The organism is Microbacterium sp. AC145 (assembly GCF_979258505.1).
The window spans coordinates 2,887,692-2,942,109 of the sequence record NZ_OZ409859.1; the positions used below are offsets into that span (position 1 = coordinate 2,887,692).

Genomic DNA, 54,418 nt, shown 5'->3' on the forward strand with positions numbered 1-54,418 from the left:
TCCGACCACGCGCAGGCGGTGCAGCCAGTCGGCAGAATCGGGCAGCGCCGAGAACCGGCGAACGGCGTCGCGGGGGAAGCGCGTCGTGATCGTGGTGTGCGCGCCGTCACGCAGCAGGCGCAGCGCGATGTGCATGCCGATCTTCGCGCGGCCGCCGGTGAGCAGTGCGCGCTTGCCGGTGAGGTCGGTGCGGGCGTTGCGCTTGCCGTGGCTGAATCGCGCGCAGTCGGGGCAGAGCTGGTGATAGAACGCGTCGACGACCGTGTAGGGCTGCTTGCAGATGTAGCAGTTGCGGGGCTTCAGCAGCTCGCCGGCGATCGGGGCGTCGACGACGCTGGTCGCCAGGTCGTGGCCGCGGGTCTCGTCGTCGATGCGGTCGGGGGCGCCGGTGGCGGTGCGGGCGACGACGGCCTTGTCGGCCTCGGCGATCGCATCGCGGATCTCCTTGCGGCGCACGCGCTTGACGGCCTTGAACATCGCGGCGGTCGCGTGGCGCACGGCGACGAAGTCGGGGTGCTCGTTGTCGATCTGGTGCAGTTCCGAGAGCACCCGCAGCGTGGTGGCGAGGTCTTCGGGGTCGATGCCGGGTCCGAGGTCGGGTGCAGCGTCGGAGGGGGCATCGGTCATTGTGCCGATTTTACGCGAGGAATCTGGGATGTCGCCGCCCGGGGTCGAGGCCCCGCACGAGAGCCGCGTCGGCACCCCCGCGTGGGGCGGCCTTCACCCCGTAGGGAGGCCGGATGCCGCGCGATCCTCCGCCCGACGCGGAGAACTCCTCCCATGGCGACGCCCCGGGCGCCCCCTCCTCAACGTCCGACCCCCGGCGTAGGGTCTGAACATGAGCAGCCACATCGACGCCCGCGGAATCGTCCCCTCCTACCTGCTCGCACGGCTGGCGGAATCAGGCCGCTATCCGGGCGCCGCAGCCGCTGCCCGCCATACTCTGACGGCCGGCAGGCCGCCGTTCCGGGCGCGGCTCGATCTGTCCATCGACGAGAACGGCGACCTGGTGGCCGCGCTCTCCGATGCCCCGAACCGCACGATCAGCGACGCCGGCAACACCCAGACCCTCCCGGGGGCGGTCGTGCGACGCGAAGACGACGAGCCCGTCGCCGACGAATCGGCGAACCAGGCCTTCGACGGTCTCGGTGCGACGTTCGAGATGCTGTTGTCGGCGTTCGGCCGCAACTCGCTCGACGATGCGGGTGCTCCACTCGACGCGACCGTGCACTACGGCGTCGACTACGACAACGCCTTCTGGGACGGCGAGCGCATGGTGTTCGGCGACGGCGACGGCGAGGTCTTCGTCGGCTTCACCACGTCGACCACGGTCATCGGGCACGAACTCGCACACGGCGTCGTGCAATACACCGCGAACCTCGAGTACCAGGGGCAGCCCGGCGCACTGAACGAATCGATCGCCGACGTCTTCGGCGCTCTCACCGAGCAGCACCTCCTCGGGCAGAGCGCGGCCGACGCGACCTGGCTCATCGGCGCCGAGATCTTCACGGATGCCGTGCAGGGCAAGGCCCTCCGTTCGATGATCGAGCCGGGCACGGCGTACGACGACGACGAGCTCGGAAAAGACCCGCAGCCTGCGCACATGAACGACTTCGTGCGGACGACGGAGGACAACGGCGGGGTGCACATCAACTCCGGCATCCCGAACCGCGCGTTCGCCCTGTTCGCCATCGACCTCGGCGGCAATGCCTGGGAGACCGCCGGCACGGTCTGGTACCGCGCGCTCACCGGTGGGCTCTCGAGCACCGCGACCTTCACGGAGTTCGCGGATGCGACGGTTGCCGCCGCATCCGCCGTCGACGATGCCACGGCCACAGCCGCTCGACGCGCGTGGTCGACCGTGGGAGTCTATGAAGATGAGCGAGTCCCCCGCACCGACTGATCCGCAGGTCGTCATCGCGGTGGTGCGCACGGGGGGCATCGCCGGCATCCGTCGTCAGTGGCGGGTCGAGCCCGACCCCGCGGATGCTCCCGAGTGGCTCACGATGATCGACAGCTGCCCGTGGGATGTCGACGGAGATTCGTCGACGGGAGCCGACCGTTTCGTCTGGCTGATCCGCGTGCGCACGCCGTCGGAGAAACGGGAGCGCGAGCTGCCCGACTCCGCACTCGATGGGCCCTGGCGCGACCTCGTCGACGCGGTGCGCACGGCGGCGAAGGCCGCAGACCAGACGGGCTGACGCTTACGCTGTAGGCGGGTCGGCGCGATCTCGCCGGCTGCGCACACCGGAGCACAGGGGGACGACATGCTGACAACTGACGAGGCCGCACGGCTGCTGGATCTCGCGCGCGACGCGCATACCCGCGGCGATGTGCTGCTGCACCTGCAGGTCGAGGTCAGCCGACTCACCGGCGAGGCGTCGTCGTGGGGATCAGCCGACAACCAGTTCACGAGCAATGAGAGCGTCGGGTACTTCCTCGGCGAGGTCGAAGGCGTCGGCTGGCGCCTCGAGCACACCGGCTACACGTTCATCGAGTCGGGGGCGACGACCTCGGCGCGCATGCTGAGCACCGGCACCGGGGTGGTCAATCACGGCGCCGTGGCGGCGTACTTCACGTTCCGTCGTGTGAGCTGACCCAGCATCCGCTCGAATCGAGCAATCCGGTGTGAATCCGACCGGCTCAGCGGCCGTCGGGGCGAGAATGGTGCCCATGGGTCTTTTCCAGCAGCGTCCCGAAGAGCAGGAGAACGAGTGGGCTCTGCCCTCTGAGCCACTCGAACGTTCCGAGGCCGAGGTGCTGTCGACGGCACCGACCGTCGATCCGCTGTCGCTCGGCATCGGCCTGGAGTCCGGCGGCTCGGTGACCTCGATCGTCTTCCCGGTCGCTCCCGTTCCTCCTGCCGCAGAATCGCCCGCCGACTCCGGCGAACCCGAGGACTGAGACCAGGTCGAGGACTGAGCGACCCGACTCCCCTCAGTCCGTCCCGCGCGCCGCGAGGTCGACACGGGTGCGGGGAAGAGCCTCGGGATGCTCGTGCTGCAGCCACTCCATCAGCTTCTCGCGCACCTCGCAGCGCAGCGTCCACTGGTCGTCGGAATCCTTCGACGACATGACGAGCCGCACGGTGACGAAGCCGCCCTGGGTGTCGGTGACCACCGCGCTCGACGAGCGGCCGTCCCAGGCCGGTGACGCCTCGATGATGCGCTGGAACTCCGCGCGCAGCTCAGTCATCGGCACACGCCAGTCGAGGTCGAGGTAGACCGTGCCCAGGATCTTGTCGGAGCGACGCGTCCACGTCTCGATGGGGTTCGTCGTGAAGTAGTTGCACGGCACCACCAGCCGTCGCTCGTCCCAGATGTAGACGACCACGTACGAGAGGTTGATCTCACCGATCCGCCCCCACTCACCCTCGACGACGACCACGTCGCCCACTCGGATCGCATCGGTGAACGCCACCTGCACCCCGGCGATCAGGTTGCCGAGGATCGACTGGGCTGCGAGGCCGGCGATGATGCTCACGATGCCGGCCGAGGCGAGCAGACTCGTTCCCACCGCGCGCATCTCGGGGAAGGTGAACAGCACCGTCCCCAGCGCGAGCACGGCGATCGTGACGAGCACCAGGCGATGGATGACGAGCAGCTGCGTGCGTCGGCGCCGCGCCTCCGGCCCCACGAGCAGGGTCTCTTCGCGAGAGATCAGGCGCTCGAAGCCGAACGAGACCGCCGCGGCCAGCAACCACGAGCCCGTCAGGATCGTCGCGATCAGGAAGAACCTCGAGACGGCCGGCCACCACGTCTGCGCCGCGGGCTCGGTGGTCGCGGCGGCGATCCAGATCGCGACCACCGCCGTCGTCGCGATCATCGCGTTGCGCACCCGTCTGGCGAGATCGCGCACCCACGGCACCTTGCGGCTGACGAGGGCTGCGACCAGAGCGAGCAGCGCGAGAGCGGCGGTGGCGACGACGAGCGCGGTGGCGAGCGCCGCCGCGGTGCCGACCCAGGAATCCCATGCGAAGTCGGTAGGCATCCGCCCACACTATGTCGGCAGCGCGGCAGACGCGAAAGCCGTCGAGGCGGGCCGCGTCGGCCGCCGCGGCTACGGTTGAGGGATGACGATCACCGCCGCCGCAGACGGCTCCGCCCTGGGCAATCCCGGCCCCAACGGCTGGGCCTGGTACATCGACGACGCCAACTGGGCCGCCGGCGGGTCCCCGCACGGCACGAACAACCAGGGCGAGCTGCGAGCCGTGCTCGAGCTGCTGCTGGCGACGGCCGGCATCTCTGAGAAGCTGATGATCGAGTGCGACAGCCGCTACGTGATCGACTCGGTGACCAAGTGGATGCCGGGGTGGAAGCGCAAGGGCTGGCGCAAATCCGACGGCGGTCCTGTGCTCAACCGCGACCTTCTCGAGGGCATCGACGAGGCGATCCGCGGACGTGACGTCGAGTTCTCCTGGGTCAAGGGCCACGCCGGTCACCCTCTCAACGAGGCCGCCGACGAGCGCGCGAACGCCGCAGCCAAGGCCTACCAGGCGAAGCAGGAGCCGCGCCGCGGGCCCGGCTTCACGATGGCATCGGATGCCGGGGCATCGGTCGCCGCATCCGCACCGATCGCGGCGGCAGCACCGTCATCCCCCACCGCATCCGCCCCCTCTGCCGCTGCTGCGACGACCACACTCGACGAGCCGCTCTGGGCCGAGCCGTCCGATCTGCTCGACGGTCTCGATCTGTCCGTCGACGATCCGATCGTGGTGAGTCTGGCGCTCTCCTCCGACGAACACGCGCGCCTGCGCGACAGCGCCGAGGCGCAGGGCATCTCCCTCGAAGAGGCGCTCCGCCGCCTGATCTGAGCCGGGCGCGTGACCCCCGCGTACACTCGCACCATGTCGAAGAAGAATGTCGCACGCACCATCGGTCGGGTCTTCCTCGGCTCCTTCCTCGTCTTCGCCGGCGTCTCGCATCTGACGTTCGCGCGCGAGGAGTTCCAGGCGCAGGTTCCCGACTGGGTGCCGCTGGATCCGGACATCACCGTGCTCGCCTCGGGTGTCGTCGAGGTGGGCCTCGGCACGGCCCTGCTCTTCGCGCGCAAGCGTCGAGGGCTCGTCGGCGTGCTCACGGCGCTGTTCTTCGTCGCCGTCTTCCCGGGCAACATCGCCCAGTGGGTCGAGCACCGCGACGCCTTCGGCCTCGACACCGACATGAAACGTTTCGTGCGGCTGTTCTTCCAGCCGGTGCTCATCGCGCTGGCGATCTGGTCGACGCGCAGCTCACGCCGCGCCGATCGCAAGGCCGCGCTCTGACCTCGCAGCCGCTGCTCGTGCACGATTCAACATGCGCGATGGCGCGAGCACAGATGAGGAGGCGATTCTCGAGAGAACCGCCTCCTCATGCTGAATCGTGAACGTCAGACCGTGAGCAGTTCCCGCTCGAGGCGTGCGTACGAGGTCTCCATGCCGTCGGCCATGCCGGTGGCGAGGATCATGTCGCGCGTCTCCTTGTCGGGGTACTCGATGTAGAGCGTGATCAGCGTCGCGCCGTCTTCCTCGTAGAGGTTCAGGTCGTTCAGCGTCTCGACCGGCATCCCGATCATCCGCTCGGTCTGCACCGAGCGCCGCGGTGCGTCGATCAGCAGCGCCTCACCCTCGAATCCGAAGGGCTGCCCCTCGGTGTCTCCGACCGGAGCCCACGAGTTGCGATACGTCTGGCCGACCTCGGTGGCGACGACGCACTCGGTCATCTCCCACCCGTCGGGTCCGAGCAGCCACTTCTTCATGAGCTCGGGCTCGTTGTGCGCCTTCCAGACCAGGTCGCGCGGCCCTTCGACCAGACGCGTGATGCGCACGTGCACATCGTCGAGCAGCTCCACCCGCGTGCCCTTGCCCTGGGCGTAGTCGCGGAGGTCCTGCAACACGGCGTCGAGCTGGCTCATCGCGAGCGTGGTGCCCTCGACCGCGCCCATCGCGACGACCTGCTCGAGTGCATCGGCGGTCGCGAAGTGGCTCGTGTTGACCATGCGGGTACCCGCGGCCGTCGATTCGAACGTGAAGACCATGCGCATCGAGGGCAGGTCGGCGTCGGGTGTGCCGTCTTCGTCGGCGAACGCGTCGAGCACCTCGAAGCTGTGAGGGGCGTCGATGCGCAGGAACTCCCACGTGCCCGATGCCTTCTCGCCGCGAGGCCCGTTCATCGTGTAGTTGGCCTTGCCGCCCACGGTGTGGTCCCAGGCGGTGAACGTGGCCGGCCATCCGGGAGGTCCCCAGAAGCGCTCGAGCTGACGCGGGTCGGTGTATGCGTCCCACACGCGCTCGATCGGTGCCGCCAGGTCGGCGACGACGGTCATGGTGAGGTTGTCGGCATCGGTTACGACGTCGGTGACAGGCATTGTCAGACTCCTTCTTCGTTTCGCGGATCTTCTGTGGTGTCGGTGCTGGTGGTGTCGGTGCTGGGCTCGCCGGTCCCTGAGCTCGCGCCCTGGGTCCCTGAGCTTGTCGAAGGGCCGGCCAGCAGGTCGTCGAGTCGGGCGATGCGCGACCGCCACAGCTCTTCGTATCGGGCGAGGAGCGCCCTGGCGCGGGCGATCATCTCGGGGTTCGCGCGGACGAGCCGCTCGCGTCCCTCGGCGCGCTTGACGATGAGCTCAGCCGCTTCGAGCACGGCCACGTGCTTCTGCACCGCGGCGAACGACATCTCGTATTCGGAGGCGAGGGTCGAGACGGACTGCTCCCGCTCGATCGTCCGGCGCAGGATGTCACGCCGGGTCGACGTCGCCAATGCGTGGAACACACGGTCGACCTCCGCTTCGCTCAGTTCTCTTTGTGCAACCATTTGGTTGTACGTTATTCCTGGGTGAAGCGGTTGTCAAGAGGTTCATTGTGAATCGCGTCTCTAGACCGGACTAGCTCGTTTACATCGGACTACACGAGGTTGAACCGGACTGAGTCCGATCTAAAGCAGAGCGCTGCGGCCACCTCAGCTCGGAATGGCGATGAAGCCAGCTGGGATCGCGGGGAAGATCAGATCGTCAGGCGGACTCATGCACGACGACGGTTGAAGGGGCAAACCTTCGCTCCGAATACGGGCGGGATGGTGGTCGACAGAATGTGCGCCGATACCCATACACCACCCGTTTCGGTGCCCTACGGTTTCGGCAGGGGGTTACGGCGGGCGGCGCTCGGCGTGTCGCGCTTCCCCAGCACCACCACAGGTACCCGGCCGCAAACGATGGGTTTTGAAACGGGAGTATGAGACAGATCCACTGCCTACAAAGGGGCAACACCCGCCATATGGCTTCACGCGGCCGAGTAAACCCCAGCGATGAGCATCGACTGCAGGCACTCGAGGCACGGTGGGTTCGGAGAGACCGGGCAAGGCGTCCTCGACCCAGGCGCGCTAGCGTTGCTTAGGTGACGCGTCTCAACGCACTCGGTCCCTCGTCGATGTTCGCCGAGTTCATCGGGCTGGCTGGGTACGCGGTCGGCAGCGACGGTGAGGACGTCGAAGTGTGGAGCAGGGGTGGCGAAGAGCGCCACCGAGTCCGATCAAGCGATGCCGGCTATCTGGTGGCCGGAGCATCGCGATCGGGAAGCTACGTCACGGAGCTTCAGGCGTCACGACTCGAGGATGTCGAGCGCTACCTGACCTTCCTCATCGGCAACGCATCGGTCCGGGGGACGCTGGGACACGGGCTGCTGGCGACAAGCACTCAGGCAGCGCTCTCCGCTGGCACCGAGTCGGCGACCGACGGCGAGGGGAACGTTCGTCTCTGGAGCGTGGCCGATCCGAGCCGAACAGTGACCTTCCTTCGCGGGATTCCTTGGGAGCCCCCAACGTTCAGTCACCTCATGGGTGTGCCCCTAGGGATCCTTCGACGAGCGCTGCTGGACGCACACGGATCTCCCGTCTTCGACGTCGTGCAACCCCAGGTGAACCCGCACGTCGTTCTGTCCTGGTCACCTGCGTGGCTGTTCTCAACGGCCTTCCGCGAGTTCGTCGCGCTCGGCGGCGCGGAGGTGACCGAACGTGGTGAGGTGGTGCTCGTCGGTGACTTCGAGACTGGCTACGAAGTCTCGGACACTGAAGGGTGGTGGTGCGTTCGCCGGTACTCCCGCGGCCTTCACGACACGAAGCTTCGAGCGCACGGCGCCGATGACGTCGAGCGCTACCTCCTCCTGCAGTTCGGTCCGGCCGCCCGGCACGCTCCCCACCTCGGGCTCCCACTCCTCGTCGAGCCCGCTCCTCCCGCCGAAATCGCGGACGGCCTGCGGTTCGAGTCCGTCGCACCTGGGTGGGTGTCCGTGCGCGGGGCAGACGGCTCGGAGCGAGGCATCGAGATCGCCGATGCTGGAATCACCGCAGCACGGGGTGCCTGCGACTTCACCCACCTGCTGCGCTCGACGCCCCAGGACATCCGCGAGTCATACCTCGACGCGGCGGGATCACCAGCCCTATCGTCCATCCTCGTGCCCGTCAGTCGTGGGGATGCCGTGCCACCCTCGGTCGATTGGGCACGGCTTTCGGCATCGGACCGCCGACTCGCGGACTCGGGATTTCGTCTCTTCTGCTCCCTCAGCGAGAAGCGGGGGACGGCCTTCGGCGATCCCGTGTCCGCGGCCCCGTTCGATGGGGGAGTCGCGGTGTTCCGATCGATTCGCGGCGGCGGCATGATCCTCGTCGCGCACGATGGATCCGTGCTCTACCGGTCCTCGTCGTACTCCTTCGAGCGGGCCCTCGACGAGTTCCGAGAAGGGCAGCGGACACCGCTGGACTCGTTCGGCGGCTGATCGGCCCGCTCAGTCTGATGGTCGAGTGCCGGGGCGCAGCAGTGGATTGTGCTCGTCGGGCAGCGGCTTGTACAGCTTGTTCCGGAGCGCGGCGTCGAGTGCCTGATAGCGCGGGCCAGTGTGCGAGATGAGTGGCAGATTGTGCGTGCGTCGCCGATTCTGGTCCCAGGAAATGCCGACGAACACGGTCCGGTCGGCGTCGGCTGTCCAGATCATCACGACCGTCTGCCCGCCATCTACCTGGTGAGGAAAGGGTGCGAACACTGACGGATCACCGGTCGCGAATCGCCGGTGCGCCTCATGAAAGAAGGTCTGATCGCTGAGATGGAAGCCGTAGTAGCGCTTGCGCAGCCGCGTCCCGGTCGCAGCGACATGCCACGGGCGAGCACCGACGATGAGGAGGTACACCCCCCAAGCGATGCCAACGAGTTCGATCGCGATCATGACAAGCGGCGTGACGCCCGCCATGCGATTGCGAACCAGCGCCGAGTCCTCGCCTCCCGCGCGGGCCCACTCGGCGAGAGGGATGAAGTTCTGCCCAGTGAACACGATGCAGACGAAGCCCGCCAGGATGAGCACGATCCCGAACCAGGTGAGACCTGCGACTCGTTTGCGCGCGAACCGCGGATCGGCCCGGAACGTCTTGTCGAAATGGGTGCTCACCGCCCCATACTCTCCCCTCCAGCTGGCCACGGTCGGACACGGTCAGGCGGCGTGTCCACGACGACTAGCGGAAGGCTGGCGAGGAATCACGTACTCGTGGCGATCACCCCGACTTCTCACAACCCATAGGTTTCGCGATGGCTTCGAGGTGCTGCGCGTGGGCCCGTGCCCGCAGCACGAGACCCCTCGCATCTGGCCCGACTCAAACGGGCTGCCACTCTCTCCATGATGCGGGCGGGACGCCCCGTTACTTTCTTCTGACCCGGTTGAGGAGTGATCCTTGGAGGGTGTCGACGTAGGCGACAACATCGTGGTCAGTGTGCAGCCTGACGTGTGCGTGATGACGGCAACCGCGGTGAGGGAGGTCACCGCAGGCCGCCTTCGGGAGTCCATGTCAGGCACTGGACGAAGGCCTGGGCCGTCCACTCCTACCCACCAGCACATGCGGGGACCCATTCACGTCACCCACCCCACTCGGGTTGCGCCCATGCGATACCGTCGGGGCTTGGATTGGGCCGATGAAGAGGGAGATCATGCAGGAGATAGCTGTCGCCCAGGATGCCGCAACCTCGCCGACGATGATCGGTGAGCTCTTCGAGCGCCAGCCGCCTCGGTGGGGCATGCGTGGAGACGTTCATTTATGGAGCGAGCTGCAATCCGCACTGGAGGCGATCGCGCTCCCGGCGAGCCGGTGGGAATTCGAACGTATCGTCGAGGATGCCTGGCGGGACGCCACGGGCGTCTCGCTGAGCGAGTCAGCCGAGGCGTTGTATATCCAACGCCTCGATCCGGGACACGGGATGTCGGCGGGCAAGGTTTCCCCCGCATGGTGGCACGCAACCGGAATGATGATTCTGCTCGACCGCTACTTCGCGGCGACCGGCGATTTACCGTAGGTCTCCTGCTCGTCGGGTTCGCGAGGGTGCACGCGGCCGGCCATCCTCCCTCGCACGCATTCGCGCAGCAAAGGGGGCTGACCTGCCCGACAGCACGCAGCCACAGTCTAAAGACCGGCGCTGATGCCCGCGTCGTCGGTACTGGAAAGATGAGCGCGTGACTCTCTACGACCCGACCCTCGCAGCCACGCCTGGCCTCGTGCGGCGCCGCTCGGCTGTGCGCACGGTGTTCGCGATCGTCGTGCTCGCGGTGGCGATCGCCGTGATCGTCCACACGTTACCGAACATCGTCGAGTTGTCGGAGCAGGCGCGGGAGAACGCGCAGGACGCTTCGCGGGCGCGGTACCGGTTCGGCGGCGGTTTCTTCCCGATCGCGCAGATCATCCTTTTCGGCGCTTTCGCTGTGGCCGCGATCGTGGCGCTCGCGGGAGCCGGCACCCGCGTATGGGTGCGAAACGACACGGGGACTCGGCTGCGCAAACGGTTCGAGGGCTATCACGCCCTGTCGGCGGAACAATTCGAGCAGCTACACGCCGGCTTCGCTTCGGGCGATCCAGCCGCCTACACGCCACTGCCCGATCAGGTGAGACGAGGGAACGCGGTTGTCTTCGTATGGACCGCAGACACGGACCGCTGCGGCTACATCGGCCTGACGTGGGGCAGCGCAGCGAAGACCACTCACAACGCGCCGCTCATCCAGCTCGAGGGCGAACACTTCGATCAGCTCGACGAGGCACTGCGCCGCGGACTGAGACGACAAGCCCCGCGCCCTTCGTCCGTTGCGCCACTCGAGCCGGTTCCCGCTGCGTCACCCGACCCGACTCCCGCGGCGGAGAGGGCACCTGCACCTCCGGTGGCGCCGCAGCCCGCGGCCCCCGACGCTCCCAAGCCGCGCCCCGCACGCATCTACGCCCTCGCCTCGACCCGGTTGCACTGGCAGCCCGGTGACCCCTTCATCTACCCCTACGCCGTCGACCTGCGGTGGGATGGGCAAGAATGGCGCGTGGAGATGAGCGAGGGTGTGACGTTCAGCGCCGTAGCCGCGATCGTGAGCGTCGACGAGGCCCTCTCCCCCGCGTGGGCGGCCCACCTCGCGAAGGCCGGAGCGGAATGGCTGCGACCCTATCTAGAGCGCATCGCTGCTGGGGAGGACGTGAGCGGAGACGAGATCGTCGCCGCTTTCGAGGAACGACACCACCGTCCCCTGGACGGCTGAGCGGGGCGATCTTTCGTCCGCGACATACCTTCGCGAGCTCGACAATCCTCGCAGTGCGCCGAAACCGCCTGCCGAAACCAGGTTTCGGATGACGTATGCGACACGCCCCAAACGGCAAGGGAGTGCGAGCCGCCGCAAACGATCGTTTTCGGTTGAGGCAATTACCTCATCAGCCGCGATGCGAGCAGATCTAGAATGCGCTCTCTGGTGGGGTACCTGTCGCTTGGATCGCTGTGTGATCCGCCCGCGGCGGGGCTGACCATCACTTCGTCGATGCCGAGCTCGCTGGTGAATGTGGTGAGTCTGTCGGCGACGGCTTCCGCTTCGCCAATGAACAAGGTGTCAAGCAATGCGTTCGCAAGTTCAGCTTCTGACTGTCGAAGCACCGACTTGGCTGCAGCCTCGACGGTGTCCATCGGCCCGAGGGCGGTGCCGCTGCTGAGGCGCGCCATGTGATGCACTTGCGGGAGGGCGAGTCGGCGCGCCTCCTTCTCTGTGTCGGCCACGACCAGCGTCACAGTGAGGAGGGCTTTTGGTGTGAGAAGACGGTCGTTGGGCGTGAATTGACTCCGGTAGAGGTCAAGAAGGCGACTGGTGTGTGCCTCGGACGACTGGTGTGCCAGAGCGTAGGGCAGTCCGAGACGCGCGGCCAACCTCGCTGAGTAGTCGCTGGTCCCTAGCAGCCAGATCTCCGGAGATGAGGTGGCGGCTGGGGTGGCGAAGAGGTTGTAGTGACCTCCGCCGGGCTGCCGGAAAGTCGCGCCCGCTGGTGATGCCATTGCCTGAATCTGCTGCACGCTTGAGGCGTGCTGACCTACATCGCTGGCATGACCAGTTGAATGGAGTAGCCCGGTCACAGTCGAGTCTGAGCCAGGGGCGCGTCCGATGCCCAGGTCGATCCTGCCCGGCGCGGCGGCTTCGAGCAGCGCAAACTGTTCAGCGACGACCAACGGGGAGTGATTGGGGAGCATCACACCGCCCGAGCCGAGGCGGATGCGTGATGTCACCCCGGCCAGGAGACCGAGCAGAACAGCCGGATTTGTGGACGCCACTGAGGGAACGTTGTGGTGTTCACCCATCCAGTAGCGCGTGAACCCGAGCTTGTCGGCACACCGGGCTAGAGCGACTGACGCGGCGACGGCGTCAGTGGAGGTCTGACCCGAACGGACGGGGACTAGATCGAGGATGGATACCGCGAGCGGAGACATGAGAATTCCTGTCGTCAAGGCGGGAGAGGGTACGAACATGAATGCGATGCGCTCGCACCCTCTCTCCGCGTGAGCGGTTTGGTCAGACGGACAGTTCGGGGTTGCCGGGCGCAAGGTTTCCGGTCAGGCGCTCCATGACGACAGCTACCGTCGTCCGCGATGCGATCTTGAGGCCGTCCTCGGTGCGAACGAACTCGTCGTCGTAGTAGCCGGCGCTGTGGTCGACCGTGGCGGTGTCATCGCGATGCTGCAGGAGTGCGTCCCCGTACGTGCGCGCGGTGAGGGGGTTCGTGCCGGTGATGACAATGTTCGTCATCCGGTGCACGCTGAGCCCCGCGGGCGAATGCGACTCCCGCATGAATGCGGTGAAATCGTCCCCGCTTGTCCACGAGCCCATGAACGGCCCGTAATCGACCTTCGCGTCGTCGGCGAAGGCACTGCGGAAGAGAGCCCAGTCACGGCGGTCGATGCCGCTGGCGTACCGGGTCACAACGTCGACGACCTCGGCGTGAAGCGCGAGATCATCCTGAGTCACAAAGGTCATGAGGTTCCTATCGGGTGTGAGATGACAGTTCGGATGAACCATCCGAACTAAATGGGGGGCAACCCCATTTAACTATATGGGGTGTCACCCCACTTGTGTCATCATGGACACGAAGCTCGTCACGAGTTTCATGACGTCGAACGAAGTGGAGGGTTCCGGTGACTGGAGTCGAGCGGAGCATGCGAGCGGACGCGATCCGCAGCAGAGAGCGAGTACTTGAAGCCGCCGTGGAGCTGATCGCTCGGGATGGCGCGGGAGCTTCTTTGGAAGCGATTGCCCGCGCAGCGGGGGTCGGCTCTGCGACATTGCACCGCCACTTCCCGAACCGCTGGGCGTTACTCGAGGCAATCTTCAAAGACCGAGCTGCGCAGATCGCTGGCCGCGCTGATGATCTCCTCGAGTCAAAAACCGCACACCCGTTCTCCGCGTGGTTCGCCGAGCTGGTCGAGATGACCAGTGCCACCTCTGGCCTCGAGGCCGTCATCGAGCCCATTGATAGGGAGCGCAGCACTCAGCCTCCGAGCTGCCACGCCACCATCGCGGACGCCGGAAACCGACTCCTCGCAAAAGAGAAAGCGGACGGAACGATGCAGCCGGACGTGCACATCGATGAGCTGATGGTGCTCGCCATGGCAATCAGCTCATTGCCCGCCGCCGACGCGCGATTGCGGCTGCAGCGCATCACCGCCCACGGCTGGACTGCGCCCAACAACCGCACCCCCTGATCGGGCTCACCCGCCCATCCGGCACCCACAAGAGAAGGAATAGTCATAATGCAGATCGCTGGTTCCATCGCACTCGTCACTGGCGCAAACAGAGGCATCGGCAGAAGCTTCGTCGATGAGCTTCTCGCGCACGGGGCTCGAAAGGTGTACGCCACCGCACGTCGCCCCGAGGACATCGTTGGGGAAGACCCCCGGATCGTCCCTCTTCGACTGGACCTCCTCGACCAGCGCTCCATCGACGAGGCCGCCGCAACCGCACAGGACATTGACCTTCTCGTCAACAACGCCGGCATCACCACCGGCGCCACCTTGCTCACCTCGCCGATCGACGACATCCGCACCGACCTCGAAACCCACCTGTTCGGAACCTTGCGCGTCACCCGCGCAATGCTGCCCATCCTCCGCCGGCGCGAACACGCTGCAATCGTCAACGTCCTCTCCGTGCTGTCGTGGGTCGCAACGCCCGCAGGCTCTGGGTCATACTCGGTCGCGAAAGCTGCGGAGTGGAACATGACAAACGGGGTCCGGGTCGAGCTACGCGGGGAGAACATCCTTGTCCAGGGAGTCCATCTCGGCGGCGCCGACACCGACATGATGGCTGGCGTCGACGGCCCCAAGATCGATCCCGCGGATGTCGCCCGTGCCAGTCTCGCCGGGATCGAAGCGGGTGCCATCGAAGTGCTCGTCGATGACCCGTCACGATACGTCAAAGCCGCCCTCGCGTCCGATCCCGCACAGCTCTACGGCTGACCCGTTCCGCGATCCCCGCTCCCTGCTGCAGCCGTCGCGGAGCCCTTACCTACGCCCGCGCGGGAACGCGTAGGTGCGGCCGATGGTGACGGCCACGAGGGCGACCACGGAGAGCCCGATCATCGCAACGGGGAGGGCGGCCGGTCCGCTCCCGTCCACGAGGAGCGCACCGATCGCTGCTCCGCCGAAGATGGCGAGGTTGAAGGCGGTTGTGAGCATCGCATTCGCGACGTCGACGCTCTCGCCCGCAGCGTCGCCGATCGCCGTCTGCAACTGGGTTGCGGAACCACCGAACGCGACACCCCAGAGGACGATCGCCATCACCGTCACCGGGAGCGACGCTGCGAAGACCAGCAGCAGAGCGCCAGCGACGACGAAGGCTGCCGTGCTCATGAGGGCCAGTCGTCGGAGTGACCTGTCGACGAGAGCGCCCGTGATCCAGATACCGACCAGCGCGGCGGCTCCGAAGATGAAGAGCGCGAGATCGGGGCGCAGCGGCACTCCCGCGTCATCGAGGTACGGGGCGATGTAGGTGTAGAGCAGGTTGTGGGCGAGCATCCACACGAACACCACGCCGAGCACTGCCGCGACGCCCGGGATCAACAGCACGCGGCCGAGCGGGAGGCGCGAGCCGGATCGCTGCCCCGGGGCGTTCGGCACGAAGGCCACCACCAAGAGCACAACGACAACGGTGAGCGCGGAGACGCTGGCGAACGACCATCGCCACCCCACGGTTGCCCCGAGCCATGCTCCGAGCGGTGTTCCGATCGAGAGCGCGATCGGGGTGCCCGCCATCGCGATCGCGAGAGCGCGACCGGCGTATTTCGGGGCCGCGATACGTCGCGCATAGCCTGCGAGCATGCCCCAGATCAGCCCAGAGAACGCTCCTGCGACGAAACGCACCACGAGCGCGAGCGCCAAAGACGGCGCGAACGCCATCAGCGTGTTGGCGATGAAGAAGCCCACGAGGCCGACGACGAGCAGCGGCTTGCGGGCCACCCCGCGCGTCATCACGATCGTAGGGATCGCGGCGACGATCGTTCCGAGCGCGTATGCGGTGACGAGCTGGCCAGCGCTGCCATCACTGACCTGGAAGTCCGCGGCGAGCAGTGGGAGCAGGCCAGCCGGAAGCGTCTCGGTCATGATGATGATGAAGCCACTGCAGGCCATGAGCACAAGGGCGAGGACGGGCAGGCGCCCGTCGCTCTCGGTATGTCTGGCAGCGGAATCGTGAGGAGGCGTGGGCACTGTTGCGCTTCTTTCTATTTCGGAACGAACATTCCTATAATCGGCCAGTTGCCTCCGTGTGTCAAAATGGAACGACCGATCCGAAAGGGGTGAGATGGCAAAGCGGGGACGACCGAGGATCTTCATCGAGCACGATGTGCTCGACGCCGCGATGGAGGTGTTCTGGCGCCACGGATACGCGGCGTCGACCATCGCGCAGTTGCGTTCGGCAACCGGGCTCTCCGCCGCGAGCCTGTACGGAGCCTTCACATCGAAGGAGCGTTTGTTCGAACGTGCGGTCGAGCGGTACATCGCCGGCCCGGGACGTGTCAGTGAGATCGTCAGCGACCTGACGGTCGACCCGTTCGTCGCGCTCGGCGGGATGCTGCACGGGACCATCCAGATGCAGTCCGACCCGACACATCCGGGCGGGTGTCTTGTGACGTTGTCCGCGACAGTCGGTGCAGAGGGTGACGATGACACCACGGCGAGGCGAGTCGTCGCGGAGCGTCGCGCTCAGGACAGGGCGGGTATCGAAGCATGCATCCGAAGAGGCGTCGTCGAAGGCGTCCTCCGACCCGACCTCGACCCCGAGGTGACCGCAGCCCTGGTGCACTCATTCGTGCTCGGCGTCTCCACCCAGCTGCTGGACGGCGTCTCCCCAACCGCGCTGCACGCCGCCGCCGACATGCTCCTGGACGGCACAGTAGGCCCAGACACCCACCGGAAACCCCAACCAGAACCCGGATTCGACTGACGTTAATGGCGACCGCCCCGGGCGAACAAACGCCACCTCGCCAGAACGATGGTTTTCGGTTGGTTCCTGCCGATGGCAGAGCCCGCTCTGTAGGGTCGGATGGTGCACAGGATGACGAAGGCCCTCACGAGAGACGCGTTCCGGCACGCGCTTGCATCGACCATCGCCGCCGCCGTCACGAGCCTCGTTCTGTTCGTGGGACAGGGCACGGGACTCTTCGACGCCGGGGCCGCATTCACGTCGCTCTTCATCACCATGCTCTTCGGCCTGTACGGCCCCGTGTTCATCTTCCTGACGTGGTGGAGCTTCCGTGATCTCCATGGCGAGGAGCTCCGTGCGCGCCTGAATCGCACCGACGAGCGGAGCAGGCTTCTGCGCTGGCTCTTCCTGTCGAGCCCCGCGTCGTGGGCGAGCACTGTCTTGATCATCGGGATCATCTCCGTGGTCCTTCTGACCGTCGGCGATGGCAGCAACAACGGGTGGATCATCCTGATCTGCATCGTGGGCGTCGCCGGAAGCTGGGTTCTCATGGTCGCCGTCATGGCGGTCGAGTACATGCGACGGTGGGCGAATGACGATTCCATGACCTTCCCCGGCCCGGAAGCTCGCTCCTTCACGGACTTCGTGTATCTGTCGGTCCAGCTCTCGACGACTTTCTCCTCCGCCGACGTGCAACTGACTCGACGAGGAATCAGACAGCTGGCCACCCTGCACTCCGTGCTCGCCTTCGCCTACTCGACAGCGATCATCGCCGTCTTCGCCTCGCTGCTCATCTCCTTCGCCGTGTGACGAGGGCGGATAATTGAAGAGACGGCTCCGAGCGCCCACGCCTCCGCACCGCGCGGCAGACCGCTCGGGCGCCAGGAAGAAGTAGTTCATGAAAGCCCTTCGTTACGTCGAGATCGGCAAGCCCCCCGTCGTCGTCGACATTCCGATTCCTCAGCCCGGCCCCGGTCAGGTGCTGCTCAAGATCACCGCGGGCGGCGTCTGTCACTCCGACGACTACGTGATGGGCCTTCCCGAGAAGGACTATCTCGAGCAGAGCTATCCGCTGCCGCTGACGCTCGGCCATGAGGGCGCGGGCATCGTGCACGAGATCGGCGAGGGCGTCGACTCGACGCTCAAGGTCGGCGACGCCGTGGCGGTCTACGGCCCGTGGGGCTGCGGCCGCTGCCACAACTGCTCGCAGGGCATGGAGAACTACTGCACCAACGCCGCCGCCGAGGGCATCCGTCCTCCCGGGCTCGGGAGCCAGGGCTCGATGGCCGAGTACATGATCGTCGACGACGCCCGCCACCTCGTGCCGCTCGGCGACCTCGACCCCGTGCAGAACGTCTCGCTGACGGATGCCGGCCTCACCCCGTACCACGCGATCAAGCGCTCGCTCCCGAAGCTCGGCGCCGGCACCTTCGCCGTCGTCATCGGCACCGGTGGGCTCGGCCATGTCGGCATCCAGATCCTGAAGGCGATCTCGGGCGCCACCGTCATCGCTCTCGACGTGAACGACACCAAGCTCGAACTCGCCACCGAAGTCGGCGCAGACCACGTGCTGATCAGCGATGCCTCCGCCGCCGAGAAGATCCGCGAGATCACCGGCGGTCTGGGCGCGAACGCGGTGTTCGATTTCGTCGGCGCGAACCCGACGATGACCCTGGCACAGAGTGTCGCTGCCCTCGATTCCGACGTGACGATCGTCGGCATCGGCGGCGGAACCATGTCGCTCGGCTTCGGCACGATCGCCTACGACGCGGCCGTGCGCATCCCCTACTGGGGATCACGCTCGGAGCTGATCGAGGTGCTCGACCTGGCGCGCGCGGGAAAGATCCACGTGCAGACCGAGACCTACTCGCTCGACGACGGCCCCCAGGCATACGAGGATCTCGCCTCGAACAGCATCCGCGGCCGCGCGGTCATCGTCCCGTAGACCGACGACCCGGCGGATGCTCCGCTGATCACGGCCGCTCCGGCTCACCGCCGCCGGGGCGGCCGCTGCCGTCTGCACCGGTGATCGGGCACCCTCACCCTTCGACGATGTCGATCCTGCCGAGCACGGGTGACACCTGCACGGCACCGGTCTCGACGGTCTCGATGTCGCGCCGCCCGGTGAGGCGAGCCACGGCGTCGTCGAACTGCTCGTCGAGCGCGTCCAGCGCCGTCGCCTCATCGCCACCGACGATGGCCTCGATGAGCGCAGCGTAGGTCGGAGACACGGATGCGGGAACGGTGTATCCGTCCGTCGCGCTGAAGCTGGCGATGCGGGTCTCGAGCGCCAGCGACACCATCGCCCGCGACAGTCGGGGGCTGGCCGCCGCGTCGACGAGACGCTGATGGAAGACGATGTCCGCATCGCCGATGGCCATGGCGTCGGCCTGCTCGCTGGCCCGGTTGAGATCGGCCAGAGCGGCTTCGAGATCGGAGATCGCGCTCGCGGAACGGGCCTGCGAGAGGATGCGCACCGCCTCGCGTTCCACGGCACGGCGAGCCCGGTAGAGATCGGCGATGCCCTCGACGGGGATGACGCTCACCCGGAGCCCGCGACCCGGCAGTGCCGTCAGCACGCCCTCCTGCACGAGTCGTTGCGCGGCTTCGCGCAGCGGCCCGCGGCTGACGCCGAGCTGAGCGGCGATGTCGACCTCTCCGAGCTGACTGCCGACCGACAGCGCTCCCGAGAAGATCGCGGAGCGCAGTTCGGCGGCGATCAGATCGACGGTCGACGGCCGCGCCATGCGGAGGACCGAGCCGGGCAGCCCGGTCGGGGCAGGCGTGAGTGGCATGAGCGCTCCTGAGGGTCGATCGACGGTGACTCCATTCTGCCTCCCGGCGCGCGCTCAGCACGCGCCGGGAGTTCCTCACGATAACGAGTTTGTATAGATGTAGACAATCCGACAGTCTGAATGTGCACATTCGAGCGATCCGCCCTAACGTGGCCGACGGCCTGAACTCGACGGCAGCGTCGTCCGGCAGCACCGGACAGACCGCCCGACACCGAAAGAGGAAACGCATGACCTCCACCCGAACGCTTCTGCGCGCCGGCGCAGCACTGAGCGCCGCCACGCTCACCGTGGGCCTGGCCGCCTGCTCGTCCGACACCGCCTCGGAGGGCGGCTCGACACTCGAACAGCTACAGGATTCCGGCACGATCACCGTCGCGATCGCCGACGAACGCCCGTACTCCTGGGTCGAGGGCGGCGAGCCGACCGGCGCGACCATCGCCATGCACCGCGAGATCTTCTCGGGCATGGGCATCGACGACGTCGAGGTCGTGGAGGTCGACTGGAACTCGCTCATCCCCGGGCTGAAGGCCGGCAGGTTCGACGCGATCAGCGCCGGCATGTCGATCCTTCCGGAGCGCTGCGAGGAAGCCTCGTTCAGCGATCCCGAGATCATGTACACCACCGCGCTGATGGTGCCCGAGGGAAACCCCGCAGGGCTCACCGACCTCGACTCCGTCGTCGACAACGGCGACGTGACCCTCGCCGTACTCGGCGGAGGCATCGAGAGCGGTTACGCCGAGAAGCTCGGCATCACGAACACCGTCACCGTCGACAACGCGCAGTCCGGCATGGACCTCGTCGCCAACGGGCGCGCGGATGCCTTCGCGATGACGGCGATCTCGCTGAACTGGATGGCGGACAACAACCCGGATGCCGGTGTCGAGACGACCGAGGCCTTCGTGCAGGAGATCGACGGCGTGCCGCAGATCGGCGCCGGCTCGACCGTCTTCCGCACCGGCGACACCGATCTGCTCGACGCGTACAACGAGCAGCTCGCCAAGGTCACCGGCGACGAGCAGACCTACCTCGACCTCGTCGGCGAGTACGGCTTCACCGCCGAGAACCTGCCGCCCGCCGACCTGACCACCGCGCAGCTGTGCGCGGGAGAGCTCGGCTGAGGCCACTGACGAATGGACAATCTGTCCGCGCTGTGGGCGGCTCTGCCCGCGATCGGCGACGGCGTGCTCGTCACGCTGCTGCTGACCGTGGGCGGAGCGCTCCTCGCTCTGATCGTCGCGGTGGTCCTCGGCCTCACGGCTCGCGCCGAGAACGTCGTCATCCGCGGCGCCTCTCGCGTGATCATCGAGTTCTTCCGTGGCACATCGCTGGTCGTGCAGCTCTTCTTCCTCTTCTTCGTGCTGCCGCAGCTGGGCGTCACGATCTCGCCGATCCTGTGCGGCATCCTCGGACTCGGCCTGAACTACGGCGCCTACGGGGCCGAGGTCATCCGCGGATCCATCAACTCGGTCCCCACCGGACAGTGGGAGGCGACCACCGCGCTGAGCATGACGCGTGCCCACCGGATGCGTCGGGTCATCTTCCCGCAGGCGTGGGCGCTCATGATCCCGTCGCTCACGAACCTGCTCATCCAGCTGCTCAAGGGCACCGCGATCGTCGGGTTCATCACACTCGTCGACCTGACCGTCGCCCTCGATCGTCTGCGCATCCAGACCGACACCCTCTTCTACGGCATCGTCGGCCTGGTCCTCTACTTCGTGATCGCGTACGTGTTGACGCTGGCGATGAACGCCCTCGAGGTGCGCGCGAAGCACAAGCTCGGCCGCGGTGAATCGCTGGCCGAGACGCTGCGCTTCCGCTCGCCCGTCACCCGAGGGGAGACGGCAGCATGAACGGCCCCGTCTGGAACTGGGACACCGCATGGGCGGTGCTCCCCCGCCTTCTCGAGGGCTTCTTCACCGTCACCCTCGTCGTGACAATCGTCGGCAGCGTGATCGCCGCCGTGCTCGGCCTCGTGATCGCCGTCGTGCGCCGCAGCGCGCCCCGGCCGATCGCCGCGATCGTCGGCTTCGTCGTGAACTTCATCCGGATGACGCCGATCGTCGTGCAGCTGCTCTTCGCCTACTTCGCCCTGTTGGCGGTCGATCCGCTGATCATCGGCATCGGGGTGTTCGGCATCCACTACGCCACCTATATGGCGGAGGTGTACCGCGCCGGCATCGACGCGGTACCCCGAGGTCAGTGGGAGGCGACCACCGCTCTGAGCATGTCGCGCGGCCGCACCTGGACCGCCGTCGTACTGCCGCAGGCGATCAGAGCGACCGTCCCCTCTCTCGGCAACTACGTGATCTCGATGCTCAAGGACACCCCGTTCCTCATCGCGATCACCGTCGCCGACATGGTCAGCAACGCCCTCGAGTTCGGCGGCAACAGCTTCCGCTACCTCGAACCCATCACCCTCGCCGGCATCATCTTCTTCCTCGCCAGCTACCCGGCATCCATCCTCGTCCGCAGATTGGAGAAGCGCCTTGCCTACGCCTCCTGAGAATCCCCGTCCTGAGAACGCCACTCCCGCCATCCGATTCGACGGGGTGCACAAGAGCTTCGGCGACCACGTCGTGCTCGACGGCCTCACCTTCGACGTGCAGCGGGGCGACCGCGTCACCCTGATCGGACCGAGCGGTTCGGGCAAGACGACGATCCTCCGCCTCGTGATGACGCTCGAAGAGGCCGACGGCGGATACATCTTCGTCGACGGCGAGCCGCTGACCCACGTCGAGCGCGGAGGCAAGCGTGTGCCCCTGCGCGAGAAGCACCGCAACGAGGTGCGCAAGCGCATCGGCATGGTGTTCCAGCAGTTCAACCTGTTCCCGAACATGACCGTGATGGAGAACCTCATCGAGGCCCCCGTGCACGTGCTCGGGATGTCGAAGCAGGCGGCGACCGCGAAGGCATCCGATCTGCTGCACAAGGTCGGCCTCGCCGACAAGGCCGATGCTCACCCTCTACAGCTCTCGGGCGGGCAGCAGCAGCGTGTGGCCATCGCCCGCGCGCTGGCGATGGATCCCGAGATCCTGCTGCTCGACGAGGTCACGAGCGCGCTCGATCCCGAGATCGTCGGAGAGGTGCTCGGCGTGCTGCGTGATGTGGCCGAGACGACCGACATCACGATGCTGATCGTCACCCACGAGATGCAGTTCGCTCGCGACGTCTCGAACCGTGTGCTCATGTTCGATCAGGGCAGCATCGTCGAAGAAGCCGACCCCGAGACCATGTTCTCGTCACCGCGCGAGCAGCGCACGCGCGACTTCCTCTCCGCCGTGCTGCACGACTGAGCATCCGCGGGAAGATTCATTCACGCGCATCCATCTACGCGCAACGGGCGTAGGCTGAAGAGAAGGACGGACCGTCCGAGAAGATCTCCCGGAACCGTGACCGCCCGGGAAGAAGCCCACCCATGGCTCAGTACGATGTCTCGAACCGCTCGGCGATCGTGACGGGAGCAGGCAGCGGCATCGGACGCTCGACCGCCCTGCTGCTCGCCCAGAACGGCGCATCCGTCGTCGTCAACGACCTCAACGCAGACAACGCGAACGCGGTCGTCGAGGAGATCCGCGCCGCCGGCGGTACCGCCGAGGCATCCGTCGGAGACGCGACCGACACCGCGTGGATCGCCAGCTCGGTCGAGCTCGCCAACTCGCTCGCCCCGCTGCGCATCGGCGTGAACAACGCCGGCATCGGCGGAGCATCCGCCCCCACCGCCGAGTACGACGACGCCGCGTGGGACAAGGTCATCTCGATCAACCTCAACGCCGTCTTCCGCAACATGAAGGCGCAGATCCCCTCGATCCTCGCGAACGGCGGCGGCTCGGTCGTCAACATCGCGTCGATCCTCGGCAGCGTCGGCTTCGCGAACTCCCCCGCCTACGTCGCCGCCAAGCACGCGGTCGTCGGCATGACCAAGTCGGCCGCCCTCGAGTACTCCGCGCAGGGCGTGCGCGTGAACTCCGTCGGCCCCGGCTTCATCGACACCCCGCTGCTCGCGACCATGGGCGACGAGGCGAAGGAGTTCCTCGTGAGTAAGCACCCGATCGGACGCCTCGGCCAGCCCGAAGAGGTCGCGAACCTCATCGCCTTCCTGGCCAGCGACGCCGCCAGCTTCATCACCGGCAGCTACCACCTCGTCGACGGCGGCTACACCGCTCCCTGAGTCCGGTTGGCGCGCAGCGACCGGCGCCACCACTTCGGGGGCCGACACACCAGATGTCGGCCCCCGAAGCGCGTCCGGTTCGGCACGTGGCGTGTCGGCCCCCGAAGTGACGCACCGAACGCCGGATGCCGACGCCGGATGCCGGATGCCGGATGCCGGATGCTGCCGCTGCCGCCACCGCGCCGCCGCCGCGCCGCCGCCACCGGCCGGCCGCCGCCGTCAGCGCCGCGGCGTGCGCCCCGGCAGCACCCCGGCCAGCAGCACGGCGACGAACGCTGCGGCGGGTGCGACGATGAGCCCCGCGCGCAGACTCTCGTTCTCGGCGATGAACCCGACGAACGGGGGCGAGAGCAGGAATCCGAGGCGCAGCAGCCACGACACGATGGTGAGGCCGACGCCGGCGCGCAGACCGGGAAGCTCGTCGGCCGCGTGCATCGCGGCGGGGATGAGCGTCGCGATGCCGAATCCCACAGCCGCGAAGCCCGCGATCGTCCCCGGAACGCTGGGGAACACGAGCGCGAGCGTCATGCCCGCCGTCGCGATGAGGCCGCCGACCCTGGCCACGGCGCGCTGGCCGAAACGGTCGGTCATGCCGTCGCCGAGCATCCGTCCGACGAACTGCGCACCGACCAGTGCGATGAAGCCGAGCGGAGCGACCGCCGCTGCGGCTCCCAGCGACTCCGACAGATACAGCGTCGCCCACGAGTTGCCCGCGTCCTCGGCGATCGCGCCGGCCATGGCGATGAGGGTGAGGGCGATGACGGCGAACACGACGCGCGGGGTGACGCCCCGCCGCACGGCCGCCTGCAGCTGCTCGGGATCGGCGGTCGCCTCGGCATCCGCCTCTTCATCGCGTCCGGGCAGGCAGAAGCCGAGCGCGGTGATCGCGACCGCGGCGAACACGGCGGTCGAGATTCCGAGATGCACGCCCAACGGCAGCTGCAGGGCGATGGCGGCGGCCGCCATGCCGCCGCCGAGCACGGCGCCGATCGACCAGATCGCGTGGAACGAGTTGATGATCGATCGCCCGAACTTTCGCTGCACACGAAGCCCGTGCGCGTTCTGCGCGACGTCGGTGATGGCATCGGATGCTCCGCCGAGCAGGAGTGCGAGCGCGAACAGGATGCCGGAGGGCGCGAGCGCCGCAGCGAGCAGGCCCAGCCCCGTGGCGACGGTGCCGATGACCGCGATCTTCGCGGAGCCGAAGCGACGGATCAGAACGGCAGCGAGAAGCCCGGCCGCGATCGCGCCGGCCGGGAACGCCGCGATCGCGAACCCGTAGCCGACGTTGTCGAGCCCGAGGGTCGACTTGATCTCGGGATACCGGGGAAGGATGTTGGCGAAGAGCGCGCCGTTCGTGAGGAACAGGGCCGAGACGGCGATGCGCGCGCGTCGGGCGGCTCGATCCGGGGCAGATCGTCGAATCGATTCGGCGGAAGTCATGCGTACGATCGTACACGCCTCATGGCGGAGCGCAGCGACACTCTGGAAGGACGGCTATCGGCCGTACCCGCGCGGGCGCCGGCCACCGGCGCCGATCGTCAGACCAGGGACTCCGGACCCACCGGATGCGCGCTCGCGCCCGCAGCCATGATCACGGCTTCCTTAGCTTCGTCGAGCTCGTCGAACTTGCCGACGAACTCCGAGCTCGGGCCGAAGGCGCTGAACCCGTCGGTCTCGCGGGTGATCGACCCGAGGAATTGACGCTTGTCGTTGCCGACGTGGAAGCCGGGGTCGACCTCGACCCACAGACCTCGGGGTTCGACAGAGGCGGTGCCCCTCTTACCGGCCGAGGAGGCTTTGGCCGCCTTCGCAGCCTTGCGTATGCGTGTCGACATGGCTCATGCGCTCAGTGCGTGCGGCTCGCGGGCGACCTGCAGGGCGGACGAGAACTCGTCGCTCGTGAGATCGAGCCCGCGAGCGGAGTTGGCGGCATTCATCATCGACACCAGCAGCGCGCGGTCGAGAACGTGGTCGTCTTCGTGCATCACGAAGCGCAGCGGGATGGACGCATGGATCCAGAGCGTCTCGGCGACCCCGGAGGAGGCGTCGATCGTCAGGGGGAAAGACTCGTTGCGCCGCAGCTTGGTCACGATCACCGTGCGCAGGTGCGCCATCATCTCGTCACCGATCTCGATCGGCGTGCTGGTGTTGCCGTAGGTCAGGTAACCCATGATTCCTCCTCGTCGCAGACGATTCGATCGCGAAGACCGCAGGCGAATGGCTAGAAGAAAGATTACTAGATTACCTAGCTAAATAGCAAAGACCGGCTAACCGAGATCGTCACTCGCGGTCACGGAAGGTCACCGATCTCCTCGGCGAGACGGCGGAGGAATCGGGTGACGACCTGAGTCTGATCCGGCGTGAACTCGCTGGCGATCGACTCGATGCGCTGCGTGAGATCGTCGACGGGCGAGCCGCTCTCACGGGGCGACGGGCGAAGCACTTTCGACCGCGCGTCGGCGGGATGCGGCGCGACGATCACCTGACCGCGATCCTGCAGCCGACGGAGGATGCTCGTGACCGCTGCTGTGCTCACACCCAGGTGCGCGGCGAGTCCACCCGGGGTCGCAGGGGCGTCGTCGGTGGCATCCGCGATGAAGCGCATGGCCTCGCGGTCGGTGTCGTTGGGCGCGCGCACAGCGGAGAGCCGTCGCGCGAACTGTGCTTCGGCTCTGCGGAGTTCATCGACCCTCGTCACGAGTTCCGACGTGATCGTGCGTGTGTCACCCTGGATTGTGCCGGCCATCGTCACCTCCTGAACGCTCCATGCTACTCGAAAGTCATGTAACGAGTCGGACTAGCGATATTCCGTGCCACTGTCCGCTCCGTTCGGGTGCGAAGATGGATGTCTGCCGGAAGGGACGTCATGGTCGAGCAATTCACACTCGAGGAGGCGGGGTACATCTCGTACGCCGAGATGCTCGAGCGCCTGCGCGAGCGGTTCCCTTCCGTTCCGGCGTGGCGGCTCGACCAGATCGTCACGGCAGAACACGACGCGATCACAGGCGGCATCCTGCAGATCGTTCCCTCCGAGGTGGAGTCCGGCGCGATCGAGATGCTCGAGCGTGAACGACAGGACAACCTCCGCGACGACGGCGAGATGGCACGATGACCGGTCCTGAAGAGTTCTCCCGCAGCGGGTACTGGTATCCGGAATCCGACAGCGCGAGCACCGTCGACGTCCTCAACCTCCTGCGCCGATACCGCGGCGCCGAGACCGCGATGCGCGCCCGCACCCGAGCATCGATGGGCATGAATGAGACCGATCTCGTCGCCCTCCGCTTCCTGCTGCGCGAGCAGCGCGCCGGCCGCATCGTGCGCCCTGTCGACCTCGCGCGCGTGCTCGACATCTCGACGGCATCCACCACCACCCTCATCGACCGTCTCGAGAAGGGCGGCCACGCCCGCCGCGAGCCGCACCCCACCGACCGCCGCGCCGGCGTCGTGGTGCCCACCGTGAGCAGTGATGACGAAGTGCGCGAGACGCTCGGCGCCATGCACCGCCGGATGCTCGCCCTCGTCGACGAGATGACCGACAAGGAGCGCGCCGTGGTCACGCGGTTCCTCGCCGGAATGACCTCGGCGATCGAAGAGGCGACCGACCTCGACCAGGAGCTCCGCGACGTCATCCGCTCGCATGAGGAATCTGAGGGCACGGGCGAGTAACCGCCGAGGGCCGGCCGAACGCCGACCGGCCACCCGACGAATCGATCAGGCCTTCTCGACCTGACCTTCGTTCTGTTCTTCCGTCTGCGCGTCCTGGTGCGCCTGCTCGGCGAGCTGCGCCACGTACTCCGCATTCTCGAGGCGCTCGGGGAAGAGCTCGTCGAGATCGAGGTCGGGGTTCTCCTCCTGCGTCTCGACCAGCTCGATCGCCTCTTCGATCGTCTGCACGCTCGGCATGGCACCGGGCAGCGGCCGGCGCGCCGACTCCTTCAGCACGACCACGGCGATGAAGCCGGCGATCGAGGTGCCGATCACGTAGAACGCCGGCGCGAGCGACGACCCGGTCATCTGCACGAGCGCCTCCATCACGACAGGCGCGGTACCCGCGAACAGCGCGACGGCGAGGTTGTACGAGATGCCCATGCCGCCGTAGCGGGACGAGGTGGGGAAGAGTGCCGGCAACGACGAGGCGAGGTTCGCGACGTAGAACGTCACCGGGAAGGCGAGCAGCGCGAGGCCGAGCAGCGTCGACCAGATCTCGCCGTGCATCATGAACAGGAAAGCGGGCACGGCCAGCACGATCGCCGACACCGAGCCGACGAAAAGCACCTTGCGGCGCCCGATGCGGTCGGAGAGCTTGCCGGTGAGCGGGATGCTGAGCGCCATGGCGACGAGCACCGGCAGCGTGAGCAGGGTGCCGTGCACCTCGTCGTACCCCAGGGTTCCGGTCAGATAGGTCGGCATATACGAGGTGAGCGCGTAGCCGACGGTGTTCGCGGCGGCGACGAGTACGAATGCGGTGAGCAGCTCGCGCCAGTAGGCGCGGATCAGCGCGATGACGCCCTTGGGAGCATCCGCAGATGCCTTCGCGTCGTCGGCGGCGCGCGCCGCCGACTCCTGCGCCTCCTGGAAGGCCGGAGTGTCTTCGATCTTGAGGCGGAAGTAGATCGCGATGAGTCCGAGGGGCAGCGCGACGAGGAACGGGATGCGCCAGGCGAAGCCCTGCATGACCTCGGCCGAGAGCGTGAGCTGCAGGATCGACACGAACGCGGCGCCGATGGCGAAGCCCATGTACGAGCCGAGATCGAGCAGCGAGGCGTAGAAGCCGCGGCGCTTGTCCGGCGCGTACTCGGTGATGAAGGTCGTGGCCCCGGCGTATTCGCCACCGGTCGAGAAGCCCTGCGCGAGCTTGAGCACGATGAGCAGGATCGGCGCCCAGACGCCGATCACCGAGAAGTCCGGCAGCACGCCGATGAGGAACGTCGCCGCCGCCATCATGATCAGCGTGAAGGCGAGCACGCGCTGGCGGCCCATGCGGTCGCCGAGCTGCCCGAGCACGATGCCGCCGAGCGGACGCGCGACGAACGTCACGGCGAAGACACCGAGCGAGAACAGCGACTGGGCTCCGGCCGAGGCATCCGGCAGGAATGCGCGGCCGATGATGACGGCGAGGTAGCCGTAGACGCCGATGTCGTACCACTCCATGAGGTTGCCGACCACGGTGCCGGCGACAGCACGGCGCAGCATCGGTCGATCGACGACGGTCACGTCATCGACAGTGAGGCGACGGAGCTCGTCGTCCTTGACGAGACCCATTCGGCGGCCGAGGCGCCGCCACAGGGAGTCCTTCTTCACGGTGCTGTTCGTGACCGTGTCCGACATGCTGTCCTCTTCTCTCCTGCATTCCGGCTCGTCAGGCAACGCGCCGGAACAGACGACGGGGAGGCGACCGATGTCGCCTCCCCGCACACTGTGACGGCTCTCAGTTGAGCGCGTCCTTCACGTTCTCTCCGGCCTTCTTGACGCTGGCCTTGGCCTGGTCTGCACGACCCTCGGCCTCGAGCTTCTCGTTGTCGGTCACCTTGCCGACGGCCTCCTTGGCCTTGCCGGTGAGGTCCTGAGCGGTGTTCTTGATCTTGTCGTCGAGTCCCATGAGGGGTTCCTTTCTCTCTTCCTACGGTGGTCTGTGTGGTCTGTGTGGTCTGTGTGGTCTTCGGATCAGAGCGGCAGCAGCTCGGCGATCAGCGCGAGCGATCCGGCTGCGACGAGGGCGACGAGACCCGCGACGCCGAGCGCTCCCCACAGAGGGGAGCGTGCGACTCCGATCGCCACCGGTTCGATGCCCGTCGAGCGGCCGACGGCCTCCCGGGCCGACAGCGGAGCGAGGCTGATCGAGTCCGCCGCGGCGAGTGCACGGCGCGAAGAACGCGTGCTTCCGGCGCGGGTCTGCATGGTCGTGGACATGTGATCACCTTCCTCGGGCAGAAGATTACTAGATGAACTAGTCATATACCAACCTAGTGAAAAACTCAGCCTTGCGGCCTACGCTCGGGAACATGACAGAGCTCACCCAGCCCACGGGCCACGAAGAGGCACTGCGAGCCCAGCCCCGCGATGACGGTTCGACACCGCGGGCACTCGTGCTCGGCGCCACCGGCTACATCGGCGGACGCCTCACGCCACGGCTGCTGAACGCCGGATACCGGGTGCGCACCCTCGCCCGCGACGCCGCGCGCGCGGCATCCTTCCCCTGGGGAGCCGACTGCGAGATCGTCGAGGGATCGGCCGACGACGCGGATGCCGTGGCCGAGGCCATGCGCGACGTCGACGTCGTCTACTACCTGATCCACTCGATGACCGCGGGCAAGGGTTTCGAAGAGAGCGATGAACGCGCGGCGACGACGGTGGCGGATGCCGCGGCGAAAGCCGGCGTGCGACGTATCGTGTACCTCGGCGGCCTGCATCCGGAAGACGCGAAGCTGTCTCCGCACCTGCGCTCGCGGGTCAGGGTCGGCGAGATCTTCCTCGAATCCGGGGTGCCGACCCTCGTGCTGCAGGCCGGCGTCGTGATCGGCTCGGGATCGGCGTCGTTCGAGATGATCCGCCACCTCACCGATGTGCTTCCGTATATGCCCGCCCCGAAGTGGGTGCGCAACCGCATCCAGCCGATCGCCGTGCGCGACGTGCTGCACTATCTGCTCGGCGCCGCCCGCGTCGACGACGGCGTGAACCGCGCCGTCGACATCGGCGGGCCTGATGTGCTGCGCTACGGCCAGATGATGAACGGCTATGCGCTCGAGGCGGGCCTGCGTCAGCGGGCGATCGCATCACTGCCGGTGCTGACGCCCGGACTCGCCTCGCACTGGGTGAACCTCGTGACGCCGGTGCCGCGGTCGATCGCTCGCCCCCTGGTCGCCTCGCTGCAGAACGAGTGCATCGTCAAGGACCGCACGGTCGACGAGCTGATCCCGCCGCCCACCGGTGGGCTGACACGGTATCGGCAGGCGGTCGCGATGGCCCTGGGACGCCTGGACGCCGACACGATCGAGACCAGCTGGCAGGATGCCGAGGTGTCGGGCGCACCGAGCGACCCGCTGCCGAGCGACCCCGACTGGGCAGGACGCACCGTCTTCACCGATGCCCGGTCGCTGCGCACGAAGGCCCCGGTCGACGGACTGTGGCGGGTCATCATCGGCATCGGCGGATCGAACGGCTGGTACTCGTCGAAGTTCCTGTGGGCGGTGCGCGGATGGATGGACCGGATCGTCGGCGGTGTGGGCCTGCGCCGGGGCCGCCGCAGCAAGGTCGAGGCGCGTGTGGGCGATGCGATCGACTTCTGGCGGGTCGAGGCGGTCGAAGAGCCCGGCCGCGCGACCGAGGACTCCCCCGCGAGCGGCGGGCTGCTGCGGCTGCGCGCCGAGATGAAGGTGCCGGGCGAGGCGTGGCTCGAGCTTCGAGCACTGCCCGACGGCGAGGGTTCGCGCTACGAGCAGCGCGCGGTGTTCTTCCCCCGCGGGCTCGCGGGGCGCCTGTACTGGCTGGCCGTGCTGCCGTTCCACGGCTTCATCTTCGCGGGGATGGCCGCCCGGATCACCGACGCCGCCGTGCCTGTCGAGACGGTCGCGCCCGGGGTGGAGGGTTCGAAGGCTGCCGCGGTCTGAGGCCCGCGACCGGTCGGATGCGGGGCCAGTTTCGCATCCGGGGTGTGTGTGCGGGGTCACTTTCGCATCCGGGGTCACTTCCGCACCGGAAACGGGCGATTCGGATGCAGTACTGACCCCGCACCGTGCGGAAGTCGCGTGCGGGGTCAGTTGCGCACTTGCGTCAGGAAGGCCGCTCGGCGAGGCCAGCGGGGCCCGAACCGGGCTCGGCATCCGCGTCGGCAGCGGCACCTGAATCGGCATCCGCGTCGGCACCCGCATCCACACCGGCACCCGAATCCGTCCCGGCCTGCGGGATGATGTCGATCGCCTCGGTCGCGGTCGCGTAGACCTCGGCGAGGCTGTCGTCGACGTCGGCCTCGTCGATCCAGTCGAGGTCGTCCTCGGAGTGGTCGTACTCGACGGGCACGAGGGCGAAGTCGTCGCCGTACTCCTCGAGACCCGCCATGACACTGTGCCGCACGGCCATGCGGGCATACCGGTCGCGCAGGATCATCGGGTCGCGGCGCAGGTCCTTCATGAAGGCGACCATCATGAACGCCATGATCACCGCGAACGGCAGCGCCGCGATGATCGTGACGTTCTGCAACGATTTCAGCCCGCTGCCTTCTTCGCCGGTGACGAGCAGCACCGCGGCGATCACTCCGACCAGCACACCCCAGACCACCGCGACCCAGCGCGAAGGCTCGGGGCGGCCCTGCTGCGACAGGGTTCCCATCACGAGCGAGGCGGAGTCCGCCCCCGTGATGAAGAAGATCGAGATCAGCAGAATGAGCACGATGCTCGTGATCAGAGGGAAGGGCAGGTTCTCGAGCACCCCGAAGAGCACTTCCTCCGGCGGGTCGACGGTGAGGCCTGCGCCGTCCATCTGCTGCTGGATGGCCGTGGTTCCGAAGATCGCGAACCAGACGAGCGAGATGACGGCCGGTACGACGATGACGACCGAGACGAACTGGCGGAGCGACCGGCCGCGCGAGATCTTGGCGATGAACATGCCGACGAACGGCGACCACGAGATCCACCACGCCCAGTAGAAGATCGTCCAGCTCGAGAGGAACATCTGCGCCTCATCGCCCTGCGAGGCCGAGCGGGCGACCATCTCGGGCAGGTCTCCGAGGAACTGCACGGCGACCGAGGGGATGACGTTGAGGATCAGCATCGTCGGGCCGACGAAGAACACGAAGAACGCGAGCAGAAGTGCGACGACCGCGTTGATGTTCGACAGCGCGCGGATGCCCTTCGAGACACCCGACACGGCGGATGCGATGAAGCACGCGGTCAGCACAGCGATCGCGGCGATGAGGATGCCGTTGCCGAGCTCTCCGATTCCCGCGACGAGCTCGACGCCGTGGCCGATCTGCAGGGCGCCGAGACCGAGCGATGCGGCCGTGCCGAAGAGGGTGACGATGATCGAGAAGATGTCGATCGTGCGGCCGAGGGGGCCGGTCGTGCGGCCCTCGCCGAGCAGCGGGGCGAAGATCGACGAGATCAGCGGGGTGCGGCCGCGGCGGAACGCACCGTAGGCGATCGCACCACCGACGAGCGCGTAGAACGCCCACGCCTGCGGGCCCCAGTGGTAGAGCACCTGGGCCTGTGCGGTGTGCATGGCCTCGAGCGTGTTCGCTTCGACGGTGCCGGGCGGCGGGTTCTCGAAGAAGGTGAGCGGCTCGGCGGCGCCCCAGAAGACGAGGCCGATGCCCATGCCGGCCGCGAACAGCATCGAGATCCACGAGAACATCGAGAACTCGGGCTCTTCGTCGTCGCGGCCGAGAGGGATGCGTCCGTAGCGGCTGAAACCGACGAACAGCATGAAGACCAGGATGACGGTGGCGATCGTCGTGAAGAAGAAGCCGAAGTACTCGACGACCCAGCCGAGCACGGCAGTCGTCGTGCCCGAGAGGTTGTCGCCCGCGAACACACCCCAGGCGATGAACGCGATGGTCAGTGCGACGGCGACGCCGAAGACCAGCGGATCGGTGCGGTAGGTGCGACCCGTCTCTTCGACCGAGACTCCGGGCACGAGGGCCGGATGCACGCCACGCGGCGGCACGGCGGCGATGTCGCGAACGATCTTCTGGGCGGTCTCGGTGGCCTTCGCGGCCTGCCTGATCGCGGCGGTGGAGGTCTTCGGAGCGTCGTTCCTCGGGGGCGTCTTATCGTCCGGAGTGTCCATGAGAACCCATTCTCCCATGCCGGCATACTGCGGCCGGGACGGGAAAACCCAGATCACCTCACCGATCCGCGGCGCGTCGGGGCACGGCTCGCCGAGGGGATGCCGGATGCTCTGGGTTTTCCGGGCGCGTCAACTCGTGTCAGCGCGTGTCAGCGCTGGCGACGCCCGCCGAAGACCGAGTGCAACAGAGGCAGGGCCGAGACGCAGAGGAGAGTGATACCGAGGGGCGGGATGGCAGGCACCAGCAGCGCTCCACCGACGAGCATCGCGGCGAAGAGCACACCGGATCCGATGCGGCGGGCGATGCCCTCGAGGCGGTCGAGTCGGCGTTCGAGGGCCGAGGTGTCGAACGTGACGTTGCCGTCGTCGACGCGGGTGATGATCGCATCGATGCGCTTGGGCAGGCGGTAGGTGACGGCAGCGGTCTCCATGGCCTGCTGAGCCATGTCCTGCATGAGGTTGCCCGACTCATCGCGCAGCAGTCGACCGGCGTAGGGTTCGGCGGCGTCCCACACGTTGAACGTCGGGTCGAGACTCGAGCACATGCCCGAGGTCAGCGACACCGCGCGGATCAGCAGCAGCATGTTCTCGGGCAGTTGCAGCGGAAGCGAGCGCACCATGTCGCCGAACTCGTCGGCGAAATCCTTGAACTCGCGAGGATCGACGGTCGCGAGTTCCGCAAAACCCATGCCCCCGAACCGCGAGAACAGAGCGCTCAACGCTCGTTCGAGCTCGGCCGTGTCGGCGGAGGGCAGCAGCACGCCGATCTCCTGGGCGGCCTTCACGAGTCCGCGGCTGTCGCGGGCGGTGACGGCGATGAGCAGCATCCGCAGTCCGTCGCGGAGGCTGGCGGGAACCTCGGCCATCATGCCGAAGTCGATGAACGTGAGGCGGAAGTTCTGCCCGGTGTCGGATGCCGCCTCGGGCGTCACGAAGATGTTGCCGGGGTGCGGGTCGGCGTGCACGAAGCTGTGCGTGAAGACCTGGTCGAACATGACCTCGGCGAAGGCGTCGGCGACGGATGCCGGGTCGATGCCGGCCGCACGGAGAGCATCGGTGTCGTTGATCTTGATCGCCGTGACGTCGGACAGCGTGAGCACGCGACGCGTCGAGCGCTCCCAGACGATCTCGGGGGTGTCGACGCGCGGATCGGCGGCGAAGTTCTCGCGGAATCGCTCGGCGCTCGCAGCCTCGTGCAGGTAGTCGATCTCTTCGAGGCTCGTCTCGGCGAACTCCTCGACGAGTGCGGGAGCGTCGACGCGGTCGGCGACCAGGCGCACGCGGGTGAGCCATTTCGCGACGCGGCGGAGCGCGGCGAGGTCGACCGCCACGATCTCGTCGATGCCGGGTCGCTGCACCTTGACGATGACGTTCCCGAGCCCGGTGTCGGCGGCATCCTGGGCCGCGAGGCGAGCACGGTGCGCCTGACCGAGGGATGCTGCGGCGACCGGTGTCTGGTCGAACCAGGCGTAGGCGCTCTCGAGCGGGATGCCGAGTTCAGCTTCGGCGGCCGAGCGGATGTCGGCGAAGGGCACCGCCGGAACCTCGTCCTGCAGCCCTTCGAGCTCCTTCGTGATCTCGGGCGGCAGCACGTCGAGGCGCGACGACATGAACTGCCCGACCTTGATCATGAGGCCGCCGAGTTCGACGGCCAGCACGTGGAAGCGCTTCGCGAAGCGCTGCATCCGCGGGCCGCGCGTGCGCTCGGCGATCGAGGTCATGCCGAAGCGCGGCAGCACGAGTTCGAACCACCAGATCTTGATGAACTCGCGCGCCGCGAACGACAGGATGCGGCGGTAGCGGGCGCGGTGGGCGCCCTGCGCCGCGGCATCCGTCATCTGTGCTCCCTGCTGGTGTGCGTTCAGTCCTGAGCGAGGATCGTGTACAGCCTACGGCGGGCCTCGTCGAGGATGTCGACGGCCTGCTGCACCTGCTCCGGGCTGCCGCTGCGTCCGACCTGTGCTGCCGCGGCGGCGAGGTCGACACCGGCCTTGGGGAGCGCGGTGTAGCGGGGGTTGTCGTGCAGACTCTCACCCTTGGACTGGGACTCCCACGGGGCGGGTGTCTCGGTGCTCTCGACCGCGACCTCGCGACCGGCCTCGGTGAGCGAGTACGTCTTGCGACCGTTCTGCTCTTCGGCTTCGATGAGGCCTTCGTCAGCGAGCAGCTGCAGGGTGGGGTAGACGGAGCCGGCACTCGGCTTCCACGATCCGCCGCTGCGCTCGGCGATCTCGTTGATGATCTGGTAGCCGTGCATGGGCTTCTCGGCGAGCAGCGAGAGCACGGCGGTGCGCACGTCTCCCTTGGCCATGCGCGATCCGCCGCTGGGGCGCTGCTCGAAGGACTTCTCGAAGCTCTTGCGGAGCTGATCCATGGCGTCGAAGATCGCGGATGCGGGGCCTCCGGAGCCTGCACCGAAGCCGGATCCGCCGAAGGGGTTCGAGGGGAATGCGTTGTTCATGGTGACCTCCCTGGAGTGGTGAGCCCAGTGATGAGCCCGGTGATGAGCGATAGTCAACGATATATCGCTGAGCCTGAGTGTGGGGTGGGAGTTCGCACGCCTGCACGCACAGCCGGCTGAAAGCAAGCCCCGTGTGCTCCACAGGTCGTGATGTTTGACTGCGGAGGATGTCGAATCTGCGTGTGAGTGTCGTCGTGCCCGTCTTCCGACCCGGGAAGGCCATCGACGAGCTCATCGCGTCCTTGGATCGACAGACCCTGGATGCCTCACTGTTCGAGGTGCTGCTCTGCGACGACGGATCGGGGGAGGAGACGCGTGAGCTCCTGGCGGCGGTGGCCGCCGAGCGTCCGAACGTGCGGGTTCTCGAGCTTCCGCATTCCGGGTGGCCGGGCACTCCCCGCAATCGGGGTGTCGAGGCGGCGCGTGGCACGTACGTGCAGTTCGTGGACCAGGACGATTGGCTGTTCGATTCCGCGCTCGAGAGTCTGTGCGACTTCGCCGATGAGCACGGCTCGGATGTGATCGTCGGCAAGGAGGTCGGCATCGGGCGACGTCTTCCGACGCGGATCTTCCGCCGCGATGTGGCTCACGCTCGCCTCGGCGAGGATCCGCTGCTCGAGATGCTGACGCCTCACAAGATGTTCCGCACCGACTTCCTGCGCGAGCGCGGCATTCGCTTCCCCGAGGGCAAGGTGCGCCTCGAGGATCACCTGTTCGTGATGAGGGCATACTTCGAGGCCGACACGATCTCGATCTTCGCGAGCGAGCCCTGCTACGCCTGGGTGAAGCAGCCCGGCAGCGCGAGCTCGTCGCGCATAGACCCCGAGTCCTACTTCCCTCATCTGGAGGCGGTGCTCGACCTGGTCGAGGAGTACACGGCACCGGGCAGGTTGCGTGATCGCCTGCTGCGGCACTGGTTCCGCGGCAAGGTCCTCAAGCGACTGGCGGGAAAACGGCTGGTCGCCTACCCGGCCGAGTACCGCGACCGACTGCTCGATGTGGTCACCCCTCTCGCGCAGCGCCGTTTCGGGCCAGGGGTCGACGGCGGACTGGCGTTTCCGCAGCGGATCCGCGCCGCGCTGCTCCGGTCGAACCGGCGTGATGACCTGCTGGAGTTCGCTCGCTTCGAGGCCGCGATGTCGTGCCGTGCCGCTGTCACAGAGGCGCACTGGTCGCGCGGAGGCGGACTGTATCTGACGATCAGCGTGGCCGTCACGCGCGACGGCGCAGAGGCACTCGTGTTCGAACCCGGCTCGGGCCGCCTGACGTCTCTCCCCTTCTCGACGGCCGAGCTGCCGTCGGATCTGCTGCTCGCCCGTCGCGAGCTCGAGAACGATCAGATCGAGCTGTTTCTGCGTGACACGTCGAACGGCGATGAGCGCCGTATCGCCGCGTCGTCGTTGCAGGATCGCAGCTCGGTGACGATCGCGATCGACCCCCTCAGGGTGTTCGGCCCTTCGGACGAGACGCAGGGTGCGCGACTCGTCGTCAAGGTGCGGCGGGCCGGTTGGACCTTCGACGTTCCGCTCAAGTCGGATGCCGCGACGCTCGCCGGCGCCGGTCACTCGCCGTTGCTCGCCGGTCGCACCTGCACTCCCGTGGCGACCCGCGGAGGGGTGGTCGAGCTGCGGCGCGTCTGGCCCGGCGGCCGCCTCAAGGACCTCGCCGGTCGAGCCGCGCGCCGGGTGCGCAGCAAGTCGCGCGGGAACTGACCGGGCCGGGTCACCGGGGCGAGGTCACCGCGCCAGGGTCAGGATCTCTGCCCCATCGTCGGTGATCGCGATCGTGTGCTCGGTGTGCGCGGTTCGGCATCCAGTCGCGCTGCGCAGCGTCCAGCCGTCGGCATCGGTGATGAGCCGGTCGGTGTCGGCCATGACCCAGGGCTCGAGCGCCAGCAGGAGTCCCGGCCTGAGCCTGTAGCCACGCCCCGGGCGTCCGTCGTTCGCGACGTGCGGATCCTGATGCATCGTCGAGCCGATGCCGTGCCCGCCGAACTCGAGGTTGATCGGATACCCGGCAGCGGTCAGCACGGAGCCGATGGCGTGTGACAGGTCTCCGATGCGCGCCCCTGGACCGGCCGCGGCGATGCCGGCCGCCAGCGCCCGCTCGGTGGCGTCGATCATCGCGAGGTCGGCTGCCGCGGCTGCGCCCCCGACCACGAAGCTGATCGCCGCATCCGCCGCGACGCCGTCGAGCGTGACCGCGAGGTCCAGCGTCAGGAGGTCTCCGTCGGCGAGAGCGTAGTCGTGCGGCATCCCGTGCAGGACCGCGTCGTTGACCGCCGTGCAGATGTAGTGACCGAACGGTCCGCGCCCGAACGACGGCGCGTAGTCGACGTAGCAGGACTCGGCCCCTGCATCCTCGATGAGCTCCTTGGCCCATCGATCGATGTCGAGCAGATTCACCCCGACGACGGCCCGTTGCTTGAGTGCCTGGAGTATCGAGCCGACCAGTGCGCCGGTCTCGCGTGCGCTGTGGAGTTGTTGCATGCTGAGGATTTCGATCATGACCGGTAATACTATCCCGGTATTACTATGGGTGCATGATGGTTCGCCTGCCCCTCACTCCCGCCGATGTCGAACGCGGCGAACGCCTCGGTGCGCTGCTGCGGCGAGCGCGCGGCCCGCGGTCGATGCTCAGCGTCGCCCTCGATGCGGGCATCTCGCCCGAGACCCTCCGCAAGATCGAGTCGGGCCGCGTCGCCACCCCCTCGTTCTCGACGATCGCCGCCGTCGCCGGAGTGCTGCATCTCTCGCTCGACGCCGTGTGGGCCGAGGTCGAGCCGACGAATGCCGCCGACAGGACCCGCGTCGCCTCCTGAGAGCCACACGCCCGCGTCATGCGGCCACGTCGAATCGAGCTCGGCCGCCCAGCCGCGGCGTGCGTGCGGAGTCGACGTAGCTCGGCGGGATGAACCACACCCTCGCCGCCACGCCCACACCATCGATGCGGATCTCCCACCCGTTGTCGTGAATCCGATGGTGGCAGGTCTCGCACAAGAGCACACCGTTCGACAGATCGGTCGGCCCGGCGTCCCTGCTCCACCATCTGATGTGGTGAGCTTTGGTCATTTCGGGTGGAAGCCCGCACATCGCGCAGCCGCCGTCTCGTTCGACGAGCGCCATTCGTTGCGCTCTCGTGAAGAGGCGCTTCTCCCTCCCCCAGTCGAGGACCTGACTGTCACCGCCGAGCACACAGGGAATCACGCCGCCGCTCGCCGCCATTCTGCGCGCAGCCCCGACACTGATCTTCTGCCCGATGCCGTCAATCTCGGCCGTGCCGCAGCCTGACTCCAGGTCGTCGAGGGTCATGCGCACCACGACGGTCGCGCCCGCCAAGGGCATCCGTTCGCCGCGGCATCCGAGGACGTGTGCGCAGAACATCGACAGGGCATCGGCCTGCAGCATGGCGACGCTCCGACTGTCTGCGTCGGCAGCATCGGGATCGGTCGCGTCTTTGCGCGCCGCGAAGGCAGCCGTGACGTACCCGCGGATCGCCGCGACGATCGGCGCAGCAGCCTCGGGATGGAAGCGCCCGTTGAGATGGACCATGCCGTCCCGCTCGAAGATCGTCAGCGAGCGCCGCGACCGCCGCTCGTCATCTCGGGGTTCACTGCCGTCGGGATCCAGCCACCCCTCGGCCCGGTCGACGATCTTGCGCACGTCGTCGAGCGCCAGATCGGACGCCGCGTCGACGAGTGTCTTCTCCGCCTCCGCGATCTTCTGCGCACCCACCGCGATGCGACACCTCTCGAGAAGCGCGATGATCAGCGCCGCCGCCTGCACGCCGAGACGCCCCGACAGCAGGGCCTCACGGATGAGCGGGTACCGTGCGGGCAATGGCGTTCCGACCAGATCGGCCCGTGGCGCGGTCGCCTCGCCGACCTTGATCAGTCGCGACGCTTCGGAGAAGGACATGCCCGTGGTCGAGGCGATCAGCTTTGCCGCCGACCGATGACCGTGCTGCTTCGCGAGGCCAGCGGCACCGAGCTCCGGCCGTGACTCGCTCGCGATGCATGCCGCGATGTCGATATGCACGGCATCCAGCTGCCGTTTCATCGCGTCGATCGCCGCGTTCATCGCGAGCAACTGCCCTCGGGAAAGACCCGACGCCGCATCGGAGTCAGCCCACACCTCATCGAGGCGGGACATCGCCTCGTGCAGACCGACCAGCTTCGACATGCTTCGAATCTAGTCGTTCGACAGAAGACTTTCGAAGGTATGTACGAGTGAATGCCGAGACTCCGGCATTCACGAGAGCCCAAGAAGAACTGCGGGCTAGCTCCGCAACACGGACTCCAGAAGCCCCGGGAAAAGCACGTCGAGGTCGTCGCGCCGGAGAGTCAGCATCCGGCGTCGCCCGTTGGGCTCGTTGCGGATGACGCCCGCCTCACGCAGCACCTTCATGAAGTGCGATTTCGTGGACTTGGGAAGGGCGGGGTCCGTCGCGTGACACTCCGCCATGTCGAGCGGACCGTCGGCAAGCTGCCGAGTGATCGCGAGCCGCTCGGGGTCGCTGAGCGCGAACAGCACGTCCGTCAGCTGGATCTCGGACCGCTCGGGGTGCGGAAGTTCGCCTGGCATGGTTCGAGAATAGTTGAACAATCGCGCCGAGGCGAGTACGCTCCAACAGTTCGATGATTCTCGAACCGAAGAATCCCGACGCCGAGGAGAACCATGACGATGACCGCCCCGACACCCGTCGCGACAGCCTCCGTCCGCCGTTCGCGCTTCGGATTCGCCCTCGCGATCGTGGCCCAGATCGCGATGATGGTCGGTGCGAGCGCGCCGTCGCCGTTCTACCCCGTGCTCGCGGCCGAGATCGGCTTCGGGTCGATCGTGATCAGTGCGGTGTTCGCCGTGTATGCGATCGCGCTTCTCCTCGCTCTGCTCAGCGCGGGCTCTCTCTCCGACCACATCGGTCGGCGCCCGGTGGCCATCACGGGCTTCTTGCTGCTCGCCGTCAGCATGGTGCTGTTCTGGCATGCCGATACCGTGGCCACCCTCGTACTCGCGCGGGTACTGCAGGGCGCGGCGAGCGGCGTGCTGATCGCCACGCTGTCGGCGGCGGCACTCGACCTCGCGCCGAAAGGCCAGGCACGCATCGCCGCTCTGTGGAACGCTCTCAGCCCCGGAATCGGCCTCGGGCTGGGCGCCATCCTCGCGGGCATCGTGCTCGACGTCACCGGCGAACCGCTGCTCGACGTGTTCGCTCCGCTGACCGTGATCTATCTGGTGCTCGCCGGGCTCTTCCTGCTCGCCCCCGAGACAGCGCCACTGCGTGCGGGCGCGTGGGCATCGCTGCGGTTCCGTCTCTCCGTTCCTGCCGCTGTGCGCGGTGACTTCTGGCGGGGAGCACCGGCCGTGATCGCCGGCTGGGCGACCGGCGGCCTCTTCCTCTCACTCGGCGCCACCATCGTGCACAGCGAACTCGACGGCGAGGCTCACTCGTGGCAGGGGCTCTCCGTCGGGATGCTCGCCGGCGTCGGCGCGATCACGGCGTTCCTCATGCGCCACCGCAGCCCTCGCACCTCGGTGATCTTCGGCACGACCGCCCTCGCGACCGGAACAGCCCTCTCGCTCGTCGCCCTGAGCGCGGCGTCACTCCCCTTCTACCTCGCCGCCACCGCGATCACGGGTATGGGCTTCGGCACCGCATTCTCGGGAGTCGTCGCCTCGCTCGCGCCGCGAATTCCGGCCGCCGAGCGCGCCGACACGTTCGCGGTGATCTACGTGCTCGCGTATTCGGCCTTCGGGGTACCGGCGGTCATCGCCGGCATGCTCGTGACGCCGCTCGGCCTCGAGACGGTGTGCGTCGGCTATGGCGCGGTCGTGATCGTGCTCGCGGTGATCGCACTGGTGCTGCGGGTGCGCCGGGCGGAGTGACGCACGGCATCCGCTCGTCGCCGGGATGGGCGGATGACTCCCCGATGGGCGGATGATCGCGCCTCAAGAGTCCGCCCAACAGGGAGAAGTCCGCCCGACCGGAGAAGTCCGCCCGACAGGGAGAAGTCCGCCCAACGCGGAGCGCCCCGGAACAACTGAATACCGGAACGCGTCGAGAAGCGCCCGCCTCACTCCCCCGCGAGCAGCTCCCGCAGTCGCGTGATCTCGTCGGCGGGCATCCCGTACGTATGCTCGGCCGCCGGGTACGCCCCCGAGCGCACGTCCGCGGCGTACGCGGCGACGCCGTCGACAGAGACGCCTCGCACATCGGCGTAGCGCTTGACGAACTTCGCGGCAGGACCGTCGTAGATCCCCAGAAGATCGTGGAAGACGAGCACCTGGCCGTCGGCATCCGCTCCGGCGCCGATCCCGATCGTCGGAATGCGCAGCAGCGGGGCCAGCTCAGCCATGAGCGGCGACGGGACCGCCTCGACCACGATGAGCGAGACACCGGCATCCTGCAGCGCGAGGGCATCGCCGATCACGGCGAGCGCGGCCGCGGCGGTGCGGCCCTGGGCGCGGTAGCCACCGAGTGCGGTCGCGGTCTGCGGCGTGAGCCCGACATGCCCCACGACCGGGATGCCGGCGTTCACGAGCGCACGCGCGCGGTCGACCGTCGTACCGCCACGCTCGATCTTGACGAGGTCGACGCCCGCCTCTTTGATGAAGCTCTGCGCGGTCGCGATGGCCAGCTCGTCGGATGCCTCGTAGGAGCCGAACGGCAGGTCACCCACCAGCAGCGGTCGCGTGAGGCCGCGGCGCACCGCCTTGGTGAGCATGAGCATCTCATCGGTCGTGACAGGCACGGTGCTGTCGTAGCCGAGCACGGTCATCGCCCCGGAGTCGCCGACCAGCACCATGTCGACGCCGGCCTCGTCGGCGATCTGCGCACTCGGGTAGTCGTACGCCGTGACCATGACGATCGGTTCGCCGGACGCCTTCTTCTTCGCGATGTCGCCGAGAGTCAGACGGGCGGTCGGTGCGGCGTGGGCGCTCATGAGGCGACCCCTCTCAGCAGATGGTTGTCGATCAGTCGGGCGGCGCCGACGCGGGCCGCCACCAACAGAAGCGCATCACGGTCGACGCGCGTCACGGGCTGCAAGGTCTCGGCATCCCGGAGTTCCAGGTACTCGACATCGATCGACGCGTCCGCGAGCACCCGGCGCGCGGCAGTGCGGATGCTCTCGCCATCGCGTTCCCCGGCCGCGAGAACCGCCTCCGCCGCATCGAGCGCCCGATTGAGCGCTGCGGCCTGCGCGCGAGCGTCCGGGTCGAGGTAGACGTTGCGCGAGCTCATGGCGAGGCCGTCGGGCTCGCGCACGATCGGGCACGCCTCGATGCGCACGTCGAGGTCGAGGTCGCGCACCACCCGGCGCACGACGAGCACCTGCTGCGCATCCTTCTGGCCGAAGTAGGCGACGTCGGGCCGGACGATGCCGAACAGCTTGGTGACGACCGTCGCGACGCCGTCGAAGTGGTGGGCACCTCGGATCGCACCGTCGAGCACCTCGGTGATGCCCGCCACGTGGATGTTCGCGACGAACCCCTCGGAGTAGATCTCGGCAGGGAGCGGTGCGAACAGGATGTCGACGCCCTCGGCCTCGGCGAGCGCCGCGTCGCGCTGCTCATCGCGTGGGTAGGTGCTGAGGTCTTCGTTCGCGGCGAACTGCGTCGGGTTCACGAACAGCGAGACCACCACGAGGCCGTTCTCGGCGCGGGCCTGCCGCATGAGCGACAAGTGCCCCTCGTGGAAGGCGCCCATGGTCGGCACGAGCCCGACGGTCTTCCCTTCGGCGCGAGCTGCGCGTATCTCGGCGCGCACCTCTGCGATCGTGCGGAGGATCTTCATGCGCGCGTCTCCTTGGGGGCGGCGTCGGTGCGAGCGGTGTCGATGCGGACGATGTTCCGGGTGGCCGCGGCGAGCGCGTCGAAGAGTTCGGCGAAGTCTGCGGATGCGGCGCGCTGCCGCGCGACGGTGTCTTCATCTCCGCGGACGATGGGTCCGGTGAGCGCGGAGGCGGCACCGCTGGCCACCCAGTTGTCGACCGTCTGCCGCACGAGCGGGGCCAGGTGTGCGCGGTCGACGCCTGCCCCACCCGCGAGATGCTCGGCCGCGTCGAGCACGGTGAGCACGAAGTTCGAGGCGAAGGATGCTGCTGCGTGATACTCGGCCCGGTGGGCGTCGTCGACGCGGAACGGGTTCGCACCGAGCACCCGGGCGAGCTGTTCGGCGACCTCGAGCGCCTCGGGAGTGCGGCCGTCGACGGCGGCTCCGATGCCGCGGAACATCTCGGCACTCTCACGGCCCGTGAACGTCTGCAGCGGATGCAGGCTGAAGTCGACGTCGGTGAGCGGTGTCGCACCGGAGACATGCCCGACGAGACGACTGTGCGGGCGAGCAGCGAAGGCCACCGCCGGGATCGCGGCATCCGGAACGCAGAGCAGTGCGATATCGGCATCCGGCACTCGATCTTCACGCCGGAGCGGCCCGATGACGACGAAGTTCGCGGCGCGGAGTGCCCGCGCGAGTACGCCACCGAGACGGCCCGCGCCGACGATGGCGATGGTCGTTTCAGGGCTGAGAACAGGGGTGCTGTGCATGTCGATTCCCCGGCCGAGTCGGACGGCGCGGATGGGATGAGTATCCGCCCGAGTCGGGGTGCGCGCAAAATCTGGGAGCAGAAAGACAAAACGAGCTTCGCAGTACTGCGCATAGCAGTCACGCTCGAATCCTTCCCATCAGCGCACAGCGAGCCACCTCTCGCATCGCGGGGGTGACGAAACCATAGGATCCGACCGCCGACAGCATGCCGAGCCGCTCGGCGATCTCCCCCACTCCGCCCGCAGTCTTCGAACTCGTGCGTCTCGCCCACTGCGAATCCCCATCGTCGAGATCGACTCGCACGTCAGACTCGGCGAGCGCTCGCGAGCCGTCGAGGACGTGATCCGCAAGGTCATCGAGATGCTGCGCGATCCCGTCCGCGATCGCAAGCAGAGCGATCGCTTCTTCGGCCCGGGCCCGAGTCGAACGGAAGTCGTGCCACCCGGACTCGGGGGCCGTGATCATCGCCGCGAGCGTATCGAGGGTGAGTGGCGAGGGGACGCGCACTTTCCGCGCGAGAGCCGTCGGGACGACCTTTCCTTTGAAGCGGCGGATCAGTTTCGCCCGACGCGCACAGGAGACCAATGCGTCCCCTCGCTCGCGCGCCTCTGCGGCCGTTCCGTCCCAGCCGAGCGAACGCACGAGCCGGTCCATCTCGACCTCCGGAATCCACCCCTTCTCCGCGTCTTGCTCGATCCCGTCGGTGCCGAGCATGTCGAGAAGCTGCGTGAGCGGCGCCAGGGCCGACTCCGCCTCGTGCAGGTCTGGCGCAGCGGTTCGCAGCAGGTCGGTCTCGTCGATGTGGGCGAGCAGCGCCAGCCGTCGCGCGGGCGTCACCACCGCTGCGAGCGTCGCGATCGGCGACGACATCGGCAGCCGGGGGTCGACGAACCAGAGATCACTGTCGTCGAAATACGGCTGCACCACACCGTGGCGGCGCAGCAGCTCGCGGTTCACGTCATCCTCACGGAACGGCGCCTGCCCGGTCAACCACCCGGATGACGGCGCCGCGGCCCGATCGTCCACGGCATCCGACAGGGAAGAGACCGAGAGCCACGGTGTGCCGATCGGCGGAGTGTCGATCGTTCGGATGAGGACAGCCGGCTCGTGAGGCAGTCCTGGGATCTCGTCGGCTCCGGGGACCGAAGGCCACGGATACGCGTAGGCCTCGTCGTGATGACAGTGGTCGATGCCGTCGTAGTCCGAGCTCTCGTGATGCTCGAGCCCGAGGCTCAGCCGATAGGCCTCGGCGATCCAGCCTCGTGGCGAACGGGCGGGCAGCTCGATCGCCCGATCGAGGTCGGGATGCCCGTCGACGGTGAGTTCGACGCGCATGAAGGTGGGCATTCGGACAGGAATCTGAATCGTCATGGGGTGAGGCTATGAACCGGAGCCGACACCAGTGCACTGCCCGCCCGGTGATTGTGTGTGGCGCCACTCCGGCGGGGGGCTGTGCAGAACTCGACATGAGCGCTTCCGCCCGCATCCGCCCGTACCCTTAACTGTTCGGCCTCCCCTTGGCCGCGTTCTCTGGAGCATCCCATGTCAGCATCCGCGATCGATGATCGTGCCCGTTATCGGGCGAAACCGTCTGTGCTCGACGCACTGAAGAGCCCTCGGATGCTGACGCGCGAGGTGCTCGCGGGGCTCGTCGTGGGCCTGGCGCTGATCCCCGAGGCGATCGCGTTCTCGGTGATCGCCGGGGTCGACCCGAAGGTGGGTCTCTTCTCGTCATTCATCATGGCGGTGTCGATCGCGTTCCTCGGTGGACGCCCGGCGATGGTGACCGCGGCGACCGGCGCCGTGGCCCTGGTGATCGCACCGGTCGCGCCGACGTACGGGATGGACTACTTCATCGCGACGGTGATTCTCGCGGGCATCTTCCAGGTGATCCTCGGGGTGCTGGGCATCGCGAAGCTGATGCGCTTCATTCCGCGCAGCGTCATGGTCGGCTTCGTCAACGCGCTCGCGATCTTCGTGTTCAGTTCGCAGTTCCCGCAGTTGATCGACGTGCCGTGGCTGGTGTATCCGCTGGTCGCGCTGGGAATCGTCGTGATGATCGTGATGCCGAGGATCACGAAGATCGTGCCCGCTCCGCTCGTCTCGGTCATCATCGTGACGGCCGTCGTGCTGACGATGGGCCTCACCGTGCCGACCGTCGGCGATCAGGGCGAGCTGCCTCAGAGCCTGCCCTCGCTGTTCCTCCCCGACATCCCGTGGACGTGGGAGACATTCGGCATCATCGCCCCGTTCGCACTCGGCGTCGCCCTGGTCGGACTCATGGAGTCGCTGCTCACCGCGAAGCTCGTCGACGAGATCACCGACACCCACTCGAACAAGACTCGGGAGTCGTGGGCGCAGGGTGTCGCGAACATGCTGTCGGGCTTCTTCGGCGGCATGGGCGGATGCGCGGTGATCGGCCAGACCATGATCGGCGTGAAGGCATCCGGCGCCCGCACCCGCATCTCGACGTTCTGTGCCGGTATCTTCCTGTTCCTGCTGGTCGTCGTGTTCGGCGACTTCGTGAGCACGATCCCGATGGCAGCCCTCGTCGCCGTGATGATCATGGTCGCGATCGGAGCCTTCGACTGGCACAGCGTCAAGCCCTCGACACTCAAGCGGATGCCCAAGAGCGAGACGTTCGTGATGATCGCGACCGTTGTTCTCGTACTGCTGACGCACAACCTCGCGGTCGGCGTCGTCGGCGGGGTGCTCGTCGCGTCGGTGCTGTTCGTGCGCAGAGTCGCGCACTTCGTGTCGGTGTCGCGCACCGTCGCCGGCGACTCGGCGACGTACACCGTGACGGGCGAGCTGTTCTTCGCGTCGAGCAACGACCTGACGACGCTGTTCTCGTATTCGGACGACCCCGAACGAGTGGTCATCGACCTGACCGGATCGCACATCTGGGACGCGTCGACGGTCGCCGCGCTGGATGCGATCGAGACGAAGTACGCGGCTCTCGGCAAGACGGTCGAGATCGTCGGAATGAACGAGAGCAGTCAGCGGATGCGGGGACGGTTGACCGGCGGGTTCGAGTAAGCGCGTGCAGGCGCCTTAGACCCGCGTGCTGCGGTGAGACCCACGTGCACGACGTGGGTCTCGTCGCCGGATGTGGGTCTCGGCGGATGCCGGGCATCCCCCGAGCCCGAGACCGCCCTTTCGCGGCGAGACCCACATGCACGACGTGGGCCTCATCGCCGGATGTGGGTCTCATCGCCGGATGTGGGTCTCGCCGGATGTGGGTCTCGCCGGATGTGGGTCTCGCCGGATGCCGGGCATCCCCCGAGCCCGAGACCGACCTTTCGCCATGAGACCCACATGCACGACGCGGGTCTCATGACGGAACAAGGGTTTCGCCGGATGCCGGGCATCGCCCGAGCCCGAGACTAGCCTCCCGTGATGAGACCCACGTGCACGACGTGGGTCTCATGACGGAACGTGGGTTTCGCCACGAGACCGCGCCCCGAGACCGCGCCCCGAACCAGCGCACGCCCTCACACCGGCTGAGCCAGGAGGATGCCGGTCTCGTCACGCGTCCAGTTCAGGTTCGAGCTGTCGCGGAACCACATACCGGCGATGTATCGCCTCTTGGACTTCGCCAGGGGGCGGATCTCATCTTCGAAAGACCGGAGTCGAGACGGGTAGTTCCAGGCGAAGGCCTTCACGCTCTCTTCGAGGTAGAAGGATCCAGGCGGCAGGAAAGCCAGCTTGATCGGCGTGCGTTCCACGCCGTTCGCTCCCACCACCCGCACCATCACGTCGTAGATCGCCTGGTCAGACGAGTTCACGACGACCGCCCCGTATGCCGCCGCCTCGCCGTCGACCATGCGAGCGGCGACCCACGCGAAGACTCGGCTCGCCTGCGCCTGCCTCTCGCGCGCGGCGGCGTTCTTGTCGCGCTTCGCCTCGACGGCGAAGAGCCGAGCGGCGTGCTTCGCGCCGACGACTGCCGCGAAGAGAGCGCCGATGGCAGTGAGGGCGGTGATGATGTCTGCGAGGGATCCGAGGTTCACCGGCTCGACGCTAAGTGCCGAGCAGCACACATCGGCGCCGCCACGTGCGGGTAGCGAAGGAGCATGACGGCATTCTGCATAGGCCTGGTCTGATCGAGGCGGTGCAAGTACAATTGCACTCGCGACGAGAGGTGCCGCCCCGCGCCTCGGAGAAGAGTCACGACATGCCCGAGACCCACGCGACCGCCCACGCCCCTGTCGGCCCCACGGCGCACGGCGCGCGCCGCCCGCTGAGGTCGGCCACCCTGATCGACAGCGGGCTCCTCGACGAGTGGCATGCGCGCAATCGACAGGTCACGCTGCCGCACGGCATCCGGATGCTCGAGGAGTACGGCAACCTCGACAACCTGCGTCGCCTCATTGGGGAGTCCGATGCCGAGTTCCGCGGCATGCTCTTCGCCGACTCCGACATCTACAAGACGCTGGAAGCCGCGGCGTGGGAACTCGGACGGGAGGAGGATGCCGGCATCCGGGAATTCTTCGACCGCACTGTCGCCCTCATCGAGCGAGCACAGCAGGACGACGGCTACCTCGATTCCGCCTACCTCGCCCGCGCAGACCGCACGCCGTGGACCGATTTCGCCCAGGGCCATGAGCTCTACTGCCTCGGCCACATGGTGCAGGCAGCGGTGGGAGCGCACCGCGCGATCGGCGACGACCGTCTGCTGCGGGTCGCCGAGCGGTTCGTCGACCATGTCGTCGCTCGCCTCGGCGCCGACGACGCGGTGGAGTACTGCGGGCATCCACTCATCGAAGCGGCTCTCGTCGAGCTGTATCGCACCACCGGCGCGGACGCGCCTCTCGCTCTGGCCGCCGCTCTCGTCGGGCGACGCGGCGCCGGCTTTCTCGGCGGCGTGATGTTCGGCGCCGAGTACTACCAGGACGAGCAGCCCGCCCTGCAGGCCACGCGCATGCGCGGCCATGCGGTGCGCGCGCTCTACCTGAACCAGGGCATCACCGACCTGTACCTCGAGACCGGCGACACCGCGATGCTCGACACGATGCACACGCAATGGACCGATCTGGTCTCCCGCCGCCTGTACGTCACCGGCGGCACGGGCGCCCGCCACGAAGACGAAGCCTTCGGTGAGGCCTTCGAACTGCCGCCGGATCGCGCCTACGCCGAGACGTGCGCGGGAGTCGCCCTCTTCGGCTGGTCCTGGCGGATGTACCTCGCGACCGGCGATGCCGGATTCATGGATGTTGCTGAGACGGCGCTCTACAACGTCGTCGCCGCGGGCATCTCGACCCACGGCGACTCGTTCACCTACGTCAATCCGCTGCAGGTGCGCGACGAACGCCCCTACGGCGGCCAGGCACCGGCGGCCCGGCGGCGCTGGTTCAGCTGCGCGTGCTGCCCGCCGAACCTGATGCGCACATTCGCGACTCTCGAGCACCACCTCGCCGCCGAGCGCGCGGACGGTCTCGACATCGTGCTCTACGCCTCGGCCACACTGCACGCGCACGGCGCATCGGTCACGATCGACACCTCCTACCCGGCCGACGGCCGCGTGCACCTCAGCGTGCTGGGAGACGCCGACGACGGATGCCGACGGCTCGCCCTCCGCGTGCCGGAGTGGGTGTCGGGGCGAGAGGTCACGCTGCTCCGCAACGGCGAAGCCGTGGATGCTGTCATCGACGGCGGGTGGATAGTGCTCGAGGACGCCCTCGTAGACGGCACCGAGATCGAGCTGCGTCTGCCGGTCGAGATCGACGTCATCGAGCCGCATCCGCGCATCGATGCGGTGCGCGGCACCGTCGCCGTGCGCCGCGGACCGGTCGTCTACTGCGCGGTCGGCGACGTCGACGACCTGGAGGTCGGGACGGATGCTCTCGCGGAGGCGACCGTCGCCGACGCTGCCGGCGCTGGGGGTGCCGAGGGCGCCGGGAACAAGGCTGCGGGGGACGAGGGTCGAGGGCTGCTCGGGCCGAGGCTCACGGTCGCCGCCCGCCGGCTGCACACCGACCGGGGGGCGCTGTATGCGCGCGACCGCGATGGCGCAGCCTCCGAGGATTTCGAGGTCGAGTTGCGTCCGTTCGCCGAGTTCGACGGCGGCACGGCGATGCGGGTCTGGATGCCTACCTCGACGTTCTGAGCAGTAGGCGGAACGGGGGCGGTGTGGTGCGCTGCCGCGCGATGCGGGGTCAGATACGCATCGGAAACCGCCGTACGCGATGCGAAATTGACCCCGCGCGGGGGACGGCTCCAGGCGGGGCCAAAAAAGCACCGGAAACGGGCGTGCGCGGTGCGAAATCGACCCCGCATGGCCGGGCCCACCACCCCGCACCCCACACACCACAGCGGATGCCGCTCCGAGGATCGGCATCCGCTGTGCGCGTCAGGTCAGAGTCCCCGCCTGATCAGGGCAGGATCAGGATGCCGTCGACCCGCCGCGCGATGCTCAGCGGGTTGCCCTCTTTGAGCACATCCGGCAGCAGAGCCTCGGGCACGTTCTGGTAGGCGACCGGTCGCAGGAACCGCGTGATCGCGGCCATGCCCACCGAGGTCGTGCCGACTGCCGTCGTGGCGGGGTACGGTCCGCCGTGCTGCTGCGCCCAGGTCACCGAGACTCCGGTCGGCCACTGGTTCCAGAGCACGCGCCCCGCCCGCTCCGACAGCTTGGGCAGCAGGTCGACGGCGATCTCGTCGTCGTCTTCACCGATGATCGTGGCGGTGAGCTGTCCTTCGAGGCGGTCGGCGATCTCGAGCAGTTCGCTCTCGTCGTCGTACGTCACGACGAGCGCCGCGGGGCCGAACATCTCGCTCATCAGGGTGTCCATCTCGGCGCGCAGCGTCTGGCTCGACGTCGCGAACAGCACGGCCGCTGGGGCGTCGGATGCATCGTCCGCACCCGCACCGAGCGTCCGCACCCCGGCGACTCCGCTGGTCGAGGCGACGGACTCCCGGAATCCGCTCTCGATCCCCCCGTTCAGCAGGGGCGTCGCAGCCGGAAGCTGCTGGGCCTCGAGCTCGGCGACGATCGATGAGTCCGCCGGCACGAAGAGCACCCCGGGCTTGGTGCAGAGCTGTCCGGCGCTGCCGGTGACCGAGGCGACGAAGTCGCGGGCGATGCCTGCGGCATCCCGCTCGGCCGCGCGCCGCGTCACGAACGCGGGGTTGGTGCTGCCGAGCTCGCCATAGAACGGGATCGGCTCGGGACGGCTCGCGGCGATGTCGAACAGGGCACGCCCGCCGCGCACCGAACCGGTGAAGGCCGCAGCCTTGATGCCGGGGGCGCGCAGCGCGCGCACACCCGCCTCGGTGCCGTAGATCGTCTGGAAGAGACCCTCGGGTGCCTCCGCCGCGGCGAGCGCATCGACCACGACGGCTGCCGTCGCCGCCGAGAGGTCGGGATGCCCGTGATGAGCCTTGAGCACCACGGCGTTGCCTGCGGCGAGCGCGCTGGCGGTGTCGCCCCCGGCGACGGAGAAGGCGAACGGGAAGTTGCTCGCGGCGAACACGAGCGTCGCGCCGATCGGCTCGAGCTGACGGCGCAGGTCGGGGCGCGGGGCTCCCATCGGCCAGTCGGCGTCGGCGTGGTCGATGCGGGCGTCGAGCCAGAGTCCTTCGGGCAGCATCTCGGCGAACATGCGCAGCTGGAAGCTGGTGCGGCGCAGTTCGCCCCGCAGCCGCGCCTCGGCGAGGTGGGTCTCGCGCTGAGCGATCGGGATCAGTTCGTCGGCGTGCTGGTCGAGAGCATCCGCCACGGCGTCGAGCGCCCGGGCGCGCTCCGCGATGGTGGCGCGCTTCCACTGCTCCGATGCGCGCACGGCGCGGTCGATGATCTGGTCCACGTTGTCGTCAGACGTATCGTTCATGGTCATGACTCCTCCTGGTTCGGGTGGTGCGGCACCAGCGCGGCGAGGTCGCCGAGCGAGACGGGCACGCCCACCTGTCGATTGGTCAAGGATTCGAGGGCGGGGGCGTCGACGACGCTCCCGGTGCCGGTGGCGACGAGCTTCGAGAGGGCGAATCCGCACACCCTCCCCTGGCAGAGCCCCATGCCCGGGCGCGCGGTGACACGCACGTCTCTCGCGTCGTCGGCGCGGAGGCCGTCGACGGCGTCGGTCACCTCGGCCGCAGTCACCTCTTCGCAGCGGCAGATGTGGGTCTCGGGGGTCAGCCATTCGTCCCAGGCTTCGGGAACGGGGCTCGCCCGGTGCATCCCGATCGCGAAGCGGCGTCCGCGCCGCAAGCGCCGGCGGTGCCGTGCCATGCGTCGCGGATCGGTCGAGAACCCCAGATCCTGCGCGACGGCTGAGCCCGCGAGCTCGCCCTCGGCGCAGGATGCGATGGCACCGCCGATGCCGGTGACCTCTCCGGCGGCGAAGACGAGACGATCCGACGAGCGCAGGTCGTCGTCGACGTCGATCACGAGCGATCCGTCGACGTCGATGCGGGTGCGGAGTCCGAGTCCGACGGCGAGTTCGAGCTGCGGGGTGAACCCCCAGCCGAACGCGACGAGATCGGCGGTCACGGTGCGCGACGTGCCGGGGCGCACACGCCCCGATCCGTCGACGCGAGACAACTCGACCTCGGACGCTCTGCCGGTGCCGCGCACGGCGGTGACGACCGTGCGCGTGCGCAGCGGCACGCGGTGTCGCAGGAAGGTGCCGGCGTACTGCACGCCCTCCCACAGCTTGCCCGGCTCCTGCAGCGCACGCAGCGGGGTGGCCGCCCAGCGCGAGAGCGCGTTGGCGTCGACGACCTCGACGACCTCGACCCCGGCTTCGGCGAGCCCGGCGGCGACCGAGAGCAGAAAGGGGCCGGTGCCCGCGACCACGGCACGACGCCCGGCCTGCACCTGGTTGGCCTTGAGCATGGCCTGCACTCCGCCGGCGGCCATGACCCCGGGCAGCGTCCACCCGGGTACGGGCAGCTGGCGATCGTAAGCGCCGGTCGCGATCACGAGCCGTCGCGCCCAGGTCGTGCGCTCGGCGAGGGGCAGGCTGTCGACGCCGGCGACCGAGCTGGTGCGCAGCGCCACCCGGTCATCGAACGCGTCGGTGCGCCACACCTGGCGCGCGGCGAGGTGACGGAGGCGACCCGAGGCGACGGATGCGGCGAGCCGCTCGCGCAGGTCGGTGTAGTGCGCCCAGTCGTGATGACCGGTGTGCTCGGGCGCCGAGAACGCGTCGCGATGACGCTCGTCGGGGTGGCGCCAGTACTGCCCGCCGGTCTGTCGCCCGGCATCGATCAGCACGACCTGCAGTCCGTGCTCGGCGGCGACGACCGCGGCGCTCAGCCCCGCGGGGCCCGCGCCCACGACGGCGACATCGGCGAGAGTCGGTGCGGATGCCGGGATGCTCTGCTCAGTCATGCGATTCCTCCGAACTCCGGCCGTCGGACAACGGCGACTCGGACATCGGCACCTCCGACACCGGCACCCCCGACATCGGCGACGACACCCGCGACTCGAACACCGGCGGCGACACCGGCACCTCCGACAGCGGCAACGGTTCGTCCGGATCTGCGCTGCGCACGTCCTGCCCCGCGCACGCCTCGACGAGGCACGCGCGCTGGCTGCGCACACCGTCGACCGTGACGAGGCAGTCGAAGCAGACTCCGATGCCGCAGAAGAGTCCGCGAGGAGCGTGGTCGCGACGCGTCGTGCGCCACGACACGATGCCGGCGCCCGCGAGGGCACCGCCGATCGTCTGCCCCGGGGTGAACGGCACGGGGGTGCCGTCGAAGTCGATGCTGGTGACGGATCCAGCACCGGAGCCAGGCCCCGACCCGGCACTGTTCACGGGGTCGGTGCCGTCGATGCGCGTGCGTGTCATGCGGCGACGAGCCCTTCGAGTCGTTCGGGGCGGAAGGGGGCCAGGTCGAGATCGGTCGCTTCCGACCGCAGCGCCTGCGAGAGCAGTTTGCCCGTGCCGACCGAGAGGCCGACGCCCGCGCCCTCGTGCCCGGCGGCGTGCCAGAGCCCGGGCATCCGA

Annotated in this window: 58 protein-coding genes (2 of these 58 only partly in view); 27 read left to right on the plus strand and 31 right to left on the minus strand. The window is 67.9% G+C overall.

Going from position 1 to position 54,418, the window contains the following annotated elements:
- Nucleotides 1–627: the 5' portion of an SDR family NAD(P)-dependent oxidoreductase gene (locus ACZZZN_RS13855; RefSeq protein WP_463505717.1), read on the minus strand. It extends 894 nt beyond the left edge of the window; the window shows 627 of its 1,521 coding nt (coding positions 1–627); it begins with the start codon at nt 625–627; its stop codon lies beyond the left edge, outside the window.
- Nucleotides 628–838: 211 nt separating this feature from the next.
- Between ACZZZN_RS13855 and ACZZZN_RS13860 the strand changes: the two genes are divergently transcribed.
- The 4 genes from ACZZZN_RS13860 (at nt 839) to ACZZZN_RS13875 (ending at nt 2,904) form a co-directional block, all read left to right on the plus strand.
- Complete coding sequence (locus tag ACZZZN_RS13860) at nt 839–1,903, plus strand: M4 family metallopeptidase (protein ID WP_463505718.1); 1,065 nt, start codon at nt 839–841, stop codon at nt 1,901–1,903.
- On the plus strand, nt 1,878–2,201 hold the full coding sequence (locus ACZZZN_RS13865) for a protealysin inhibitor emfourin (protein ID WP_463505719.1): 324 nt from the start codon (nt 1,878–1,880) through the stop codon (nt 2,199–2,201). Before ACZZZN_RS13860 ends, ACZZZN_RS13865 begins: the two co-directional genes overlap by 26 nt.
- A 66-nt stretch (nt 2,202–2,267) precedes the next feature.
- The gene (locus tag ACZZZN_RS13870; RefSeq protein WP_463505720.1) at nt 2,268–2,597 is read left to right on the plus strand and encodes a hypothetical protein; all 330 of its coding nucleotides are present in this window, start codon (nt 2,268–2,270) and stop codon (nt 2,595–2,597) included.
- A 76-nt stretch (nt 2,598–2,673) separates the two neighbouring features.
- The gene (locus tag ACZZZN_RS13875; protein WP_463505721.1) at nt 2,674–2,904 is read left to right on the plus strand and encodes a hypothetical protein; all 231 of its coding nucleotides are present in this window, start codon (nt 2,674–2,676) and stop codon (nt 2,902–2,904) included.
- Nucleotides 2,905–2,937: 33 nt separating this feature from the next.
- Here ACZZZN_RS13875 and ACZZZN_RS13880 read toward each other — a convergent pair whose 3' ends face one another.
- The gene (locus tag ACZZZN_RS13880) at nt 2,938–3,990 is read right to left on the minus strand and encodes a mechanosensitive ion channel family protein (protein ID WP_463505722.1); all 1,053 of its coding nucleotides are present in this window, start codon (nt 3,988–3,990) and stop codon (nt 2,938–2,940) included.
- An 82-nt stretch (nt 3,991–4,072) separates the two neighbouring features.
- On the opposite strand from ACZZZN_RS13880, the gene ACZZZN_RS13885 reads away from it, so the two are divergent.
- Nucleotides 4,073–4,813 (plus strand): ribonuclease H family protein, encoded by a 741-nt coding sequence (locus tag ACZZZN_RS13885; protein ID WP_463505723.1) that lies wholly within the window; start codon nt 4,073–4,075, stop codon nt 4,811–4,813.
- 33 nt (nt 4,814–4,846) lie between these two features.
- A complete protein-coding gene (locus ACZZZN_RS13890) occupies nt 4,847–5,263 on the plus strand; it encodes a DoxX family protein (RefSeq protein WP_463505724.1) in 417 nt (138 codons plus the stop codon).
- Between the two features lie 104 nt (nt 5,264–5,367).
- On the opposite strand, the gene ACZZZN_RS13895 is transcribed toward ACZZZN_RS13890, so the two are convergent.
- A complete protein-coding gene (locus tag ACZZZN_RS13895) occupies nt 5,368–6,345 on the minus strand; it encodes an SRPBCC family protein (protein WP_463505725.1) in 978 nt (325 codons plus the stop codon).
- A gap of 2 nt (nt 6,346–6,347) precedes the next feature.
- A complete protein-coding gene (locus ACZZZN_RS13900; protein WP_463505726.1) occupies nt 6,348–6,788 on the minus strand; it encodes an ArsR/SmtB family transcription factor in 441 nt (146 codons plus the stop codon).
- Between the two features lie 578 nt (nt 6,789–7,366).
- Here ACZZZN_RS13900 and ACZZZN_RS13905 point away from each other — a divergent pair.
- A complete protein-coding gene (locus ACZZZN_RS13905; protein WP_463505727.1) occupies nt 7,367–8,743 on the plus strand; it encodes an Imm61 family immunity protein in 1,377 nt (458 codons plus the stop codon).
- Nucleotides 8,744–8,752: 9 nt separating this feature from the next.
- Here the strand turns inward: ACZZZN_RS13905 and ACZZZN_RS13910 are convergent, their stop codons facing one another.
- Nucleotides 8,753–9,322 (minus strand): hypothetical protein, encoded by a 570-nt coding sequence (locus ACZZZN_RS13910; RefSeq protein ID WP_463505728.1) that lies wholly within the window; start codon nt 9,320–9,322, stop codon nt 8,753–8,755.
- Between the two features lie 602 nt (nt 9,323–9,924).
- Here ACZZZN_RS13910 and ACZZZN_RS13915 point away from each other — a divergent pair.
- Nucleotides 9,925–10,302 carry a hypothetical protein gene (locus ACZZZN_RS13915; protein ID WP_463505729.1) on the plus strand — a complete coding sequence of 126 codons (378 nt, stop codon included), beginning with the start codon at nt 9,925–9,927 and terminating at the stop codon, nt 10,300–10,302.
- 157 nt (nt 10,303–10,459) lie between these two features.
- Nucleotides 10,460–11,518 carry a hypothetical protein gene (locus tag ACZZZN_RS13920; RefSeq protein WP_463505730.1) on the plus strand — a complete coding sequence of 353 codons (1,059 nt, stop codon included), beginning with the start codon at nt 10,460–10,462 and terminating at the stop codon, nt 11,516–11,518.
- Nucleotides 11,519–11,679: 161 nt separating this feature from the next.
- On the opposite strand, the gene ACZZZN_RS13925 is transcribed toward ACZZZN_RS13920, so the two are convergent.
- Together ACZZZN_RS13925 and ACZZZN_RS13930 are read right to left on the minus strand one after the other, a co-directional pair.
- Nucleotides 11,680–12,726 (minus strand): MsnO8 family LLM class oxidoreductase, encoded by a 1,047-nt coding sequence (locus tag ACZZZN_RS13925; RefSeq protein ID WP_463505731.1) that lies wholly within the window; start codon nt 12,724–12,726, stop codon nt 11,680–11,682.
- Nucleotides 12,727–12,808: 82 nt separating this feature from the next.
- Nucleotides 12,809–13,270, minus strand: a complete 462-nt coding sequence (locus ACZZZN_RS13930; RefSeq protein ID WP_463505732.1) for a nuclear transport factor 2 family protein — start codon at nt 13,268–13,270, stop codon at nt 12,809–12,811.
- Nucleotides 13,271–13,497: 227 nt separating this feature from the next.
- Between ACZZZN_RS13930 and ACZZZN_RS13935 the strand changes: the two genes are divergently transcribed.
- Entirely contained in the window at nt 13,498–13,995 is a 498-nt protein-coding gene (locus tag ACZZZN_RS13935; protein WP_463505733.1) for a TetR/AcrR family transcriptional regulator, read from the plus strand.
- A gap of 48 nt (nt 13,996–14,043) precedes the next feature.
- Nucleotides 14,044–14,745 carry an SDR family oxidoreductase gene (locus tag ACZZZN_RS13940; RefSeq protein ID WP_463505734.1) on the plus strand — a complete coding sequence of 234 codons (702 nt, stop codon included), beginning with the start codon at nt 14,044–14,046 and terminating at the stop codon, nt 14,743–14,745.
- Between the two features lie 45 nt (nt 14,746–14,790).
- Here the strand turns inward: ACZZZN_RS13940 and ACZZZN_RS13945 are convergent, their stop codons facing one another.
- The gene (locus ACZZZN_RS13945; protein ID WP_463505735.1) at nt 14,791–15,993 is read right to left on the minus strand and encodes an MFS transporter; all 1,203 of its coding nucleotides are present in this window, start codon (nt 15,991–15,993) and stop codon (nt 14,791–14,793) included.
- 94 nt (nt 15,994–16,087) lie between these two features.
- Here ACZZZN_RS13945 and ACZZZN_RS13950 point away from each other — a divergent pair, with 94 nt between their 5' ends.
- The 3 genes from ACZZZN_RS13950 (at nt 16,088) to ACZZZN_RS13960 (ending at nt 18,653) form a co-directional block, all read left to right on the plus strand.
- Nucleotides 16,088–16,729 (plus strand): TetR/AcrR family transcriptional regulator, encoded by a 642-nt coding sequence (locus ACZZZN_RS13950; RefSeq protein WP_463505736.1) that lies wholly within the window; start codon nt 16,088–16,090, stop codon nt 16,727–16,729.
- A gap of 111 nt (nt 16,730–16,840) precedes the next feature.
- Nucleotides 16,841–17,518, plus strand: a complete 678-nt coding sequence (locus tag ACZZZN_RS13955) for a DUF1345 domain-containing protein (protein WP_463505737.1) — start codon at nt 16,841–16,843, stop codon at nt 17,516–17,518.
- An 88-nt stretch (nt 17,519–17,606) separates the two neighbouring features.
- Nucleotides 17,607–18,653, plus strand: a complete 1,047-nt coding sequence (locus ACZZZN_RS13960) for an NAD(P)-dependent alcohol dehydrogenase (RefSeq protein WP_463505738.1) — start codon at nt 17,607–17,609, stop codon at nt 18,651–18,653.
- Between the two features lie 94 nt (nt 18,654–18,747).
- Here ACZZZN_RS13960 and ACZZZN_RS13965 read toward each other — a convergent pair whose 3' ends face one another.
- Entirely contained in the window at nt 18,748–19,503 is a 756-nt protein-coding gene (locus ACZZZN_RS13965; protein ID WP_463505739.1) for a GntR family transcriptional regulator, read from the minus strand.
- A 227-nt stretch (nt 19,504–19,730) separates the two neighbouring features.
- Between ACZZZN_RS13965 and ehuB the strand changes: the two genes are divergently transcribed.
- The 5 genes from ehuB to ACZZZN_RS13990 all read left to right on the plus strand — a co-directional run bounded on the left by ehuB (nt 19,731) and on the right by ACZZZN_RS13990 (nt 23,671).
- Complete coding sequence (gene ehuB / locus ACZZZN_RS13970) at nt 19,731–20,621, plus strand: ectoine/hydroxyectoine ABC transporter substrate-binding protein EhuB (RefSeq protein WP_463505740.1); 891 nt, start codon at nt 19,731–19,733, stop codon at nt 20,619–20,621.
- Between the two features lie 12 nt (nt 20,622–20,633).
- Nucleotides 20,634–21,353 (plus strand): amino acid ABC transporter permease, encoded by a 720-nt coding sequence (locus ACZZZN_RS13975; RefSeq protein WP_463505741.1) that lies wholly within the window; start codon nt 20,634–20,636, stop codon nt 21,351–21,353.
- Nucleotides 21,350–22,006 (plus strand): ectoine/hydroxyectoine ABC transporter permease subunit EhuD, encoded by a 657-nt coding sequence (gene ehuD, locus ACZZZN_RS13980; RefSeq protein ID WP_463505742.1) that lies wholly within the window; start codon nt 21,350–21,352, stop codon nt 22,004–22,006. Before ACZZZN_RS13975 ends, ehuD begins: the two co-directional genes overlap by 4 nt.
- Complete coding sequence (gene ehuA, locus ACZZZN_RS13985; RefSeq protein ID WP_463505743.1) at nt 21,990–22,796, plus strand: ectoine/hydroxyectoine ABC transporter ATP-binding protein EhuA; 807 nt, start codon at nt 21,990–21,992, stop codon at nt 22,794–22,796. Before ehuD ends, ehuA begins: the two co-directional genes overlap by 17 nt.
- 122 nt (nt 22,797–22,918) lie before the next feature.
- Nucleotides 22,919–23,671 (plus strand): SDR family NAD(P)-dependent oxidoreductase, encoded by a 753-nt coding sequence (locus tag ACZZZN_RS13990; RefSeq protein WP_463505744.1) that lies wholly within the window; start codon nt 22,919–22,921, stop codon nt 23,669–23,671.
- Nucleotides 23,672–23,890: 219 nt separating this feature from the next.
- On the opposite strand, the gene ACZZZN_RS13995 is transcribed toward ACZZZN_RS13990, so the two are convergent.
- From ACZZZN_RS13995 to ACZZZN_RS14010, 4 genes are all read right to left on the minus strand, one after another.
- A complete protein-coding gene (locus ACZZZN_RS13995; RefSeq protein ID WP_463505745.1) occupies nt 23,891–25,114 on the minus strand; it encodes an MFS transporter in 1,224 nt (407 codons plus the stop codon).
- Nucleotides 25,115–25,212: 98 nt separating this feature from the next.
- Nucleotides 25,213–25,509 carry a hypothetical protein gene (locus tag ACZZZN_RS14000; protein WP_463505746.1) on the minus strand — a complete coding sequence of 99 codons (297 nt, stop codon included), beginning with the start codon at nt 25,507–25,509 and terminating at the stop codon, nt 25,213–25,215.
- 3 nt (nt 25,510–25,512) lie between these two features.
- Nucleotides 25,513–25,845, minus strand: coding sequence for a DUF7882 family protein (locus ACZZZN_RS14005; protein WP_463505747.1), 333 nt, complete (start codon nt 25,843–25,845; stop codon nt 25,513–25,515).
- A gap of 119 nt (nt 25,846–25,964) precedes the next feature.
- Entirely contained in the window at nt 25,965–26,420 is a 456-nt protein-coding gene (locus tag ACZZZN_RS14010; RefSeq protein WP_463505748.1) for a MarR family winged helix-turn-helix transcriptional regulator, read from the minus strand.
- A gap of 120 nt (nt 26,421–26,540) precedes the next feature.
- Here ACZZZN_RS14010 and ACZZZN_RS14015 point away from each other — a divergent pair, with 120 nt between their 5' ends.
- Nucleotides 26,541–26,786, plus strand: a complete 246-nt coding sequence (locus ACZZZN_RS14015) for a hypothetical protein (RefSeq protein WP_463505749.1) — start codon at nt 26,541–26,543, stop codon at nt 26,784–26,786.
- Nucleotides 26,783–27,340 carry a MarR family winged helix-turn-helix transcriptional regulator gene (locus ACZZZN_RS14020; RefSeq protein WP_463505750.1) on the plus strand — a complete coding sequence of 186 codons (558 nt, stop codon included), beginning with the start codon at nt 26,783–26,785 and terminating at the stop codon, nt 27,338–27,340. The genes ACZZZN_RS14015 and ACZZZN_RS14020 overlap by 4 nt, the downstream gene beginning before the upstream one ends.
- Nucleotides 27,341–27,385: 45 nt before the next feature.
- Here ACZZZN_RS14020 and ACZZZN_RS14025 read toward each other — a convergent pair whose 3' ends face one another.
- The 3 genes from ACZZZN_RS14025 to ACZZZN_RS14035 all read right to left on the minus strand — a co-directional run bounded on the left by ACZZZN_RS14025 (nt 27,386) and on the right by ACZZZN_RS14035 (nt 29,584).
- Complete coding sequence (locus tag ACZZZN_RS14025; RefSeq protein ID WP_463506600.1) at nt 27,386–28,936, minus strand: MFS transporter; 1,551 nt, start codon at nt 28,934–28,936, stop codon at nt 27,386–27,388.
- A gap of 166 nt (nt 28,937–29,102) precedes the next feature.
- Nucleotides 29,103–29,273, minus strand: coding sequence for a CsbD family protein (locus tag ACZZZN_RS14030; RefSeq protein WP_463505751.1), 171 nt, complete (start codon nt 29,271–29,273; stop codon nt 29,103–29,105).
- 65 nt (nt 29,274–29,338) lie between these two features.
- Nucleotides 29,339–29,584 carry a hypothetical protein gene (locus ACZZZN_RS14035; RefSeq protein ID WP_463505752.1) on the minus strand — a complete coding sequence of 82 codons (246 nt, stop codon included), beginning with the start codon at nt 29,582–29,584 and terminating at the stop codon, nt 29,339–29,341.
- Nucleotides 29,585–29,676: 92 nt separating this feature from the next.
- Between ACZZZN_RS14035 and ACZZZN_RS14040 the strand changes: the two genes are divergently transcribed.
- Nucleotides 29,677–31,281: an SDR family oxidoreductase gene (locus tag ACZZZN_RS14040; protein ID WP_463505753.1), complete on the plus strand. Its 1,605-nt coding sequence runs from the start codon at nt 29,677–29,679 to the stop codon at nt 31,279–31,281.
- A gap of 163 nt (nt 31,282–31,444) precedes the next feature.
- On the opposite strand, the gene ACZZZN_RS14045 is transcribed toward ACZZZN_RS14040, so the two are convergent.
- The 3 genes from ACZZZN_RS14045 to ACZZZN_RS14055 all read right to left on the minus strand — a co-directional run bounded on the left by ACZZZN_RS14045 (nt 31,445) and on the right by ACZZZN_RS14055 (nt 35,915).
- Nucleotides 31,445–33,454 carry a BCCT family transporter gene (locus ACZZZN_RS14045; RefSeq protein ID WP_463505754.1) on the minus strand — a complete coding sequence of 670 codons (2,010 nt, stop codon included), beginning with the start codon at nt 33,452–33,454 and terminating at the stop codon, nt 31,445–31,447.
- A 149-nt stretch (nt 33,455–33,603) separates the two neighbouring features.
- The gene (locus tag ACZZZN_RS14050; RefSeq protein WP_463505755.1) at nt 33,604–35,292 is read right to left on the minus strand and encodes an ABC1 kinase family protein; all 1,689 of its coding nucleotides are present in this window, start codon (nt 35,290–35,292) and stop codon (nt 33,604–33,606) included.
- Nucleotides 35,293–35,315: 23 nt separating this feature from the next.
- Nucleotides 35,316–35,915: a PadR family transcriptional regulator gene (locus tag ACZZZN_RS14055; protein WP_463505756.1), complete on the minus strand. Its 600-nt coding sequence runs from the start codon at nt 35,913–35,915 to the stop codon at nt 35,316–35,318.
- A 167-nt stretch (nt 35,916–36,082) separates the two neighbouring features.
- On the opposite strand from ACZZZN_RS14055, the gene ACZZZN_RS14060 reads away from it, so the two are divergent.
- Nucleotides 36,083–37,627, plus strand: coding sequence for a glycosyltransferase family 2 protein (locus ACZZZN_RS14060; RefSeq protein WP_463505757.1), 1,545 nt, complete (start codon nt 36,083–36,085; stop codon nt 37,625–37,627).
- Nucleotides 37,628–37,651: 24 nt separating this feature from the next.
- Here ACZZZN_RS14060 and map read toward each other — a convergent pair whose 3' ends face one another.
- Nucleotides 37,652–38,422 carry a type I methionyl aminopeptidase gene (gene map / locus ACZZZN_RS14065; protein ID WP_463505758.1) on the minus strand — a complete coding sequence of 257 codons (771 nt, stop codon included), beginning with the start codon at nt 38,420–38,422 and terminating at the stop codon, nt 37,652–37,654.
- Nucleotides 38,423–38,460: 38 nt separating this feature from the next.
- On the opposite strand from map, the gene ACZZZN_RS14070 reads away from it, so the two are divergent.
- Complete coding sequence (locus ACZZZN_RS14070; protein WP_463506601.1) at nt 38,461–38,736, plus strand: helix-turn-helix domain-containing protein; 276 nt, start codon at nt 38,461–38,463, stop codon at nt 38,734–38,736.
- A gap of 16 nt (nt 38,737–38,752) precedes the next feature.
- Here the strand turns inward: ACZZZN_RS14070 and ACZZZN_RS14075 are convergent, their stop codons facing one another.
- Together ACZZZN_RS14075 and ACZZZN_RS14080 are read right to left on the minus strand one after the other, a co-directional pair.
- Nucleotides 38,753–40,096, minus strand: coding sequence for a DUF222 domain-containing protein (locus tag ACZZZN_RS14075; RefSeq protein ID WP_463505759.1), 1,344 nt, complete (start codon nt 40,094–40,096; stop codon nt 38,753–38,755).
- Nucleotides 40,097–40,192: 96 nt separating this feature from the next.
- A complete protein-coding gene (locus tag ACZZZN_RS14080; protein WP_463505760.1) occupies nt 40,193–40,498 on the minus strand; it encodes an ArsR/SmtB family transcription factor in 306 nt (101 codons plus the stop codon).
- Nucleotides 40,499–40,591: 93 nt separating this feature from the next.
- On the opposite strand from ACZZZN_RS14080, the gene ACZZZN_RS14085 reads away from it, so the two are divergent.
- The gene (locus tag ACZZZN_RS14085) at nt 40,592–41,800 is read left to right on the plus strand and encodes an MFS transporter (protein ID WP_463505761.1); all 1,209 of its coding nucleotides are present in this window, start codon (nt 40,592–40,594) and stop codon (nt 41,798–41,800) included.
- A 188-nt stretch (nt 41,801–41,988) separates the two neighbouring features.
- Here the strand turns inward: ACZZZN_RS14085 and panB are convergent, their stop codons facing one another.
- The 4 genes from panB to ACZZZN_RS14105 all read right to left on the minus strand — a co-directional run bounded on the left by panB (nt 41,989) and on the right by ACZZZN_RS14105 (nt 45,833).
- Complete coding sequence (panB, locus tag ACZZZN_RS14090; protein WP_463505762.1) at nt 41,989–42,858, minus strand: 3-methyl-2-oxobutanoate hydroxymethyltransferase; 870 nt, start codon at nt 42,856–42,858, stop codon at nt 41,989–41,991.
- Entirely contained in the window at nt 42,855–43,709 is an 855-nt protein-coding gene (panC, locus tag ACZZZN_RS14095; protein WP_463505763.1) for a pantoate--beta-alanine ligase, read from the minus strand. The genes panB and panC overlap by 4 nt, the downstream gene beginning before the upstream one ends.
- Entirely contained in the window at nt 43,706–44,461 is a 756-nt protein-coding gene (locus ACZZZN_RS14100) for a DUF2520 domain-containing protein (protein WP_463505764.1), read from the minus strand. The genes panC and ACZZZN_RS14100 overlap by 4 nt, the downstream gene beginning before the upstream one ends.
- Before the next feature lie 118 nt (nt 44,462–44,579).
- Nucleotides 44,580–45,833, minus strand: coding sequence for a hypothetical protein (locus ACZZZN_RS14105; protein WP_463505765.1), 1,254 nt, complete (start codon nt 45,831–45,833; stop codon nt 44,580–44,582).
- A 171-nt stretch (nt 45,834–46,004) separates the two neighbouring features.
- Here ACZZZN_RS14105 and ACZZZN_RS14110 point away from each other — a divergent pair, with 171 nt between their 5' ends.
- Nucleotides 46,005–47,501: a SulP family inorganic anion transporter gene (locus tag ACZZZN_RS14110; protein ID WP_463505766.1), complete on the plus strand. Its 1,497-nt coding sequence runs from the start codon at nt 46,005–46,007 to the stop codon at nt 47,499–47,501.
- 455 nt (nt 47,502–47,956) lie between these two features.
- On the opposite strand, the gene ACZZZN_RS14115 is transcribed toward ACZZZN_RS14110, so the two are convergent.
- Complete coding sequence (locus tag ACZZZN_RS14115; RefSeq protein ID WP_463505767.1) at nt 47,957–48,475, minus strand: hypothetical protein; 519 nt, start codon at nt 48,473–48,475, stop codon at nt 47,957–47,959.
- Nucleotides 48,476–48,639: 164 nt separating this feature from the next.
- On the opposite strand from ACZZZN_RS14115, the gene ACZZZN_RS14120 reads away from it, so the two are divergent.
- Nucleotides 48,640–50,571: a glycoside hydrolase family 127 protein gene (locus ACZZZN_RS14120; protein ID WP_463505768.1), complete on the plus strand. Its 1,932-nt coding sequence runs from the start codon at nt 48,640–48,642 to the stop codon at nt 50,569–50,571.
- Between the two features lie 265 nt (nt 50,572–50,836).
- On the opposite strand, the gene ACZZZN_RS14125 is transcribed toward ACZZZN_RS14120, so the two are convergent.
- The 4 genes in view from ACZZZN_RS14125 to ACZZZN_RS14140 are tightly spaced (each overlapping or abutting the next) and all read right to left on the minus strand, a layout consistent with a single transcriptional unit that may run on beyond the window.
- Nucleotides 50,837–52,300, minus strand: a complete 1,464-nt coding sequence (locus ACZZZN_RS14125; protein ID WP_463505769.1) for an aldehyde dehydrogenase (NADP(+)) — start codon at nt 52,298–52,300, stop codon at nt 50,837–50,839.
- Entirely contained in the window at nt 52,297–53,796 is a 1,500-nt protein-coding gene (locus ACZZZN_RS14130; protein ID WP_463505770.1) for an FAD-dependent oxidoreductase, read from the minus strand. Before ACZZZN_RS14130 ends, ACZZZN_RS14125 begins: the two co-directional genes overlap by 4 nt.
- Complete coding sequence (locus ACZZZN_RS14135) at nt 53,789–54,259, minus strand: (2Fe-2S)-binding protein (protein ID WP_463505771.1); 471 nt, start codon at nt 54,257–54,259, stop codon at nt 53,789–53,791. The genes ACZZZN_RS14130 and ACZZZN_RS14135 overlap by 8 nt, the downstream gene beginning before the upstream one ends.
- Nucleotides 54,256–54,418, minus strand: the end of a protein-coding gene (locus ACZZZN_RS14140) for an NAD(P)/FAD-dependent oxidoreductase (RefSeq protein WP_463505772.1). Its footprint extends 1,004 nt past the window's final position; the window shows 163 of its 1,167 coding nt (coding positions 1,005–1,167); its start codon lies off the right edge, out of view; its stop codon occupies nt 54,256–54,258. Before ACZZZN_RS14140 ends, ACZZZN_RS14135 begins: the two co-directional genes overlap by 4 nt.

Coding starts and splice junctions, on each gene's coding strand:
- map (WP_463505758.1), bottom strand. CDS start 38,422: ATGATCGAAATCCTCAGCATGCAACAACTCCACAGCGCACGCGAGACC.
- ACZZZN_RS14050 (WP_463505755.1), bottom strand. CDS start 35,292: ATGACGGATGCCGCGGCGCAGGGCGCCCACCGCGCCCGCTACCGCCGC.
- ACZZZN_RS13965 (WP_463505739.1), bottom strand. CDS start 19,503: ATGCCACTCACGCCTGCCCCGACCGGGCTGCCCGGCTCGGTCCTCCGC.
- ACZZZN_RS13950 (WP_463505736.1), top strand. CDS start 16,088: ATGGCAAAGCGGGGACGACCGAGGATCTTCATCGAGCACGATGTGCTC.
- ACZZZN_RS13915 (WP_463505729.1), top strand. CDS start 9,925: ATGAAGAGGGAGATCATGCAGGAGATAGCTGTCGCCCAGGATGCCGCA.
- ACZZZN_RS14000 (WP_463505746.1), bottom strand. CDS start 25,509: ATGTCGACACGCATACGCAAGGCTGCGAAGGCGGCCAAAGCCTCCTCG.
- ACZZZN_RS13865 (WP_463505719.1), top strand. CDS start 1,878: ATGAGCGAGTCCCCCGCACCGACTGATCCGCAGGTCGTCATCGCGGTG.
- ACZZZN_RS13885 (WP_463505723.1), top strand. CDS start 4,073: ATGACGATCACCGCCGCCGCAGACGGCTCCGCCCTGGGCAATCCCGGC.
- ACZZZN_RS14035 (WP_463505752.1), bottom strand. CDS start 29,584: ATGTCCACGACCATGCAGACCCGCGCCGGAAGCACGCGTTCTTCGCGC.
- ACZZZN_RS14040 (WP_463505753.1), top strand. CDS start 29,677: ATGACAGAGCTCACCCAGCCCACGGGCCACGAAGAGGCACTGCGAGCC.
- ACZZZN_RS13990 (WP_463505744.1), top strand. CDS start 22,919: ATGGCTCAGTACGATGTCTCGAACCGCTCGGCGATCGTGACGGGAGCA.
- ACZZZN_RS13940 (WP_463505734.1), top strand. CDS start 14,044: ATGCAGATCGCTGGTTCCATCGCACTCGTCACTGGCGCAAACAGAGGC.
- ACZZZN_RS14080 (WP_463505760.1), bottom strand. CDS start 40,498: ATGCCAGGCGAACTTCCGCACCCCGAGCGGTCCGAGATCCAGCTGACG.
- ACZZZN_RS14020 (WP_463505750.1), top strand. CDS start 26,783: ATGACCGGTCCTGAAGAGTTCTCCCGCAGCGGGTACTGGTATCCGGAA.
- ACZZZN_RS13960 (WP_463505738.1), top strand. CDS start 17,607: ATGAAAGCCCTTCGTTACGTCGAGATCGGCAAGCCCCCCGTCGTCGTC.
- ACZZZN_RS13890 (WP_463505724.1), top strand. CDS start 4,847: ATGTCGAAGAAGAATGTCGCACGCACCATCGGTCGGGTCTTCCTCGGC.
- ACZZZN_RS14135 (WP_463505771.1), bottom strand. CDS start 54,259: ATGACACGCACGCGCATCGACGGCACCGACCCCGTGAACAGTGCCGGG.
- ACZZZN_RS14060 (WP_463505757.1), top strand. CDS start 36,083: ATGTCGAATCTGCGTGTGAGTGTCGTCGTGCCCGTCTTCCGACCCGGG.
- ACZZZN_RS13995 (WP_463505745.1), bottom strand. CDS start 25,114: ATGACTTCCGCCGAATCGATTCGACGATCTGCCCCGGATCGAGCCGCC.
- ACZZZN_RS13860 (WP_463505718.1), top strand. CDS start 839: ATGAGCAGCCACATCGACGCCCGCGGAATCGTCCCCTCCTACCTGCTC.
- ehuB (WP_463505740.1), top strand. CDS start 19,731: ATGACCTCCACCCGAACGCTTCTGCGCGCCGGCGCAGCACTGAGCGCC.
- ACZZZN_RS13900 (WP_463505726.1), bottom strand. CDS start 6,788: ATGGTTGCACAAAGAGAACTGAGCGAAGCGGAGGTCGACCGTGTGTTC.
- ehuD (WP_463505742.1), top strand. CDS start 21,350: ATGAACGGCCCCGTCTGGAACTGGGACACCGCATGGGCGGTGCTCCCC.
- ACZZZN_RS13875 (WP_463505721.1), top strand. CDS start 2,674: ATGGGTCTTTTCCAGCAGCGTCCCGAAGAGCAGGAGAACGAGTGGGCT.
- ACZZZN_RS14085 (WP_463505761.1), top strand. CDS start 40,592: ATGACGATGACCGCCCCGACACCCGTCGCGACAGCCTCCGTCCGCCGT.
- ACZZZN_RS14125 (WP_463505769.1), bottom strand. CDS start 52,300: ATGACCATGAACGATACGTCTGACGACAACGTGGACCAGATCATCGAC.
- ACZZZN_RS13870 (WP_463505720.1), top strand. CDS start 2,268: ATGCTGACAACTGACGAGGCCGCACGGCTGCTGGATCTCGCGCGCGAC.
- ACZZZN_RS14005 (WP_463505747.1), bottom strand. CDS start 25,845: ATGGGTTACCTGACCTACGGCAACACCAGCACGCCGATCGAGATCGGT.
- ACZZZN_RS14105 (WP_463505765.1), bottom strand. CDS start 45,833: ATGACGATTCAGATTCCTGTCCGAATGCCCACCTTCATGCGCGTCGAA.
- ACZZZN_RS14110 (WP_463505766.1), top strand. CDS start 46,005: ATGTCAGCATCCGCGATCGATGATCGTGCCCGTTATCGGGCGAAACCG.
- ACZZZN_RS14100 (WP_463505764.1), bottom strand. CDS start 44,461: ATGCACAGCACCCCTGTTCTCAGCCCTGAAACGACCATCGCCATCGTC.
- ACZZZN_RS13975 (WP_463505741.1), top strand. CDS start 20,634: ATGGACAATCTGTCCGCGCTGTGGGCGGCTCTGCCCGCGATCGGCGAC.
- ACZZZN_RS14130 (WP_463505770.1), bottom strand. CDS start 53,796: ATGACTGAGCAGAGCATCCCGGCATCCGCACCGACTCTCGCCGATGTC.
- panB (WP_463505762.1), bottom strand. CDS start 42,858: ATGAGCGCCCACGCCGCACCGACCGCCCGTCTGACTCTCGGCGACATC.
- ACZZZN_RS14010 (WP_463505748.1), bottom strand. CDS start 26,420: ATGGCCGGCACAATCCAGGGTGACACACGCACGATCACGTCGGAACTC.
- ACZZZN_RS14075 (WP_463505759.1), bottom strand. CDS start 40,096: ATGTCGAAGCTGGTCGGTCTGCACGAGGCGATGTCCCGCCTCGATGAG.
- ACZZZN_RS14025 (WP_463506600.1), bottom strand. CDS start 28,936: ATGGGTCTCGTCAAGGACGACGAGCTCCGTCGCCTCACTGTCGATGAC.
- ACZZZN_RS13895 (WP_463505725.1), bottom strand. CDS start 6,345: ATGCCTGTCACCGACGTCGTAACCGATGCCGACAACCTCACCATGACC.
- ACZZZN_RS14055 (WP_463505756.1), bottom strand. CDS start 35,915: ATGAACAACGCATTCCCCTCGAACCCCTTCGGCGGATCCGGCTTCGGT.
- ACZZZN_RS13880 (WP_463505722.1), bottom strand. CDS start 3,990: ATGCCTACCGACTTCGCATGGGATTCCTGGGTCGGCACCGCGGCGGCG.
- ACZZZN_RS13930 (WP_463505732.1), bottom strand. CDS start 13,270: ATGACCTTTGTGACTCAGGATGATCTCGCGCTTCACGCCGAGGTCGTC.
- ACZZZN_RS14015 (WP_463505749.1), top strand. CDS start 26,541: ATGGTCGAGCAATTCACACTCGAGGAGGCGGGGTACATCTCGTACGCC.
- ACZZZN_RS14030 (WP_463505751.1), bottom strand. CDS start 29,273: ATGGGACTCGACGACAAGATCAAGAACACCGCTCAGGACCTCACCGGC.
- panC (WP_463505763.1), bottom strand. CDS start 43,709: ATGAAGATCCTCCGCACGATCGCAGAGGTGCGCGCCGAGATACGCGCA.
- ACZZZN_RS13925 (WP_463505731.1), bottom strand. CDS start 12,726: ATGTCTCCGCTCGCGGTATCCATCCTCGATCTAGTCCCCGTCCGTTCG.
- ACZZZN_RS14045 (WP_463505754.1), bottom strand. CDS start 33,454: ATGGACACTCCGGACGATAAGACGCCCCCGAGGAACGACGCTCCGAAG.
- ACZZZN_RS14120 (WP_463505768.1), top strand. CDS start 48,640: ATGCCCGAGACCCACGCGACCGCCCACGCCCCTGTCGGCCCCACGGCG.
- ACZZZN_RS14070 (WP_463506601.1), top strand. CDS start 38,461: ATGGTTCGCCTGCCCCTCACTCCCGCCGATGTCGAACGCGGCGAACGC.
- ACZZZN_RS13955 (WP_463505737.1), top strand. CDS start 16,841: ATGACGAAGGCCCTCACGAGAGACGCGTTCCGGCACGCGCTTGCATCG.